46 protein-coding genes and 2 riboswitches (1 of these 48 running past the window's edge) are annotated in these 57671 nt (G+C 73.5%); of the genes, 32 read left to right on the top strand and 14 right to left on the bottom strand.

Annotation, left to right across the window (positions count from 1 at the left end; genetic code table 11):
- From ACFVHV_RS04720 to ACFVHV_RS04685, 8 genes are all read left to right on the top strand, one after another.
- Positions 1–174 carry the final stretch of an APC family permease gene (locus ACFVHV_RS04720; protein ID WP_359901628.1) on the top strand. It extends 1476 nt beyond the left edge of the window, so the window shows 174 of its 1650 coding nt (coding positions 1477–1650); its start codon lies off the left edge, out of view; its stop codon occupies positions 172–174.
- Between the two features lie 369 nt (positions 175–543).
- Positions 544–1008, top strand: coding sequence for a DUF6624 domain-containing protein (locus ACFVHV_RS04715; protein ID WP_359901753.1), 465 nt, complete (start codon positions 544–546; stop codon positions 1006–1008).
- A 115-nt stretch (positions 1009–1123) separates the two neighbouring features.
- Positions 1124–2560 (top strand): aldehyde dehydrogenase family protein, encoded by a 1437-nt coding sequence (locus tag ACFVHV_RS04710; RefSeq protein WP_380348792.1) that lies wholly within the window; start codon positions 1124–1126, stop codon positions 2558–2560.
- 272 nt (positions 2561–2832) lie between these two features.
- On the top strand, positions 2833–3270 hold the full coding sequence (locus ACFVHV_RS04705) for a Pycsar system effector family protein (RefSeq protein WP_380348790.1): 438 nt from the start codon (positions 2833–2835) through the stop codon (positions 3268–3270).
- Between the two features lie 68 nt (positions 3271–3338).
- Positions 3339–3992, top strand: coding sequence for a Crp/Fnr family transcriptional regulator (locus tag ACFVHV_RS04700; RefSeq protein WP_380348788.1), 654 nt, complete (start codon positions 3339–3341; stop codon positions 3990–3992).
- Positions 3993–4133: 141 nt separating this feature from the next.
- Positions 4134–4901: a hypothetical protein gene (locus ACFVHV_RS04695; protein WP_380348786.1), complete on the top strand. Its 768-nt coding sequence runs from the start codon at positions 4134–4136 to the stop codon at positions 4899–4901.
- On the top strand, positions 4898–6100 hold the full coding sequence (locus ACFVHV_RS04690) for a hypothetical protein (protein WP_380348784.1): 1203 nt from the start codon (positions 4898–4900) through the stop codon (positions 6098–6100). The genes ACFVHV_RS04695 and ACFVHV_RS04690 overlap by 4 nt, the downstream gene beginning before the upstream one ends.
- Before the next feature lie 72 nt (positions 6101–6172).
- Complete coding sequence (locus tag ACFVHV_RS04685; RefSeq protein ID WP_380348782.1) at positions 6173–7024, top strand: hypothetical protein; 852 nt, start codon at positions 6173–6175, stop codon at positions 7022–7024.
- Positions 7025–7145: 121 nt separating this feature from the next.
- Here ACFVHV_RS04685 and ACFVHV_RS04680 read toward each other — a convergent pair whose 3' ends face one another.
- Positions 7146–8603: a glycine hydroxymethyltransferase gene (locus tag ACFVHV_RS04680; protein ID WP_380348780.1), complete on the bottom strand. Its 1458-nt coding sequence runs from the start codon at positions 8601–8603 to the stop codon at positions 7146–7148.
- 19 nt (positions 8604–8622) lie between these two features.
- A riboswitch (ZMP/ZTP riboswitch) is annotated at positions 8623–8719 on the bottom strand.
- Positions 8720–9024: 305 nt separating this feature from the next.
- Between ACFVHV_RS04680 and ACFVHV_RS04675 the strand changes: the two genes are divergently transcribed.
- From ACFVHV_RS04675 to ACFVHV_RS04655, 5 genes are all read left to right on the top strand, one after another.
- Positions 9025–10005: an ABC transporter permease gene (locus tag ACFVHV_RS04675; RefSeq protein WP_359901637.1), complete on the top strand. Its 981-nt coding sequence runs from the start codon at positions 9025–9027 to the stop codon at positions 10003–10005.
- 73 nt (positions 10006–10078) lie between these two features.
- Entirely contained in the window at positions 10079–11830 is a 1752-nt protein-coding gene (locus ACFVHV_RS04670) for an ABC transporter substrate-binding protein (RefSeq protein WP_380348778.1), read from the top strand.
- Between the two features lie 158 nt (positions 11831–11988).
- Complete coding sequence (locus ACFVHV_RS04665; protein WP_359901642.1) at positions 11989–12981, top strand: ABC transporter permease; 993 nt, start codon at positions 11989–11991, stop codon at positions 12979–12981.
- A gap of 14 nt (positions 12982–12995) precedes the next feature.
- Positions 12996–14711, top strand: coding sequence for a dipeptide ABC transporter ATP-binding protein (locus ACFVHV_RS04660; RefSeq protein WP_380348776.1), 1716 nt, complete (start codon positions 12996–12998; stop codon positions 14709–14711).
- Between the two features lie 198 nt (positions 14712–14909).
- Positions 14910–15473, top strand: coding sequence for an EF-hand domain-containing protein (locus ACFVHV_RS04655; protein ID WP_359901645.1), 564 nt, complete (start codon positions 14910–14912; stop codon positions 15471–15473).
- Positions 15474–15653: 180 nt separating this feature from the next.
- Here ACFVHV_RS04655 and ACFVHV_RS04650 read toward each other — a convergent pair whose 3' ends face one another.
- A complete protein-coding gene (locus tag ACFVHV_RS04650) occupies positions 15654–16739 on the bottom strand; it encodes an EamA family transporter (RefSeq protein WP_380348774.1) in 1086 nt (361 codons plus the stop codon).
- Between the two features lie 189 nt (positions 16740–16928).
- Between ACFVHV_RS04650 and ACFVHV_RS04645 the strand changes: the two genes are divergently transcribed.
- The 6 genes from ACFVHV_RS04645 (at position 16929) to ACFVHV_RS04620 (ending at position 21456) form a co-directional block, all read left to right on the top strand.
- Positions 16929–17369: a gamma-glutamylcyclotransferase family protein gene (locus ACFVHV_RS04645; protein ID WP_359901651.1), complete on the top strand. Its 441-nt coding sequence runs from the start codon at positions 16929–16931 to the stop codon at positions 17367–17369.
- Between the two features lie 88 nt (positions 17370–17457).
- Complete coding sequence (cbiE, locus tag ACFVHV_RS04640) at positions 17458–18696, top strand: precorrin-6y C5,15-methyltransferase (decarboxylating) subunit CbiE (RefSeq protein ID WP_380348772.1); 1239 nt, start codon at positions 17458–17460, stop codon at positions 18694–18696.
- Positions 18693–19454 carry a precorrin-4 C(11)-methyltransferase gene (gene cobM / locus ACFVHV_RS04635; protein WP_359901657.1) on the top strand — a complete coding sequence of 254 codons (762 nt, stop codon included), beginning with the start codon at positions 18693–18695 and terminating at the stop codon, positions 19452–19454. The genes cbiE and cobM overlap by 4 nt, the downstream gene beginning before the upstream one ends.
- Positions 19454–20191, top strand: coding sequence for a cobalt-precorrin-6A reductase (locus tag ACFVHV_RS04630; protein WP_380348840.1), 738 nt, complete (start codon positions 19454–19456; stop codon positions 20189–20191). Before cobM ends, ACFVHV_RS04630 begins: the two co-directional genes overlap by 1 nt.
- Positions 20192–20395: 204 nt before the next feature.
- Positions 20396–20899 carry a DinB family protein gene (locus ACFVHV_RS04625; RefSeq protein WP_359901660.1) on the top strand — a complete coding sequence of 168 codons (504 nt, stop codon included), beginning with the start codon at positions 20396–20398 and terminating at the stop codon, positions 20897–20899.
- Between the two features lie 50 nt (positions 20900–20949).
- A complete protein-coding gene (locus ACFVHV_RS04620) occupies positions 20950–21456 on the top strand; it encodes a protein phosphatase (RefSeq protein WP_380348771.1) in 507 nt (168 codons plus the stop codon).
- Between the two features lie 34 nt (positions 21457–21490).
- Here the strand turns inward: ACFVHV_RS04620 and ACFVHV_RS04615 are convergent, their stop codons facing one another.
- Both ACFVHV_RS04615 and ACFVHV_RS04610 read right to left on the bottom strand, forming a co-directional pair.
- On the bottom strand, positions 21491–23020 hold the full coding sequence (locus ACFVHV_RS04615) for a UDP-N-acetylglucosamine 1-carboxyvinyltransferase (RefSeq protein ID WP_380348769.1): 1530 nt from the start codon (positions 23018–23020) through the stop codon (positions 21491–21493).
- Between the two features lie 226 nt (positions 23021–23246).
- Complete coding sequence (locus tag ACFVHV_RS04610) at positions 23247–24542, bottom strand: cobalt-precorrin-5B (C(1))-methyltransferase (RefSeq protein ID WP_359901669.1); 1296 nt, start codon at positions 24540–24542, stop codon at positions 23247–23249.
- A 331-nt stretch (positions 24543–24873) separates the two neighbouring features.
- On the opposite strand from ACFVHV_RS04610, the gene ACFVHV_RS04605 reads away from it, so the two are divergent.
- Positions 24874–26613: a TIGR03767 family metallophosphoesterase gene (locus tag ACFVHV_RS04605; RefSeq protein ID WP_380348767.1), complete on the top strand. Its 1740-nt coding sequence runs from the start codon at positions 24874–24876 to the stop codon at positions 26611–26613.
- 124 nt (positions 26614–26737) lie between these two features.
- On the opposite strand, the gene ACFVHV_RS04600 is transcribed toward ACFVHV_RS04605, so the two are convergent.
- From ACFVHV_RS04600 to ACFVHV_RS04590, 3 genes are read right to left on the bottom strand one after another with little or no spacing between them, the layout of a single operon-like run.
- Positions 26738–28255, bottom strand: a complete 1518-nt coding sequence (locus tag ACFVHV_RS04600) for a precorrin-2 C(20)-methyltransferase (RefSeq protein WP_380348766.1) — start codon at positions 28253–28255, stop codon at positions 26738–26740.
- Positions 28252–28878 carry a precorrin-8X methylmutase gene (locus tag ACFVHV_RS04595; RefSeq protein ID WP_380348765.1) on the bottom strand — a complete coding sequence of 209 codons (627 nt, stop codon included), beginning with the start codon at positions 28876–28878 and terminating at the stop codon, positions 28252–28254. The genes ACFVHV_RS04600 and ACFVHV_RS04595 overlap by 4 nt, the downstream gene beginning before the upstream one ends.
- Positions 28875–30242: a hypothetical protein gene (locus tag ACFVHV_RS04590; protein WP_380348763.1), complete on the bottom strand. Its 1368-nt coding sequence runs from the start codon at positions 30240–30242 to the stop codon at positions 28875–28877. Before ACFVHV_RS04590 ends, ACFVHV_RS04595 begins: the two co-directional genes overlap by 4 nt.
- 314 nt (positions 30243–30556) lie before the next feature.
- Positions 30557–30642: riboswitch (cobalamin riboswitch) on the top strand.
- A 47-nt stretch (positions 30643–30689) separates the two neighbouring features.
- Here ACFVHV_RS04590 and ACFVHV_RS04585 point away from each other — a divergent pair.
- Together ACFVHV_RS04585 and cobN are read left to right on the top strand one after the other, a co-directional pair.
- Complete coding sequence (locus ACFVHV_RS04585; RefSeq protein ID WP_359901684.1) at positions 30690–30866, top strand: hypothetical protein; 177 nt, start codon at positions 30690–30692, stop codon at positions 30864–30866.
- Entirely contained in the window at positions 30863–34486 is a 3624-nt protein-coding gene (cobN, locus tag ACFVHV_RS04580; RefSeq protein ID WP_380348761.1) for a cobaltochelatase subunit CobN, read from the top strand. The genes ACFVHV_RS04585 and cobN overlap by 4 nt, the downstream gene beginning before the upstream one ends.
- Before the next feature lie 27 nt (positions 34487–34513).
- On the opposite strand, the gene ACFVHV_RS04575 is transcribed toward cobN, so the two are convergent.
- Positions 34514–35659, bottom strand: a complete 1146-nt coding sequence (locus ACFVHV_RS04575) for a tetratricopeptide repeat protein (RefSeq protein WP_380348759.1) — start codon at positions 35657–35659, stop codon at positions 34514–34516.
- A 134-nt stretch (positions 35660–35793) separates the two neighbouring features.
- On the opposite strand from ACFVHV_RS04575, the gene ACFVHV_RS04570 reads away from it, so the two are divergent.
- Complete coding sequence (locus ACFVHV_RS04570) at positions 35794–35928, top strand: hypothetical protein (protein WP_380348757.1); 135 nt, start codon at positions 35794–35796, stop codon at positions 35926–35928.
- A gap of 79 nt (positions 35929–36007) precedes the next feature.
- On the top strand, positions 36008–37615 hold the full coding sequence (gene lnt / locus ACFVHV_RS04565) for an apolipoprotein N-acyltransferase (protein WP_380348755.1): 1608 nt from the start codon (positions 36008–36010) through the stop codon (positions 37613–37615).
- Here lnt and ACFVHV_RS04560 read toward each other — a convergent pair.
- From ACFVHV_RS04560 to gdhA, 3 genes are all read right to left on the bottom strand, one after another.
- The gene (locus tag ACFVHV_RS04560) at positions 37591–38355 is read right to left on the bottom strand and encodes a VOC family protein (RefSeq protein WP_359901697.1); all 765 of its coding nucleotides are present in this window, start codon (positions 38353–38355) and stop codon (positions 37591–37593) included. The genes lnt and ACFVHV_RS04560 overlap by 25 nt on opposite strands.
- Before the next feature lie 273 nt (positions 38356–38628).
- Complete coding sequence (locus ACFVHV_RS04555; protein WP_380348753.1) at positions 38629–39504, bottom strand: GyrI-like domain-containing protein; 876 nt, start codon at positions 39502–39504, stop codon at positions 38629–38631.
- 243 nt (positions 39505–39747) lie between these two features.
- Positions 39748–41142: an NADP-specific glutamate dehydrogenase gene (gdhA, locus tag ACFVHV_RS04550; RefSeq protein WP_380348751.1), complete on the bottom strand. Its 1395-nt coding sequence runs from the start codon at positions 41140–41142 to the stop codon at positions 39748–39750.
- 343 nt (positions 41143–41485) lie between these two features.
- Between gdhA and ribA the strand changes: the two genes are divergently transcribed.
- Positions 41486–42115 (top strand): GTP cyclohydrolase II, encoded by a 630-nt coding sequence (ribA, locus tag ACFVHV_RS04545; protein WP_359901706.1) that lies wholly within the window; start codon positions 41486–41488, stop codon positions 42113–42115.
- Positions 42116–42264: 149 nt separating this feature from the next.
- Here the strand turns inward: ribA and ACFVHV_RS04540 are convergent, their stop codons facing one another.
- The 3 genes from ACFVHV_RS04540 to ACFVHV_RS04530 form a co-directional block, all read right to left on the bottom strand.
- The gene (locus tag ACFVHV_RS04540) at positions 42265–45627 is read right to left on the bottom strand and encodes a hypothetical protein (RefSeq protein WP_380348749.1); all 3363 of its coding nucleotides are present in this window, start codon (positions 45625–45627) and stop codon (positions 42265–42267) included.
- A 443-nt stretch (positions 45628–46070) separates the two neighbouring features.
- A complete protein-coding gene (locus tag ACFVHV_RS04535) occupies positions 46071–48188 on the bottom strand; it encodes an EAL domain-containing protein (protein ID WP_359901712.1) in 2118 nt (705 codons plus the stop codon).
- Between the two features lie 169 nt (positions 48189–48357).
- Entirely contained in the window at positions 48358–49164 is an 807-nt protein-coding gene (locus tag ACFVHV_RS04530) for an SAM-dependent methyltransferase (protein ID WP_359901715.1), read from the bottom strand.
- Between the two features lie 248 nt (positions 49165–49412).
- Here ACFVHV_RS04530 and ACFVHV_RS04525 point away from each other — a divergent pair, with 248 nt between their 5' ends.
- The 7 genes from ACFVHV_RS04525 to ACFVHV_RS04495 all read left to right on the top strand — a co-directional run bounded on the left by ACFVHV_RS04525 (position 49413) and on the right by ACFVHV_RS04495 (position 57540).
- Complete coding sequence (locus ACFVHV_RS04525; RefSeq protein ID WP_380348746.1) at positions 49413–49937, top strand: SRPBCC family protein; 525 nt, start codon at positions 49413–49415, stop codon at positions 49935–49937.
- Positions 49938–49947: 10 nt separating this feature from the next.
- The gene (locus ACFVHV_RS04520) at positions 49948–51213 is read left to right on the top strand and encodes an aminotransferase class I/II-fold pyridoxal phosphate-dependent enzyme (protein ID WP_380348745.1); all 1266 of its coding nucleotides are present in this window, start codon (positions 49948–49950) and stop codon (positions 51211–51213) included.
- 189 nt (positions 51214–51402) lie between these two features.
- Entirely contained in the window at positions 51403–52785 is a 1383-nt protein-coding gene (gene egtA, locus ACFVHV_RS04515) for an ergothioneine biosynthesis glutamate--cysteine ligase EgtA (RefSeq protein ID WP_380348743.1), read from the top strand.
- Positions 52782–54206: an ergothioneine biosynthesis protein EgtB gene (egtB, locus tag ACFVHV_RS04510; RefSeq protein WP_380348741.1), complete on the top strand. Its 1425-nt coding sequence runs from the start codon at positions 52782–52784 to the stop codon at positions 54204–54206. Before egtA ends, egtB begins: the two co-directional genes overlap by 4 nt.
- Positions 54206–54955, top strand: a complete 750-nt coding sequence (egtC, locus tag ACFVHV_RS04505) for an ergothioneine biosynthesis protein EgtC (protein ID WP_359901730.1) — start codon at positions 54206–54208, stop codon at positions 54953–54955. The genes egtB and egtC overlap by 1 nt, the downstream gene beginning before the upstream one ends.
- Positions 54956–54999: 44 nt before the next feature.
- Complete coding sequence (gene egtD / locus ACFVHV_RS04500; protein WP_359901733.1) at positions 55000–55971, top strand: L-histidine N(alpha)-methyltransferase; 972 nt, start codon at positions 55000–55002, stop codon at positions 55969–55971.
- 144 nt (positions 55972–56115) lie between these two features.
- Complete coding sequence (locus tag ACFVHV_RS04495) at positions 56116–57540, top strand: sugar porter family MFS transporter (RefSeq protein WP_359901736.1); 1425 nt, start codon at positions 56116–56118, stop codon at positions 57538–57540.
- The last annotated feature ends 131 nt before the right edge of the window (positions 57541–57671 follow it).

Genomic DNA, 57671 nt, shown 5'->3' with positions numbered 1-57671 from the left:
TACCTGCCCGAGGGCTGGGACCTGCTGATCGTCGCCGCGATCGGGCTGGCGTTCTACCGCTGGGGCGTCGCCAGCGCCTGGGCCAACCCCTCGCTGGCCGCGGTCCGCCAGGAGATGGCCGAGGAGGCCCGGAGCTCCGCGCCGGACGACGCCGCGGAGCCCTCGCGGGTCTGAGGCGCCTGAGCGCGTGAACTCACGGTGAAGGGCCGGTCGGAATCCTCCGACCGGCCCTTCGGCGTTCGCGGGGACCGTGCACGGTGCGCTCCGTTCCCGGTGTGCTCCGTTCCCGGTGCGCTCCGTTCCCGGTGTGCTCCGTTCCCGGTGCGCTCCGTTCCCGATGCGCTCCGTTCCCGGTGTACGTCCATTCTGCCGTGGCGGGCACCCCCGGGTCACCGTCTTCGGGGATGATCTTCGTCGCGGTTTCCGCGCCTAGCGTGGTCGCGGGCGGCCCTCGACGGGAGGGCCCGGGCAGGGAGCGTCGTCGACGTGACGGAAGCACAGCAGTACGGTCAGGATCCGGCCCTCGCGCGGGAGCTGACCGGGATGATGGCCGAGGACGGCGCGGCCGCCCGCCTGGCGAACAGCCCCGACCTGGCCGAACAGGCGGCCTGGCGCCGGCTCACCGCCCGGCACGGGGACCGGCTCGCGGAGATCATGGCGGCGCACGGCTGGCCGACCGAGCGCACCGTCGGCCCCGAGGCCGCCCGGGCGGCCTGGCTGGTGGCGCAGCACGCGGACCGGCAGCTCGACGTCCAGCGGCAGGCCGCGGCGCTGATGGGCGGGGCCGTCGCCAGGGGCGAGGCGAGCGCCCGCGACCTGGCCTTCCTCCAGGACCGGCTGGCCGTCAACGAGGGCCGGGAGCAGCGCTACGGGACGCAGATCGGCGCGGTGACGGACGGCCGCCCGGTGCCGTGGCCGTGCGAGGAGCCCGAGCGGCTGGACGAGCGGCGCGCCGAGGCGGGCATCGAGCCGTTCGACGAGTACACCGCGCGGTTCGCCCCGAAGTAACCGTCACGTCCGCCGGTCGGGATTGACTCTTGCGCGCGGCCGTCCGCGCCGCATTGACTGACCTCCGACCAGCGCTGCTGGTCAAGGGTCGGCTGAGTGGACGAGAGGACGATCGGTGCGGCAGTACGCGCAGTACCCGGAGCACGGCGACCAGTACATCGACGGCGAGTGGCGGCCCTCCGGTGACACCGGGTCGATCACCGTGCTGAACCCGGCGACCGAGCAGGTACTGGCCACGGTGCCGGCCGGCGGTCCGGCCGACGTCGACGCGGCGGTGACGGCGGCCCGCCGGGCGGCCCGGAGCTGGGGCTCCACCACCCGCGAGGAGCGGCTGGCCCTGCTGACCCGGCTGCGGGACGGGATCGCCGCCGCGCAGAACGAGATCACCGAGACCGTCGTCGCCGAGCTGGGCTCGCCGGTCGGCTTCGCCGGGGCCGTGCACGCCGGGCTGCCGCTCGCCGTGGCGACCTCCTACCTGACCCTGCTCGCCGAGCACCCCTTCGAGGAGCGGATCGGCAACTCGGTGGTGCACGCCGAGCCGGCCGGGGTGGTCGCGGCGATCACGCCCTGGAACTACCCGCTGCACCAGATCGTGGCCAAGGCCGTCCCGGCGCTGGCGGCCGGCTGCCCGGTGGTCCTCAAGCCGGCCGAGGACACCCCGCTGGTGGCCCGGCTGTTCGCCCGGCTGGTGCACGAGGCCGGCTTCCCGGCCGGCACCTTCCACCTGGTGACCGGCACCGGCGCGGTGGCGGGCGCGGCGCTCGTCGGGCACCGGGAAGTGGACCTGGTCTCCTTCACCGGCTCCACCGCCGTCGGCCGGCAGATCGCCGAGACGGCCGGCCGGGGGCTGAAGCCGGTCTCCCTGGAACTGGGCGGAAAGTCCGCCAACGTGGTGCTGCCGGGCGCCGACCTGGCCCGCGCGGTCAAGGCCAACGTCGCCAACGTCTTCGCCAACTCGGGCCAGACCTGCAGCGCGCTGACCCGGCTGCTGGTGCACGAGGACCAGTACGACGAGGCGGTCGCCCGGGCCGAGGAGCTCGCCGCCCAGTACCGGCCGGGCGACCCGACCGACCCGCGGACCCGGATCGGCCCGCTGGTCAACGCCAAGCAGCTGGACCGGGTGCGCGGCTACATCGACGGCGCGCTGGCCGAGGGCGCCCGGCTCGTCGTCGGCGGCTCGGATCCCGTCGCCGAACTGCCCACCGGCTACTACGTCCGCCCGACCGTGCTCGCCGACGTGACCCCGGAGATGACGGTGGCCCAGGAGGAGGTCTTCGGCCCGGTCCTGGCGATCCTCCGCTACCGCGACGAGGACCACGCCGCCGAACTCGCCAACGGCACCCCGTACGGCCTGAGCGGCGGCGTCTGGGCCCGCGACACCGACACCGCCGCCGCCTTCGCCCGCCGCCTCGACACCGGCCAGGTGGACCTCAACGGCGGCCGCTTCAACCCGCTCGCGCCCTTCGGCGGCTACAAGAACTCGGGCCTCGGCCGGGAGCTGGGCCGCCACGGGCTGGAGGAGTTCCTCCAGTACAAGTCCCTGCAGTACTGACGGCATCCCTGGCCAGGGCGGTGCGCGGGCCGTTCGGTCCGCCACCTCCCGGCCGGCTCGCACCGACCGGCCCATCCGGGCCGGCAAGTGACGCACGTCTCGGCGGATCGGCAATCCACTGGGCAGTACGGAACCAAGATCGCGCGGAAACTGGGGCCACAGAGACCCGTACACCGACGGAAGGCCCCGTCATGCGAGCGATCCGCCCCCTTGTCACCGGTCCGGCCGGCCCTCAGACTCCGCGCCGGATGGAGTCGTCCACCCAGGAGGTCATGGCAGAGCTGCAACGGAGCGACGCCAAGGCCACCGGCATTGGAGCCGCGGCCGTCGGCGGCATCACCATGGCAACCGCGCTGAGCAGCGCGCTGCCGCCGTTCTCCCCGCTGGCCAAGGCTACGCTCCTGGGCGTCCTCACCCTCCTGATCGGCTCGCTCGCCCTGTCGTTGGCAGCCGCCAGGCCCCAGCTCCGCCACGACGGCCATCGCGCTCTCTCCTACTTGGAATTCGCCGGTTTGACGCCGGAACAGTTGGTCGAATCGTTCTCGGAGCGGAATTCCGGTGATCTCGCAACGGCGCACGCACAACGCCTGGTGGAGCTTTCCCGGCTCGTCCTGCGGAAGTACCGCCTTCTCCGGCGTGCGGTCGATCTGCTGTCCTGTGGGCTGGTGTTGGGCACGCTGGCCGCCGTTCTGATGCTTGCGGCACACTGATCGGATCATGGTGTCGGCCGGCAACTCGGTGATCCGCCGACCGTGAACCCGGCCACCGGAGGCGCCACATGCAGGAGTCACACCGAGAGTTCCTGAGTGACGAGAAGTGGACCCTCCTCCAGCGGCTGGCGCCGGTGCGCTATCGCGCGTCCCGCGCCACCCTGCTGCGGCAGGACGAACCCGCCAGCTGTGTCGTGCTCCTGGAGACCGGCAGCGTGATGGTGACCGCCGACGGCCCTCGTGGCAGCGAGCAGTTGCTCGCGGTCCGCGGCAACGGCGAACTCCTCGGTGAGATGTCGGTGTTGGCGGAGGGAGTGCGCAGTGCGACCGTACGGACCCTTGAGCCCTGCCAGGTCCGCGTGGTCCCCGCTGTGGACTTCACGGACTTCATCGAATCGCACGGCCTGTTGCGACCGTTGCTCCGGCATTCCTACAGTCGGCTCCGCGAAGCCGACCGAACCAAGCTGGAACTCGCGACCGGATCCGTCGCGCTCCGGCTGTCCGGTCTTCTCATGCGGCTCTCCGGCCCGGCAACGCCCAACGGCCCGTCCCGGATCCGGCTGCCGCAGGAGGACCTCGCCAGGCTCATCGGTGCCTCACGCAACGCCGTCGGCAAGGTCCTGAAGGAGTGGAGCCGACACGGCTGGCTGACCACGGCTCCGGGCGGTGGCGTGACGGTGACCGACGTACGGGCGCTGCGTGCGCACGCCGCCGAGCAGTAGTACGCAGACGTCTCCATGAAGTGGCGCAGGTCACTTCCGCGCTGCCCTCCGTTGGGCAGCACCGACCGCCCGATCGGAGGCATGATCGCTGCCTGGCACACGGACCTCGGATTCGCCACCGCACCAGGAGGACAAACAGGCATGCTCCCCGCCCCCGTTGACGTGGACGACCTCCCGCCCGACCTCGCCATCCTCGTGGTCGACATCGTCGGCTACAGCAAGGTGCCGGAGACCGCAATGCCCGGTATGCGGGCTGCACTGGACAACGCCGTCGCCGAGACCTTCACCCACATCGGCCTGGCCGCGCTCTGGGCCGACGAACGCCGGGGCAGCGACACGGGTGACGGCTGGATCAGGATCGTGCCCGCTGCGAAGGTCGTACGGCTGGTCGACCCGGGCATCGCGCTCCTGGAGGACGCGCTGCGCCGCCATGACCGGGCGCGACGCGCCCACGATCCGGTCCTGCGGACCCGGCTGAGCGTCCACCTCGGCCCGCTCTCCCCCGGTCACCGGGGCGACGCCATCAATGACGCCTGCCGCCTGGTGGACAGCGAGGAGGTCCGCGTCGCGGCCGGCGTGGCCGCGGAACACGAATCGTTCGTCGCGGCGATCCTCTCGGACGAGGTCTACCGACGAGCCGTCGCGGCCGCTCGCACGTACACGCTGGCCGAGCGGGACTTTCTGGAGGTCTCGGCAGTCGTGCCGAAGAAGCAGTTCCGCCGCACCTCCTGGGTCCACGTGCCGCGGCTCGCGCCCGTGACGGTCAAGGCGTCCCTCGGCCGGGGGGAACCGCCCGTGGAGCCCGCACCGAGCCCCGCGCCCGGTCCACAGCTCACCTTCAACGGCAGCGTCGGCACGGCCGTCGGAACAGTCGCGACGCTGAACATGGGGGGCGTCAACCTCGCATGACCAGGGACGACTTGGAGCGGATCCAGGCCTTCCTGCCCGCGCCGGTCCGCACTGCTCCGGCCGGTGCCACCAGGAAGCCCGTCACGCCGGAGCACAATGCGCCCTCGCTGACCTTCATGGCGGACGTCGGGGTCGCCATCGGCCAGGTCGACAGGATGTACCAGGAGATCCGACAGGACTTCCTGGAGGCCCGGGGGCTGGACCGCACCAAGCTGCTCGAGTCCCGGACGTTCGCTCTTCCCTCCGCTTGGAAAGCCGTCCGGGCCCAGCTGGCCGACGCCTTGGCGGACCCCGAGGTCCGGGTGATCATCATGGTGGCGCCGCGCGGCTACGGCTCGACCACCTTCGTCCACCATGTCCTGGCGCACCACACACCGTTCGAGACGAAGCTCGTCGAACTCGAACCGGACGGGCCGCGCCCGAAGGTGTCGAGGATCCGCCGGGAGCGCGGGCGCGCCTACCAGTTGGACCTCAAGGACCCGCACACCGACCACCCGTCGACGACGTTCCTCGACGACCTCGCTGCGAGCGTCCCGGTGCTGAAGCAGGTCAGCTCGACCTGGGTCCTCAACATCGCCGCGGATCTCTGGACCGAACAGCGGACCTGGCCCGTCGCCCCCGGGGTCCGGGTGGTCGAACTCCGTTCCCCGCCGGAGCCGTTCGCCGTCGCGGAACGCCATCTGACCGCAGCCGGCATGCCCTGGCTCGTGCCGTACCTCCGGTCGGACACCGCCCGGGTCCATCTGTCGTCCCTGCGCAACGCGGTGGAGGCCGTACGCGCCGCCGGCGCCGTGGCCGAACAGTGGCTGGAGTTCAAGCGCGACCACTCGGAGGAGGCCAGCTGGATCGAGGAAGGAAAGCTCGGCCGGCCCGATGAAGCGGGCGACAACGCGTGCCATCCCGAACTCCGCACGAGCGTCGAGAACGCCCTCGGTGACTGGCGCACCGAGTTGGACGGCGTCTTCGCACACGGCGGCGACACCGGCGGTGCGCTGTCCCTGCCCGACCGGTGCCTGCTGCTCTCCCTCGCCCTCCACCGGGTCGCGCCGGCCGCCAAGATCTCACGGGATGCCCGTGCCCTGGAGGACCTGATCGCCAAGAAGGACCGGACGCACGCTCCGACGAACCTCGGCCAGGTCTTCGCCGGGCGCGGACTTCGGCAGAGGCTCACCGCCCTCCATGCGACGGTGAGTTCCTAGGACATCGCCGCGCTCAGTCGCCCGGGCTACGCCCAGGCCGTCCTCACGTACGTCTGGGACAACTACGAGGACATGCGATCCGTCCTGTTGGAGTGGCTGATCTCGACCGCCCCGGCCGAGCGGGCCGAGGCGGACAAGAGCATCTCCGCCTTGACCACACTGGCTGCCCGGCACCAGGCGCCGACGGTTCTGACCGAGATCCGCGACACCGCCCACGAGTCCGGACGATCGGACATGTGCGCGGCCGTCATGACACGCGTGCTCAAGGACGTGGGGATGGAGCGGGCCGCGTGGGCCCGGCTCTACGACTGGGCCGACGACCGCCGCCTTGCGACGCAGTCCGTGGTTGTCGACGTAGCCGAGCACGTCCTGACCGCCGAAGACCCCGGGGGCAGGGACCACCGAAAGGCGATGACGCGGCTGCGCCGGGTTGCCTCGACTTCGAAGGACCAGTCCCTCCTCGCCGGTGTCCTGGCCGTCTTCCACCGCCTCGGCCACCGGGAGGAGGGACGGAACCTGCTGCTCTCCGAGGTGCTGCGCTGGCGCGAGAAGAAGGCCCGCCGATCCGGGAAGATCGCCTTGCTGGGGCTGATGGCGCAGTTCGACGGCCCTCGGCCCTGGCTGCTCGGCACGGCCAATGAGAAGGCCCGTACCGAGATCGACGAAGGTCTGCGGGACCTCCTGGCGGACCCGCAGTTCGAGCCACAGGCGGTCCCCGCCATCTGCGCGTGGTTCAAGACCGCGGCAACCGACACCGCGGCGTACGCCGCCGTCCGGAACTGCGTCGTGCCCGCGCTGGGCGGACAGTCGTCACGGGACGCCGGCATCGACCTGTTCCACCAGGTCGGCCGACTGCTCCTGCCCGATGGCACCCAGGTCGGCGACGACCTCTGGGCCTCGCTCGTCCGGCTACGGCGCTCCTGAGGCCCGCGTCCCCGGCAGGGGAGGTTCGCGGAGGACCGCCAGCGGCTGACAGCTTTCAGCGAACAGATGACAGATGACAGATTTCGAAATCTGTCATCTGTTCGCCGTCTGCCGTCCGCCGTCAGACCAGGTCGACGCCCGGGTAGAGCGGGTACGGGGCGAGCAGGTCGGCGGCGCGCTTGGCGGTGGCGTCGCGGAGGGCGGCGTCCAGGCTGTAGGCGGCCTTGGACGGGGAGCCCTTGGCGGTGGTGGTGGGGGTGGTGGCGCTCAGGACGGTGTGGATCAGGTCGGCGATCTCGTCCATCTCCGCGGTGCCGAGGCCGCGGGTGGTGAGGGCAGGGGTGCCGAGGCGGACGCCCGAGGTGTACCAGGCGCCGTTCGGGTCCAGCGGGACGGAGTTGCGGTTGGTGACGATGCCCGAGTCGAGCAGGGCCGCCTCGGCCTGGCGGCCGGTCAGGCCGTAGCCGGAGACGTCGGCGAGGACCAGGTGGTTGTCGGTACCGCCGGTGACCAGCTTGCCGCCGCGGCGCAGCAGGCCCTCGGCGAGCGCCTGGGCGTTGGCGACGACGGCACGGGCGTAGGCCTGGAACTCGGGGCGGCGGGCCTCGGCGAGGGCGACCGCCTTGGCGGCCATGACGTGCGAGAGCGGGCCGCCGAGCACCAGCGGGCAGCCGCGGTCGACGTGCTCGGCCAGTTCGGACTGGCACAGCACCATGCCGCCGCGCGGGCCGCGCAGGGACTTGTGGGTGGTGGTGGTGACGATGTGGGCGTGCGGGACCGGGTCGTGGTCGCCGGTCAGCACCTTGCCCGCGACCAGGCCGGCGAAGTGCGCCATGTCGACCATGAGGGTCGCGCCGACCTCGTCCGCGATCTCGCGCATCCTGCGGAAGTCCACCAGGCGCGGGTAGGCGGAGTAGCCGGCGACGATGATCAGCGGGCGGAACTCGCGGGCGGTCTCGCGCAGCGCGTCGTAGTCGATCAGGCCGGTGGCCGGGTCGGTGCCGTAGCTGCGCTGCTCGAACATCTTGCCCGAGATGTTGGGCCGGAAGCCGTGGGTGAGGTGGCCGCCGGTGTCCAGGGACATGCCGAGCATCCGCTGGTTGCCGAGCTCCTGGCGCAGCCGCGCCCAGTCCTCCTCGGTGAGGTCGTTGACGTTGCGCACCGCGGCGCGCTCCAGGGCCGGGCTCTCGACCCGCTGGGAGAGGACGGCCCAGAAGGCGGTGAGGTTGGCGTCGATGCCGGAGTGCGGCTGGACGTAGGCGTGGTCGGCGCCGAACAGTTCGCGGGCGTGCTCGGCGGCGATGCTCTCGACGGTGTCGACGTTGCGGCAGCCCGCGTAGAAGCGGCGGCCGACGGTGCCCTCGGCGTACTTGTCGCTGAGCCAGTTGCCCATGGTGAGCAGGACCGCCGGGGAGGCGTAGTTCTCGCTGGCGATCAGCTTGAGCGAGGCGCGCTGGTCCGCCAGTTCCTGGCCGATGGCGGCGGCGATCCGGGGTTCGACGCCGGCGACCACGTCGAGGGCGCTGCGGAAGGCGGTGTCGGCCGCGGCGGAGGCGGCGGTGTGGGGCTGCTGGGCCATGGCGGTCTCCTGGTGGGGATGCGGGGGCCCAGGCGCTCGGCAAGTTCACGTGAGGATTCACGGGGCCGCTTCCCGATGGTTGATTCCATCCCTACGCGCCAGTTGCGGCCCACCGGGATCGTACCAACACCGGAGGGACTGTGGCGGAGGTCTCAGAATGCGGAACGGGCAGTCCGCTATGTGCCGCTATGTCCGTTCTTTTGCAACGCCGGTGTTTCGGCGAAATGAAGCCGCCACATATCCCGAAACAGTTCCGCAGGAATGAGCCGAACGACCGTCGAAGGTGATTTGCGGAACCTCGGACGCATCCGATCCAATGGCGCTCGAACGGCCGCCGGGAAAACCCCGCGACGCCGTACCGGAAATGCACACCAGCGCACCCTCACCCATGGGGCGGCGGAGAATTCGGGGGTTACGCCTCATGGCAGCGGTCGACACCGTCCCAGGCACCACGGCCGGGCCCGCGCCCGCCGCCGACCCCGGCCTGCTCCGCCGGATCCTGCGGGACCGGGTCGGCGGCGCCGCCCTGGCGGTGGTGGTGCTGTTCCTGCTGCTCGCCCTCGGCGCCCCGCTGGTCGCCGCGCTGTACGGGAAGAACCCGGTCGACCACTACGGCCAGAACGTCCCGGGCCTGCTCAGCGACAGCGGACTGCCGATGCTGCCGAACGGCGGGATCTCCGGCGACTTCTGGTTCGGCCTGGAGCCCGGCCTCGGCCGGGACGTCTTCACCCAGCTGCTGTACGGCATCCGCACCTCGCTGCTGATCGCCTTCGCGGCCGCCGCGGTGACCACCACCCTGGGCGTGCTGGCCGGCGTCGCGGTCGGCTACCTGGGCGGGATCACGGACCGGCTGTTCGGATTCCTCGCGAATGTGCTGCTGGCCTTTCCCACGCTGCTCCTGCTGCTCGCGCTCAGCCCGGTGATCCAGTCCCGTTTGGTCGACCCGGGCACCGCGGAACCGGAGTGGATGCAGTTCCTGGTGCTGATCCTGGTTTTCTCGGCGTTCGGCTGGATTCCGCTCGCGCTTTCCCTGCGGGCCACCGTCCGCTCACTCCGGGAAAGGGATTTCGTGCAGTCCGCACGGGCCCAGGGCGCCGGCCGGTTCCATGTCGTCGTCCACGAACTTCTTCCGAATGTGCGCTCGCAGCTGCTGGTGCACGCCACCATGGCGGTGCCGACCTTCGTGGCCTCCGAGGCCGCGCTGTCCTTCCTCGGCGTCGGCATCACCGAGCCGGTCCCGGACTGGGGACGGATGATCGCGCGCGGCTCCGAGGTCTTCCAGGCCGACCCCACCTACATGGTGTTCCCCGGCGTGGCGCTGCTGCTGTTCGTCATCGCCTTCAACCTGCTCGGCGACGCCGTCCGGGACGCGCTGGACCCGCGCGCCCGCACTGCCCGCTGACCCCCTCGCCTCCTCCCATCCATCAACCCGAGCCCGCCCCGGCACGATCCGCCGGGGCAAGGAGAGATTCGCCATGCGCTGGACCAGACCGTCCCTCGCCGTCATCGCCACCGCCCTGCTGGCGACCTCCTGCTCGGCCGGCGCGGGCAGCACCACCGGCTCCGGCGGCGGCGCCGCCAAGGAGACCTCCCCGCTGACCGCCGTGCTCGGCAGCGAGCAGGAGAGCGCCGGCCCGGCCCCGGCCGTCCCGGGCGCCCGCGCGGGCGGCACGGTGAACGTGTACAACAGCGTGGAGTTCCGCCACCTCGACCCGCAGAAGGTCTACGCGGGCGCCGCCTACAACGCCTCGCTGCTCTGGGGCCGCCAGCTGACCCAGTACCAGGTCGTGGACGGCAAGGCCAAGCTGGTCGGCGACCTGGCCACCGACACCGGCACCCCGGCCGACGGCGGCCGCACCTGGACGTACCGCCTCAAGCCGGGCGTCGCCTGGGAGGACGGGCAGCCGATCACCGCCCAGGACGTCAAGTACGGCATCGAGCGCACCTTCGGCAAGGGCTACGAGGTCGGCCCGCCGTACTGGCCGCAGTGGCTCACCGGCGAGGCCGGCTACGAGGCGGCGCGCACCAAGTACGCGGGCCCGCAGGCCGGCGACCTGGACGCGATCGAGACGCCGGACGAGCGCACGATCGTCTTCCACTTCCCGCAGCCGCAGGCCGACGTCCCGTACATGGCCGCGCAGTCCTCCTCCTCCCCGGTGCGCCGGGACAAGGACACCGGGACGGACTACGACCGACTGCCGTTCGCTACCGGGCCGTACCGGATCGTCGAGCACGTCCAGAACACCCGCATGGTGCTGGAGCGCAACCCGGCCTGGAAGCCCGAGACGGACCCGATCCGCAGCCAGTACCCGGAGAAGTTCGTCTTCACGTACGGCAAGGAGGCGCTCAACCTCAACCAGGAGATCCTTTCCGGACGGGACGGCGGCGCCAACGCCACCACCGCCTCCGACACCCTCTCCGCCGAGCTGTACCAGACCACCGACACCGACCCGAAGGCCAAGGAACTGGTGGTCTCCGGACGGCAGGGCGCCTTCGTCACCCAGCTGATGATCAACAACGAGCGGGTGCCCGACGTCGAGGTCCGCAAGGCGCTGCACCTGGCCTACCCGCGCCAGCAGGCCCGCCAGGTCCAGGGCGGCGCCCGGACCGGCGAGCTGGCCACCACGCTGAGCTCCCCCGCGCTGATCGACTACCAGAAGTACGACCTCTACCCGGCCAGGCCCGAGGGCGACCCGGAGGCTGCCAGGGCCGCACTCGCCAAGGCCAAGCAGGCGCCCGGGAGCCTGACCTACGCGTACCGGAACACCCCGACCGGGCAGCGCGTCGCGCAGGTGCTGGTCGATGGCTTCGGCAAGGCCGGGATCACCGTCGTGCCCAAGCCGGTCGACCCCAAGGCCTTCCTGGACGAGGTGCACCGCACCGACTCCCCGTACGACCTGTTCGAGGAGACCAGCTCGGTCGACTGGCCGACCCCGTCCACCCTCGTCCCGTTCTCCTTCGACGGCCGGGCCGGCAGCGACATCAACTCCGCGCGCTACCGCAACCCGGAGGTCGACAAGGAGATCGACCGGATCAACCAGATCGGCGAACCCCGCGCCAAGGCCAAGGAGCTGTACGCGCTGGAGCAGACCGTGATGAAGGACCTGCCGGTGCTGCCGTTCGCCTACCCGACGGTCAACCAGCTGCGCGGCAGCAACGTCGGCGGGGCGTTCGTCCACCCGATCTACGGGACCGTCTCGCTGGCCTGGCTGTACCTGAAGTCCTGAGTGCCGGGGCCCGCTCCCGTTCCCCGGGTTCCCCGGTTCCACGGCGGAACGGGGGCGGGCCCCTTCCCCCTCCCTCTCACCCGCTCCCTCTCGCCCGCTTCCCGCTCAGCTGCTCGCCCTTCGCGCGCCTCCCCCGTCACGTCGACCCCGGATCGGCCATGCTCTCCTTCGTCCTGCGGCGGACCGCCCAGGCCCTCGCGGTCCTGGTCGCGGTCTCCGCCGCCGCCTTCGCCCTCTTCTACGCCGCGCCCGCCGACCCGGCCCGCGCCGCCTGCGGCCCGCGCTGCGACAGCGGGCAGGTCGCGGCGGTGCGCCAGAGCATGGGCCTGGACCAGCCGCTGCTCACCCAGTACACCGACTACCTGGTCGGAGTGGTCGCCGGGCGGGACATCGGCGACGTGGACGGCTCGACCATCCACTGCGACGCCCCCTGCCTCGGCTACTCCTACCGGCTGCACCAGCCCGTCACCGAGGCACTGGCCGACCACCTGCCCGTCACCCTCTCGCTGACCGCCGGGGCGCTCGCCGTCCTGCTGGTGTTCGGCCTCGGCACCGGGTTCGTCTCCGCGCTGCGGCACGGGCGGCGGACCGACCGGCTGCTCTCCGGCTTCACCCTGGTCGGCGCGAGCGTGCAGATCTACTTCCTCGGGTACGTCGCGCAGTGGCTGCTGGTGTACTCCACCGGGCTGCTGCCGCTGCCCTCCTACACCCCGCCGGCCGAGGACCCGGCCGCCTGGGCGGGCGGGATGCTGCTCCCCTGGTTCGTCCTCGGCTTCGTCAACTCGGCCGTGTTCGCCCGGCTTTCGCGCTCGCAGCTGCTGGAGACGATGAACGAGGAGTACGTCCGCACGGCCCGCGGCAAGGGTCTGGGACGGCTGCGCGCCCACCTGAAGTACACCTCTCGCGGCGCCGCCGGCCCGCTGGTGCAGCTGATCGGGCTGGAGGCCGGGGTGCTGCTCGGCGGAGCCGTGATCACCGAGACGGTGTTCGGGCTGAACGGGGTCGGACGGTTCGCCGCGGAGGCCGTCGCCGGGCAGGACCTGCCCGCCGTGGTCGGCGCGGTGCTGCTGGCCGCCTGCTTCATGGTGCTGTTCGTCGCGCTGGCCGACCTCGCGGTCGCCTGGCTCGATCCGCGTGTGCGGCTGAGCTGATGAGGAGTCCTTCGATGAAATCCACTGTTCCCGGGGACGGCGTGCGGCGCGAAGGGGCGAAGGGCACCGCGGCGGGGAGCGACGAGCCGGTGCTGAGCGTCCGCGACCTGACCGTCGCCTTCGCCGACCCGCGCGGCGGCGCACCCGTGACCGCCGTCCGGAACCTCTCCTTCGACCTCGCGCCGGGTGAAGTCCTGGGCCTGGTCGGCGAGTCGGGCTCCGGCAAGTCGACCGTCGGGCTCGCCGTCCTCGGTCTGCACGACCCTCGCACCACCACCGTCACCGGCTCGATCCGGCTGGACGGACAGGAGGTCGTCGGTGCCGAGGAGTCCGCGCTGCGCCGGGTGCGGGGCGGACGGGCCGCGCTGGTCTTCCAGGACGCGCTCACCTCGCTCAGCCCCTTCCACGGCGTGGGCGCCCAGCTCGCCGAGATGTACCGGCTGCACCACCCGGGCACGGGCCGCGCCGAGGCGGGCCGGCGGGCCGCCGAGATGCTCGACCGGGTCGGCATCCCGGCGGCCCGGAGCCGCGACTACCCGCACCAGTTCTCCGGCGGCATGCGCCAGCGGGTGATGATCGCGATGGCGCTGATGAACGACCCCCGGCTGATCATCGCGGACGAGCCGACCACCGCCCTGGACGCCCGCGTGCAGCGGCAGGTCCTCGACCTGCTCGGCGAGTTGCAGCGCGAGCACGGGACGGCGGTGCTGCTGGTCAGCCACGACCTGGGCGTGGTCGCCGGGACCACGGACCGCACGCTGGTCATGCGCGGCGGGGCCGGGATCGAGTCCGCGCCGACCGCCGAACTGCTGGCCGCGCCGCGCGAGCCGTACACCCGGGCCCTGGTGGGCGCGGCGCTCCGGCTGGACTCGGTGCCGGGCACCGCCCTTCCGACGGTCGACGAGCCGACACCCTCGCGGACGTTCCGGCCGCGGACCGTCGGGCGTCCCGAGCGCTGGCTGGTCGAGGTGGACGACCTGTCCGTGCACTTCCCGGGGCGCCGGCGCTTCCCCCGCCTGCGGGCCGAACCGGTCCGGGCGGTCGAGGGCGTCGGCCTGCGGATCGCCCCCGGCGAGACACTCGGGCTGGTCGGCGAGTCCGGCTCCGGGAAGTCCACCACCTCGCGGGTCCTGGCCGGGCTGCAACGACCCACCGGCGGAAGGGTGCTGTACGACGGCCAGGACGTCACCCGGCCCGACCGGGAGCTCCGGAAGCGGCTCAGCCGCGAGATCCAGCTGGTCTTCCAGGACCCGTACGCCTCGCTCAACCCGCGCCGGACGATCGGCCGGACCCTGGACACCCCGCTGCGCCTGCACACCTCGCTGGGCCCGGCCGAACGTCGGGAGCGCTCCGTCGAACTGCTGGAGCAGGTCGGGCTGGAGGCCGGGCACCTGGACCGCTACCCGCACGAGTTCTCCGGCGGGCAGCGCCAGCGGATCGGCATCGCCCGGGCGCTGGCCCCGCAGCCGCGGCTGATCATCGCCGACGAGCCGGTCTCCGCGCTCGACGTGTCGGTGCAGGCCCAGGTGCTCAACCTGCTGATGGAGCTGCGCGAACGGCTCGGCGTGGCGTTCCTGTTCGTCTCCCACGACCTCGCGGTGGTGCGGCACTTCTGCGACCGGGTGGCGGTGATGCACGGGGGCCGGCTGGTCGAGTCCACCGACCGGGACCAGCTCTTCGAGGCGCCGCACACCGCGTACACGAGGGAGTTGCTGGCGGCGGTGCACTGAGACGCTCCGGGCCGTCCGGCGAGTGGCCCGGCGGACGGCCCGGCCAGCGGCCCGGCGGACGGCTCGGCGAGTGGTGTGGGAGTGAACGGGCAGGTCGTTCGCCGTTCGTTCGGCTGCGCCGGTCCGGCTCAAGACGCTAGCGTGCAGGCGATGTGACGTAGGAGACCGAGCAAGGAATCACCAACCGAGGAGGCACATTTGTCGGACGACCTGCTCATCGCAAAGATCAACCACGGCTTCGATCACCTCGACGCCGACGGCGACGGCCTGCTCACCGAGCGGGACCACGTCCTGATGGGCCTCTCGGTGGCCCGCTCGCTCGGCCATCAGGAGGGTTCCGAGGCCGAGGCCGTGATAGTCCGCGCCTACCTGACGACCTGGCACGACCTGCACCTCGCCCGGCTGCCCGCCGGCACCGAGGCGATCACCCGTCAGCAGTTCGTCACCTCGACCGGCTCGCTCGCCGACGACCCCGAGGCCGCGCGCGAGATCCTCGGCGCGCTCGCCGAGGCCTTCCTCGCCGTCGCCGACGCCGACCGCAGCGGGACGGTGGACGCCGGTGAGTTCTTCGTCTTCCAGCGCGGCCACTTCGCCGGCCTCTCCCGCGACGACGCCGACGAGGCCTTCCGCCACCTCGACACCGACGGCGACGGCGTGCTCTCCGCCGCCGAGTTCACCACCGCGATCATCGAGTTCTGGACCAGCCGCGACCCGGACGCGCCCGGCAACTGGTGGACGGGCAAGCCGCCGTACGCCTTCTGAGCCGTACGGCGGACGGCCCTCCCCCGTGAGCCGGAAGCGCGGGGGCGGGCCGCCGTTGACGTCGTGGCCGCCGTGGCCGTCCTGACTGCTGTGGATGCCGTGGACGCCGTGGCCGTCCTGACTGCTGTGGATGCCGTGACCGCCGTGGCCGTCGTCCGGGGCGGTGGTGGCGGGCCGGGCTCACCTCCGAGCGGACGGCTCCTTCGCCGGACGGGCCGGCCTCCCGGCGCGCGACGAGCCGCCCGAACGCCGGCTGACGCTCACCACCAGGCAGACGCCCGCCACCACGATCGCGCCGCCCGCGAGGGTCGGGCCGGTCAGCGGTTCGGCGAGGATCAGCCAGCCCAGCAGCACCGCGACCACCGGGTTCACGTAGGCGTAGGTGGCGACCAGGGTCAGCGGGGCCGACCGCAGCAGCCAGGCGTACGCGGTGAAGGCGAGCAGCGAGCCGAACATCACCAGGTAGGCGAGGGCCAGCCAGGACCGCCCGGAGATCGTTGCGAGGTCCAGCCCGTGCTGCTCTCCCCGGCCCAGTCCGATCACCAGGTCGCCGACTCCGCCGACCAGCATCTGGTAGGCACTCGCGGCCAGCACGTTGTCGGGCATCGGGATCTTCTTGGTCGCGAAGGAGCCGGTCGCCCAGAGCAGGGTGGCAGCGATGATCATGATCACGCCGGTCGGCTCGATCGACCCGCCGATCGCGGGCGCCGACAGGACGCCGAGGCCGACCAGTCCGAGCAGCACCCCGGCCAGCTCGGCGGGCCTCGGGCGCTCGCCGCCGACCGCCGTGAGCACCACCATCCACAGCGGGACCGCGGCCACCAGCAGGGCGGCCAGCCCGGAGGGGACGGAGGTCTCGCCCAGGACCACCAGTCCGTTGCCGCCGGTCAGCAGCAACAGGCCGACCAGGGCGGAGGAGGCCAGCTGCCGCTTGGTCACCTTCAGACCGGCCGGGCCCTGGCGCACCAAGAGGTAGCCGGTCAGCAGCAGGCCGGCGACGAGGAAGCGGGCGGCGGCGGAGAGGAAGGAGGGCATCGTCTCCACGGCGACCCGGATCGCGAGGTACGTCGACCCCCAGACGATGTAGACCACGAGGAGGGCCAGCCAGACCGCGCCGCCGAGGCGGGGGCCGCGGGCGGGGGCCGCCTCGGCCCTGACGGCGGCGTCGGCGGGGACGGGGCTGTCGGCGCGGACGGGGCTGTCGGCGCGGGCGGGGGCGTCGGGGCGGACGGGGGCGTCGGCGGGCGCGGGAACGTCGGGAGCCACGCCGGGGGTCGGGCCGGGATCCGCGGCCGGTTGGGAGGGTGAAGCGGGCGATGTCATGGGTGTCCCCCTTGGACGGTGCTGGCCGAACATCCGACATGACAGCGCATGGACGGCCCGGTGCGCCAGTCCGTATCGGAACCCGGACCGCGGGACGTACGGTGGGCGCTCCCCGACGAGGAGGTCGAACCCGTGCCCGCACCCGAGGAGGCCCTGCCGTTCTTCGTGTACGGCACCCTGCGCAGCGGCGGCCGCAATCACGCCGCCCACCTGGCCGGACGCTGCGCCGAGATCCGGCCGGCGGTCCTGGAGGGCGCCGCGCTGCACGAGGGCCCCGGCTTCCCGTACGCGGTGCCGGATCCGGCGCCCGGGCGCCGGATCCTGGGTGAGCTCGTCACCGTACGCCCGGGCGCGTACGCCGGAGCCCTGGACGCCCTGGACCGGCTGGAGGACTGCCGGGCGGACGGGACCGGGCTGTACGTGCGGCGGCGGATGGCGGTGCGGACGGCGGCGGGCGAGCTGCGGGAGGCCTGGGTCTACCTCGCCGGGCCGAGGGCCGAGGCACGGCTGCGGGAGCGGCCGGCGCTGATCGAATCGGGGGACTGGGGAGCGGCCGGGGGAGGAGTGGGATGACGGGTGGCGGATGACAACCGCCAGGTAGGCTGCCCCGGCCAATGAGATTTCCCGCTCATCGGCCCATCGAACGACGAGGAGCCACCCGGTGCCCGAGCTGCCACCCCCGATCACCGTCGTCGGGATCGGGGCCGACGGCTGGCCCGGCCTCGCCGCCGGCTCCCGGGCCGCGCTGCGGGAGGCCGAGACCGTCGTCGGCGGCCCCCGCCAGCTGGATCTGCTCCCCCACGACGAGGTCACCGCCGAGCGCGTCCCCTGGCCGTCCCCGCTGCGCCCCGCCGTCCCCGGACTGCTCGCCGCCCACGCCGGCCGCCGCATCGCCGTCCTGGCCAGCGGCGATCCGATGTTCTACGGCATCGGCCGCACCCTCGCCGAGACCGTCGGCGCCGAGCGCCTGCGCGTCCTGCCGCACCCCTCCTCCGTCTCCTACGCCTGCGCCCGGCTCGGCTGGCCGCTGGAGGCCACCGAGGTGGTCAGCCTGGTCGGCCGGCCGCTGGACGCCCTCTCCCTCGCCCTCCACCCCGGCCGCCGCCTGCTGGTGCTCAGCGCCGACGCCGCCACCCCGGCCGCCGTGGCCGAGCTGCTCACCGCCCGCGGCTTCGGCGGCGCCCGCCTGCGGGTGCTCGAACAGCTCGGCGCCCCCGCCGAACGCCACCTCGACGGCCCCGCCGACGGCTGGCCGCACCCGCCCGGCGACCCGCTGAACGTCATCGCCGTCGACCTCGGCGACGGCCCCCGCGCCTCCCTCGTCCCCGGCCTGCCCGACGCCGCGTACGAGAGCGACGGCCAGCTCACCAAGCGCCACGTCCGCGCCGCAACCCTCGCCACGCTGGCCCCCTCCCCCGGCGAGCTGCTCTGGGACGTCGGCGGCGGCTCCGGCTCGATCGCCGTCGAGTGGCTGCGCGCCCACCGCGACTGCCGGGCCGTCAGCATCGAGCGCGACCCGGCGCGGGCCGAGCGGATCGTCCGCAACGCCGCCGCACTCGGGGTGCCCCGGCTCCGCGTGGTGACCGGCCCCGCCCCCGCCGCTCTCGCCGAACTCCCCACCCCCGACGCCGTGTTCATCGGCGGCGGCCTCACCGCGCCCGGCCTGCTGGACGCCTGCTGGGCCGCGCTGCGCCCGGGCGGCCGGATCGTCGCCAACACCGTGACGCTGGAGTCCGAGGCGCTGCTCACCGAGTGGTACCGGCGCCACGGCGGGGAGCTCGTCAAACTCGCCGTCGCCCACGCCGTCCCGGTGGGCGGCTTCACCGGGTGGCGCCAGGCCATGCCGGTCACCCAGTGGTCCGCAGTCAAGCCCGAAACCCCTCAGGAGAACGCCTCGTGACCGTCCACTTCATCGGAGCCGGCCCGGGCGCCGCCGATCTGATCACCCTGCGCGGCCAGCGCATCCTGGCCCGCGCCGAGGTCTGCCTGTACGCGGGCAGCCTCGTCCCGCGCGAGCTGCTGGACGAGTGCCCGCCCGGCGCCCGCCTGATCGACACCGCCCAGCTCAACCTGGACCAGATCACCGCCGAGCTGGTCGCCGCCCACCGGGCCGGCCAGGACGTGGCCCGGCTGCACTCCGGCGACCCGTCCGTCTTCTCCGCCGTCGCCGAGCAGATGCGCCGCCTGGACGCGGCCGGCGTGCCGTACGAGGTGGTCCCCGGTGTGCCCGCCTTCGCCGCCGCCGCGGCCGCGCTGAAGCGGGAGCTGACCGTCCCGACCGTCGGCCAGACCGTCATCCTCACCCGGATCGCCAAGCGCGCCACCCCGATGCCCGAGGGCGAGGACCTCGCCACCCTCGGCCGCAGCGGCGCCCTGCTGGTGCTGCACCTGGCCGCCGGCTACGTGGACGACGTGGTCGAGCAGCTGCTCCCCCACTACGGCGCGGACTGCCCGGCCGCCGTGGTCGCGATGGCCAGCCGCCCCGACGAGCTGGTGCTGCGCGGCACCGTCGGCGACATCGCCGAGCAGGTCAAGGCGGCGGGCGTGGTCCGCACCGCCGTCATCCTCGTCGGCCGCACGCTGGCCGCCGAGCAGTTCCGCGACAGCCACCTCTACTCGGCGGACCGCGAGCGCCCGCACGAGCCCTGCGGGGCGTGATGCGGCACGTCCTGATCCTCGGCGGCACCACCGAAGGGCGGGCGCTGGCCGCCGAGCTCGCCCCGACCGCGCACCGGGTCACCAGCTCGCTGGCCGGCCGGGTCGCCCAGCCGCGGCTGCCCGCCGGGGAGGTGCGGATCGGCGGCTTCGGCGGACCGGAGGGTCTGGCCGACTGGCTGCGCACCGAGCAGGTGGACGCGGTGGTGGACGCCACCCACCCGTTCGCCGCCGGCATCTCCCGGAACGCCGCCCTCGCGGCCGCCGCCACCGCGGTCCCGCTGCTGGTGCTGCGCCGCCCCGGCTTCACCCGCGTCGACGGCGACCGCTGGCTCCCCGTCCCCTCCCTCGCCGCGGCGGCCGACCTGCTGCCCCGGCGCGGGGAACGGGTCTTCCTCACCGTCGGACGACAGGGCGTCGGCGCCTTCGCCCACCTGGACGGGGTCCACTTCCTCGCCCGCTCGGTGGACCCGCCCGAGCCCCCGGTACCGCCCTCGTTCGAAGTCCTGCTGGACCGGGGGCCGTTCACGATCCACGGCGAAGAGGCACTGCTGCGCGAACACGACATCGACGTCCTGGTCACCAAGGACAGCGGCGGCGCCGCGACCGCCCCCAAGCTGGCCGCCGCGCGCGGACTCGGCCTGCCCGTCATCATCGTGGAACGCCCGCCGGTCACGGAAGGCGTCCCGGTCGCACCGGACGTCCCCGGCGCACTGCGCTGGCTGGAGCACCTGGGCTAGCCGGCCCGGGCGCTGGACGGCCCGGGCACCAGCCGGCCCGGGCGCTGCGGCTGCTCACCGTCGCGCTGGTACCCGCTCGCCGTCGTGCTGGTGCCCGTTCGCCGTCGCGCTGGTACCCGCTCGCCGTCGTGCTGGTGCCCGCTCGCCCGGTCGTCCCGCGGAAATTGCGGGGCGGCCCCGGCGGACGTCGGGAAGGATGGCCCGATGACCGATGATCAGCGCACGCAGACTCCCCGCACCGCCGACGAACGCGCCACTCTGGCGGGCTTCCTGGACTACCAGCGCGACACCCTCGCGATGAAGTGCGCGGGCCTCACCGCGGAGCAGCTCCGCGCCCGGGTGCTGGAACCGTCCGGGCTCTCCCTGCTCGGGCTGGTCCGCCACCTCGCCGAGGTGGAGCGCGGCTGGTTCCGCAACGTCCTCAACGACGAGGGCCTGCCGGGATTCTGGAAGCACCCGGACGGGTCCTTCGCCGAGTTCGACGCCGACACCGCCGACCCCGACGAGGCCTTCGCGATCTGGCGCCGGGAGTGCGACCGCGCCCGGGAACTCGTTTCCGCCGCCGAGTCGTTGGACGTCCTGGGCCACTACGGCGACGAGGTCTTCTCGCTCCGCTGGATCCTCACCCACATGATCGAGGAGTACGCCCGCCACAACGGCCACGCCGATCTGCTCCGCGAGCACCTCGACGGCACCACCGGCGAGTAGCACCGGACGCGGCGCCGGACGCGGCCGGACGACGAGGGAGCGAGCAGAGCGTGCGGACCCGTCAGAAGGAACGCGACACCCCCGGGCCGTCCGAGCCCTGGAACGAGATCGTCCCCGGGCTCTGGATGGGCGGGCACTACTTCACCCGGCCCGGCAGCGAGCTGGAACTCGCGATCGTACGGGCCGAGTTCGACCTGGTGGTCAGCCTGTTCACCCGTTCCGGGCACGGTCCGGCACCGGGAGTGGAGCACGTCGTCCGGGAGGTGCCCGACGCCCCGCTCTCCCCCGGTCAGCTGCTCGCCGTCCAGGAGGCGGCCGGGCTCACCGAGTCGGCCGTCCGCCGGGGCCGGCGGACGCTGGTGCGCTGCCACTCGGGGTACAACCGCTCGGGCCTGGTGGTGGCGCAGGCGCTCATCGGCCTCGGCCACGAGAGCGGCGAGGCGGTCCGGCTGGTCCGGGAACGGCGCTCGCCCTGGGCCCTGAACAACCCGGTGTTCGTGGACTACCTGGACACCGGACTGGAGGTCGCCGTGCTGCTGACCGGCCTCAACGGGTGAGGCCGGTCAGCGGCATGACGTTCCGTCAGAATTCTCAGATGTCGCGGAAGGTCTCGATCTGGGCGCCGATGGAGTTGAGGCGCTCGGCGAGGTCCTCGTAGCCGCGGTTGATGACGTAGACGTTGCGCAGCACCGAGGTGCCCTTGGCGGCGAGCATGGCGAGCAGGATGACCACGGCGGGGCGCAGGGCCGGCGGGCACATCATCTCGGCGGCGCGCCACCGGGTCGGCCCCTGGACCAGCACCCGGTGCGGGTCGAGGAGCTTGACGTCGGCGCCGAGGCGGGTCAGCTCGGTCAGGTAGATCGCGCGGTTGTCGTACACCCAGTCGTGGATCATCGTGGTGCCGTGCGCGGCCGCGGCGATGGCGGCGAAGAACGGCACGTTGTCGATGTTGATGCCGGGGAACGGCATCGGGTGGATGGTGTCGATCGGCGCGGTCAGCTTGGACGGGCGCACGGTGAGGTCGACCAGCCGGGTGTGACCGTTGTGGGCCCGGTACTCGGGGGTGCGGTCGTAGTCGAGACCCATGCCCTCCAGCACGGCGAGCTCGATCTCCAGGAACTCGATCGGCACCCGGCGGACGGTCAGCTCGGAGGAGGTGACGACGGCGGCGGCCAGCAGGCTCATCGCCTCCACCGGGTCCTCGGCCGGGGTGTAGTCGACGTCGCAGGTGATCTGCGGGACGCCGTGCACGGTGAGGGTGGTGGTGCCGATGCCCTCGATCCTCACGCCCAGCTTCTCCAGGAAGAAGCAGAGGTCCTGGACCATGTAGTTGGGCGAGGCGTTGCGGATGACGCTGACGCCGTCGTGCCGGGCGGCGGCCAGCAGGGCGTTCTCGGTGACCGTGTCCCCGCGCTCGGTCAGCACGATCGGGCGGTCCATCGGGGCACCCGGCTCGACCGAGGCGTGGTAGGCGCCGCCGGTGGTGGCGACCTCCAGGCCGAAGCGGCGCAGCGCGGTCAGGTGCGGCTGCACGGTGCGGGTGCCGAGGTCGCAGCCACCCGCGTACGGGATGGCGAAGTGCTGGGCGCGGTGCATCAGCGGGCCGAGGAACATCAGCACGCTGCGGGTGCGGCGGGCCGCCTCGACGTCCATCGCCGCGAGGTCCAGCTCGGCGGGCGGGGTGAGTTCGAGGTCGCGGCCCTCGTTGATCCAGCGGCTCTTGACGCCGATGCTGGTGAGCACCTCGAGGATGCGGTAGACCTCCTCGATCCGCGCGACGCTGCGGATCGTGGTGCGGCCGGTGGTCAGCAGCGAGGCGCAGAGGATCGCCACGCAGGCGTTCTTGCTGCTGCGGACGTCGATCGCACCGGAGAGCCGGGTGCCGCCGGCGACGCGCAGGTGCATCGGGCCGGAGTAGCCGAGGGAGACGATCTCGCTGTCGAGGGCTTCGCCGATGCGGGCGATCATCTCAAGGCTGACGTTCTGCTTGCCCTGTTCGATGCGGTTGACCGCGCTCTGGCTGGTTCCGAGGGCCTCTCCGAGCTGCGCCTGGGACCAGCCGCGGTGCTGGCGCGCGGTACGGATGAGGGTGCCGATACGGGTGAGGTAGTCGCCTGTCACTCGCCAGACGATATCTCATGGTTGAGATGGCGACAGAACTGGGGCCCGGCGTGGTACTCCATTTGTCCGTTTCTCGCCCCGTATGGACGTCAGTTCTTCACATCACCAGGTGAGGTTGTCACGCCGTCGTGACACTCGTGACAGTGTCACGGCCCGACGAGGCCACGGCCCCACGAGGCCACGCCCCGACGACCTCACGGGCAGGCCGCGCGACGGGCGGGCAGGGTCACGGCCCGAGCGGCTCCGCCCGGCCGACGACGGTGCCCGCGCGGTCGATGCAGATGACGTCCACCGCGACCGGCGAGCCCAGCAGCACGCCGAGCGCCGTCGCCCGGGCCGCCTCGGCGACCAGATCCCCGAGCGGCACCCCGGCCGCCCGGCACAACTGCACCGCTTCCAGTGCGGTGTTGGCGCCCGCGACCGCCCCGGCCAGCACCTCGTCGGCCCCGCCCCGACGGGCCAGTTCGGCCAAGTACCCCTTGTCCACCTGGGAGCGCGCCGAGTGGAGGTCGAGGTGGCCGGCCGCGAGCTTGGACAGCTTGGCGAAGCCGCCCGCGATGGTCAGCCGGGGCACCGGGTGGCGCTTGAGGTACTTGAGCACGGCGCCGGCGAAATCGCCCATGTCCAGCAGTGCGTCCTCCGGCAGCCCGTGCTCCGCCACCGCGACCTTCTCCGAGGTCGACCCGGTGCAGCCGGCCACGTGGGTGCGCCCCGCCGCCCGGGCCACGTCCACCCCGCGGCGGATCGAGTCGATCCAGGCCGAACACGAGTAGGGGACGACCACCCCGGTCGTGCCGAGGATGGACAGACCGCCGAGGATGCCGAGCCGGGGGTTCCAGGTGGAACGGGCGATCTCCTCGCCGTGGTCGACCGAGATCTCCACCACCACGTCCCCGCTGCCCCCGCGGGCGGCGGCCACCTCGGCTACCGCGTCCCGGATCATCTGCCGGGGCACCGGGTTGATGGCGGGCTCGCCGACCGGCAGCGGCAGGCCGGCCTTGGTGACCGTCCCCACCCCGGGACCGGCCCGGAACACCACCCCGGTGCCGGGCGCGCCGGGCCGTACGGTCGAGCGGATCAGTGCGCCATGGGTGACGTCGGGGTCGTCGCCCGCGTCCTTGACCACCCCGGCCATGGCGGCGATGCGCCGGTCGGGGCCGGGCGCACCGGGCCTGTCGGGCTTGTCGGGCGCACCGGCCGGCTCTCCGGCGACGGGGTTCGCGGCGGCAGCCGACTCCTCGGCCGTGGCCGGCTCTCCGGCGGCGGCCGACTCCTCGGCGACGGTCAGTTCCTCGGCAGCGGTCAGTTCCTCGGCGGCGAGGGCGAAGGCGGGCTGCTGACCCTTGGGCAGGGTGATGACCACCGGGTCCGGGAACTCGCCGGTGAGCAGCGCGGTGTACGCCGCCTTGGTGGCCGCGGTGGCGCAGGCCCCCGTCGTCCAGCCGGGCCGCAGGCCGCTGCTCTTCAGCTGGCCGGCCCGGCCTCCTGCTCCGGCTCCCGCCTCGGCTCCCGCTGCGGCCACCTGCGCCCCGTTTCCGACGGCGCCCGCGCCGTCCTGCTCCGCTCCGGCGGCCACACCGGCCGCCGCCGCCGATTTTCCCCCACCGGGCCGGGTGGGACCCGACCGGGGTGGCGGCACCCGCGTCCCGCGCGGTGCGGAGGAATCCCGAGCACGAGCCGCACGGGGCCGCTGCCCCGCGTTCCCGAAGAGTTCTCCGCACGGGCCTCGCCCACCGTGCCTACCAGTGAGTAATCTGGCGGTCCGCCAGAAGCGGGTTCATGACAGACGTGGGCCCGGCCGGGGTCGAAGCGCCCCGCCGGGCCATCAGCATGTGGGGGTTTTTGTGGCAGGGATGAGTCGGCGTACGTTCCTCACCGGTACGTCGGTGGCCGCTGCCTGGTCGGCCTTGTCGCTGGGCGGCGCGCAGTTCGCCTCGGCCGCGGCGCGCGACCGGGCGCTGGCGACGACGGCCGAGCGGGCGATCAGGATCACCGGGACCACGCTGGAGCAGGTGGCCACCCCGGTCGGCACCGGTGGCTACAAGCGGCTGACGGCCGGACCCGGCTGGCCGCTGATGGTGCGCGGCGACCTGGCGTCGGCGACCACCGGGCGGGACGACCGCCGGACCGGCCTCGCCAGCTTCGTCCAGTTCAGCGACCTGCACCTGGTGGACACCGAGTCCCCGGTGCGCTTCGAGTACCTGGCCAAGCTCAACGGCAGCGCCTACCGGCCGCAGGAGGCCCTGAACGCCCGCGGTGTCTCGGCCCTCGTCGAGCGGGTCAACTCGCTCGCCGGCGGCCCCTACACCGGGATGCCGTTCAGCATGGTGATGGCCACCGGCGACAACACCGACAACCACGAGCTCGCCGAACTCGACTGGTACCTCAAGGTCATGGGCGGCGGCCGGCTGGCCCAGAACACCGGTGACCCGAACCGCTACGAAGGAGTGCAGAACTCCGGCAACGCCGCCTACTGGAACCCCGAACTCTCCTACAGCGACGGCTACAAGGCGAAGGGCTTCCCGCAGATACCCGGCTTCCTGTCCGCCGCCGGCCGCCCCTTCGACGCGCCCGGCCTGCGCACGCCCTGGTACACCACGGTCGGCAACCACGACGACAGCATCGAGGGCTCGCTGCCGGACCTCGGGCTGCTGAACGACCTGTACGCCGGCCAGTACAAGCTGGAGGGCTGCGACGACGCCACGGCCGCCCAGCTGATGGACTCGCTGCGCCGCGACCCGGCGGGCGCCGTGCTGCTGCTCGCGAAGCTGATCGCCAGCGGTGACCTGGTGCGCAGGATCACCCCGGACGATCGCCGCCGGCCGTTCACGCTCAAGGAGTTCGCCAAGGCCCACCTGAACCCGGCGGTCACCGGCGCGGGCCCGTACGGGCACGGCTTCACCTCGGACATGGCCAACAGCGGCAAGCTCTACTACACCTTCCGCATCTCGGAGAAGGTGGTCGGCATCAGCCTGGACACCACCAACCAGGCCGGGTTCGCCGACGGTTCGCTGGGCACCGCGCAACTGCGCTGGCTGGAGCAGCAGTTGAAGGCGCACAGCGGACACTGGTACGACGCCGACGGGCGCAAGGTGACCGGTGGGAGCACGGACGAGCTGATCCTCGTCTTCAGCCACCACACCAGCGGCACGATGGGCAACCTGCTGCCGGACCCGCGCAACATCTTCGAGGGGCGGCACGACGGCAACGAGCTGGTGGCGCTGCTCCAGCGCTACCCGAACGTGGTCGCGTGGGTGAACGGGCACACCCACATGAACAAGATCACGCCGCACGGCCACGCGGTGCCGGAGCGGGCGTTCTGGGAGATCAACACCGCCTCGCACATCGACTACCCGCAGCACGGGCGGATCATCGAGATCGCGGACAACGGGGACGGCACGCTCTCGCTGTTCACCACGCTGATCGAGTCCTCCGCACCGTACGGGACGGACTTCGGCAGCACCTCGGACGCCAACCTCGCGGCGCTCTACCGCGAGCTGTCGTACAACGACCCGAACGGCCGGCCGACGGCACTGCTGGGCACGGACGGGGACCACAACACGGAGCTGCTGCTCACCAAGCCGACCCGGTAGCAGCGGCCGGGGTCCGGCGAACGGCCGCCAACGGGTGACGGCCGACAGTCGACGGATGGCGGATGACAGCTGACGGATGACAGCGAACAGATGATGAAATCTGTTCGCTGTCATCCGTCGCCCGTCACTCCTCCGGGTACCGCCGCGGCGTCCAGACGACCTCCACGCCGCCGCCCCGCTCGACCGCCCGGGTCTGCGAGGAGCCGATCAGCAGGACGGTCCGCATGTCGACCAGCGCCGGGTCCAGCTCGCCCAGCCGGACGATCCGCACCCGCTCGGTCGGGCCGCCGACGTCGCGGGCCATCACCACCGGGGTCTCCGGCGCCCGGTACTCCAGCAGCAGGTCCCGGGCGAGACCGACCTGGGTGGTCCGGGACTTCGAGCCCGGGTTGTACAGCGCGAGCACCAGGTCCGCCCCGGCGGCGGCGCGCAGCCGCTTCGCCACCACGTCCCAGGGCTTGAGCCGGTCCGAGAGCGAGATCGTCGCGTAGTCGTGCCCGAGCGGGGCGCCGACCCGGGAGGCGGCCGCATGGGCGGCGGTCATCCCCGGGAGCACCCGCACCGGGACGTCCCGGTACGCCTCCTCGCAGGCGACCTCCAGCACCGCGGTGGCCATCGCGAACACCCCCGGGTCGCCCGAGGAGACCACCGCGACGCGGTGGCCGCGCCGGGCGAGGTCCAGGGCGTACTCGGCGCGCTCCGACTCCACCTTGTTGTCCGAGCCGTGCCGCCGCTGCCCCGGCCGTTCCGGCACCCGGTCCAGGTAGGTGGTGTAGCCGACCAGGTCGGTGGCCTCGGACAGCGCGCCGCGCGCCTCGGCGGTCAGCCAGAGCGGTCCGGCCGGCCCGGTGCCGACCACGGTCACACTGCCGACGCCGTCCGACAGCCGGATCTCCGGCTCCAGCGGAGCGACCTTGCTCGGCAGCACCGCGACCGAGAAGTACGGCACCGTCCCGTCCTCGACCTCGGCGAGCGGCGCGACCCGCTCCCCCGCCATGAAGGCCCGCTCCACGTACTGCGCGTCCGCCAGCCGCCCGGCCCGCTCCAGGGCCCGGCGGACGGTCGGGAAGGTGCGCCCCAGCTTCATGATCACGGCAGAGTCGGCGGCCGCGATCCGCGCCGTCAGCTCCTCCTCGGGCAGCGTGCCGGGGATGACGGTGAGCGTCTCCTCGGCCTCGGTCAGCGGCTGTCCGAGCCGGGCGGCGGCCGCGCTGAGCGACGTCACGCCCGGCACCACCTCGGTCGGGTAGCGGTGCGCGAGCCGCTTGTGCATGTGCTGGTAGGAGCCGTAGAAGAGCGGGTCGCCCTCGGCGAGGACCACCACGTCGCGCCCGGCGTCCAGGTGGGCGGCCAGCCGGGCGGCGGCCTCCTCGTAGAAGTCGTCCAGCGCGCCGCGGTAGCCGCCCGGGTGGTCGGTGGTCTCGACGGTGAGCGGGTAGACCAGCTTCTCCTCGATCTGACCGCCCGCCAGATACCGCTCGGCGATCGAGCGCGCGATGGACCGCCCGTGCCGGGCGCTGTGGTAGGCCACCACGTCGGCCTTGCCGATGAGCTCGGCGGCCCGGACGGTCACCAGCGACGGGTCGCCCGGGCCGAGCCCGACGCCGTACAGCCGGCCCGTGGGGTTCTGATGCTCCGTCACTCTTCTTCGCTCGCAATCGCGTTGACGGCGGCGGCGGCCATCGCGCTGCCGCCGCGCCGGCCGCGCACCACCAGGTGCTCCAGGCCGGACGGGTGCTCGGCCAGGGCCTGCTTGGACTCGGCGGCGCCGATGAAGCCGACCGGAACGCCGATCACCGCGGCCGGTCGCGGTGCGCCCGCCTCGATCATCTCCAGCAGCCGGAACAGCGAGGTCGGCGCGTTGCCGACGGCGACCACCGCGCCCTTCAGCCGGGGCAGCCACAGCTCCATGGCCGCGGCGCTGCGGGTGTTGCCCATCTTCCGGGCGAGTTCGGGCACCGACGGGTCGGTGAGGGTGCAGATCACCTCGTTGTCGGCGGGCAGCCGCTTGCGGGTGACGCCGCTCGCGACCATGTTGACGTCGCAGAGGATGGGCGCACCGGCGTGCAGCGCGGCGCGCGCGGAGGCGACCACACCGGGCGAGTACACCAGGTCCTCGACCAGGTCGACCATCCCGCAGGCGTGGATCATCCGCACCGCGACCTGGGAGACGTCCGCCGGAAGGGCGGCCAGATCGGCCTCCGCGCGGATGGTGGCAAAGGACTGGCGGTAGATGGACGCGCCGTCCTTCTCGTACTCGATCACTTCGTGGTCCTCCTGGCCTCGGCGACCGCCTCGGCCATCTCCTCGTTCGTCACGTCGACGCCCGTCGCGTCCTTGACGTCCACCGCATCGGCAGCCGTCGCACCGGCTCCCGCGGCGTTCACCGTCACCCGGTAGCCGCGCCCTGTGGCGAGCACGTCCACCCAGCGCCCGGCCGGGTGGCCGCAGCGCCGTTCACAGCCCGACCAGTGGACGGGCAGCACACCTGCGGGCCCGGCACCGGCCCCCACCGCGAGACCCGTTCCCGCAGCGGCACCGGCGTCCAACGCGGCACCGCCTGCCGCAGCGGCGCCGGAGTCCAATGCCCGGGCCGCGTCCGAGCGGACGTCGGCCAGCGACTTGGCGCAGCCCGGCAGCCCGGTGCAGGCGGTGGCCCGCTCCCAGGCCGAGCCGGGCTCGGTGCGGAAGCCGGCCGCGGCGAGCGCCGGCAGCCGGTCGGCCGGAGCCCCGGGCAGCACCGCTCCGCGCCAGGGGGTCAGTCGCAGTTCGCCGGCCGAGGCGGCGACCAGCGCCCGCCACTGTCCGGCGCCCGCCCGGCCGAAGCGCAGTCCCACCGAGAGCCCGCCGGGCAGCGCGCCGACGGCGGGCGCGGCACCGGCGAAGGCGGGCAGCGGCACCGGGCCGGCCGGCAGCAGGTCGGGGACCTCGCGCAGGTGCCAGGCCTTGCGCCCGTTGGTCCGCAGCACCGCCAGGAAGGAGCGGGCCGCTTCCAGCACGGCCGTCACCTCCTGCCCGGCCTCGACCGGGTGTCCGCGGTCGGCGCGCCCGAGGCGCAGCAGCCGGGTGCCGTCCGGGCCTGCGATCAATGTCACATCGGCGTCGAGCGCGGCGACGTCGCCCCGCCCGTCGTCCAGCGCGAACAGGAACTTGCCGGAGAGCCCGGCCGCCCAGTCGCTCGCGCACAGTCGTGCGTCCAACTCCCGCACCCAGGCCTGTACATCGGCTCTGCCGGGGCCGCCCGCGGCGTCCAGTCCGGCCGCCGGCGAGGCGACGATGTTGCGGACCCGCTCGTGGGTGTCCGAGGGCAGCAGTCCGACGGCGCGCAGGCGGTCGGCGAGCTCGGCCGCGCAGTGCGGGGCCAGGCCGCGCAGCTGGACGTTGCCGCGCGAGGTGGTCTCCAGCTCACCGTCGCCGAGGGCCTCGGCCGCCTCGGCCAGCGCGAGGGCCTGACGGTCCGTCAGCAGCCCGCCGGGCAGGCGGATCCGGGCGAGGGCGCCGTCGTCGGCCGTATGCAGACGAAGCGCTCCGGGGCAGGCGTCCGCACGCCCCCGGTCGGGCACCTCCCGGTCGGGTCCTGCGGCGCCCGGCGCGGTGGCGTCGGGTGTCGGTGGCATGGCGGCGAGCATACAGATGATCCGATCGCTTGCCTCCGTCCGCTGCATCACACCCGGGCCGCACCTCGGTCGCACGCCGACCACCTCATCGGCTTCACCACCGGCCTCGCCTCCCGCTTCGGCCCCGCTACGCCCCCCGCCTCGGCCCCGCCTCGTCGCGCTTCGGCCCCGCTTCGGCCCCGCTTCGGCCCCGCTTCACCCCCGCCTCGTCGTCGCCTCGCATGCCCGAACGTCCGAAAGCTCACTCTCCCCCAGGTCAGCCGTACCCCGTACGATGCTGACGGGCGGTCCCAGCGGGCCGCCCACACGCCAGCGACGGCGCAGGGGAGGAAACCGGTGCGAACCCGGTGCGGTCCCGCCACTGTGACCGCGGTTCACCGGTAGACCGGTCGGCCGCGGGAGCCAGGAACTCCTGCCGTCCTCCACCGGCCCGGGGCGCGGACCCCGAGGAAGGCAGACATGTTCCAGCGCTGTCGCATGCCCGCGCCCGCGTCCCCGGCCGCCATCACGGCCGTTCCGGCCGCCGCCACGACCACCCCGGTCGACCGCGCGGCCGCTCCGGCCACCGCTGCGGCCGACCCGGCCCAGATCCCGGCCGCCCTGGCCACCGACGAGGCCGGGAGGGCCTTCATATGATCCTGCTGCTGTCGACGTCCGACACCGACCTGCTCAGCGCCCGCGCTTCCGAGGGCCCGGTGCGCTACCGGCTCGGCAACCCGGCCCGACTCACCCCCGAGGACCTGCCCGCGCTGCTGGAGGGCACCGAGCTCGTCGTGGTCCGCCTGCTCGGCGGGCGCCGCGCCTGGCAGGAGGGCCTGGACACGCTGCTGGCCGGCCCCCGCCCGGTCATCGTCCTGACGGGTGAGCAGGCCCCCGACGCCCAGCTGATGGAGCTGTCCACCGTCCCGGCCGGCATCGCCGCCGAGGCGCACGCCTACCTGGCCCACGGCGGCGCGGCCAACCTCGCCGAGCTGGGCGCCTTCCTCTCCGACACCGTGCTGCTGACCGGCCACGGCTTCGCCCCGCCCGCCTCCGCCCCGGCCTGGGGCCCGCTGGAGCGCGAAGCCCGTACGACCGAGGGCCCGACCGTCGCGGTGCTCTACTACCGCGCCCACCACATGAGCGGCAACACCGCCTTCGTGGAGACGCTCTGCCGGGCCGTCGAGGACCAGGGAGCCCGGGCCAAGGCCTACTACTGCGCCTCGCTGCGCGGCGCCGAGCCGGAGCTGCTGGCCGCGCTCGGCGAGGCCGACGCGATCGTCACCACCGTGCTCGCCGCCGGCGGCACCCGCCCGGCCGACGCCCAGGCCGGCGGGGACGAGGAGGCCTGGGACGCGGGCGCGCTGGCCGCCCTCGACCGCCCGATCCTCCAGGCGCTCTGCCTCACCTGGTCGCGCGCCCAGTGGGAGGCCAGCGACGACGGCCTGTCCCCGCTGGACACCGCCACCCAGATCGCCGTGCCGGAGTTCGACGGCCGCCTGATCAGCGTCCCGTTCTCCTTCAAGGAGCTGGACGAGGACGGCCTCACCGTCTACGCCGCCGACCCGGAGCGCGCCGCCCGGGTCGCCGGCACCGCCGTCAAGCACGCCCGGCTTCGGCACGTTCCGGCCGCCGAGCGCCGCCTCGCCCTGGTGCTGTCCGCGTACCCGACCAAGCACGCCCGGGTCGGCAACGCCGTCGGCCTGGACACCCCGGCCAGTGCGGTGCGGCTGCTGGAGCGGCTGCGCGCGGAGGGCATGGACCTCGGGAACGACCTCCCCTCGTTCGACGACGGCGAGGGCGGCCACGAGGGCGACGCGCTGATCCACGCCCTGATCGCGGCCGGCGGCTACGACCAGGACTGGCTCACCGAGGACCAGCTGGCCCGCAACCCGGTGCGCATCCCCGCGGCCGACTACCGCCGCTGGTACGCCACCCTCCCGCAGGGCCTGCGCGAGCAGGTCGAGGAGCACTGGGGCCCGGCCCCCGGCGAGCTGTACGTCGACCGCTCGCAGAACCCGGACGGCGACATCGTGCTGGCCGCGATCCGCTCCGGGAACCTGCTCGTGCTGATCCAGCCGCCGCGCGGCTTCGGCGAGAACCCGGTCGCCATCTACCACGACCCCGACCTGCCGCCGAGCCACCACTACCTGGCCGCCTACCGCTGGATCGAGGCCGCCCAGGAGGACGGCGGCTTCGGCGCCCACGCGGTGATCCACCTCGGCAAGCACGGCAACCTGGAGTGGCTGCCCGGCAAGACCGCCGCGCTGTCCGCCGAGTGCGGCCCGGACGCCGTCCTCGGCGACCTGCCGCTGGTCTACCCCTTCCTGGTCAACGACCCGGGCGAGGGCACCCAGGCCAAGCGCCGCGCCCACGCCACGCTCGTCGACCACCTCGTCCCGCCGATGGCCCGCGCCGACTCCTACGGCGACATCGCGCGCCTGGAGCAGCTGCTGGACGAGCACTCCAACATCGCCGCGATGGACCCGGCCAAGCTGCCGGCGATCCGAGCCCAGATCTGGACCCTGATCCAGGCCGCCAAGCTCGACCACGACCTCGGCCTGGACGAGCGCCCCGAGGACGACGGCTTCGACGACTTCCTGCTGCACGTCGACGGCTGGCTCTGCGAGGTCAAGGACGCCCAGATCCGCGACGGTCTGCACGTCCTCGGCCAGGCTCCGGCCGGCACCGACCGGGTCAACATCGTGCTCGCCATCCTGCGCGCCCGGCAGATCTGGGGCGGCGTCAGCGCCCTGCCCGGTCTGCGCGAGGCGCTCGGCCTGGACGAGGCGGCGCTCACCCTCGGTGCCACCGACGCGGCCGAGGCCAAGGCGCGCGCCCTGGTCGAGGCCATGGAGGCGGAGGACTGGGCGCCCGAGGCGGTCGAGAAGGTCACCGCCGAGCTGCCGGAGACCGTCCAGGAGGCCGTCCGCCAGGTGCTGGACTTCGCCGCCACCCAGGTGGTGCCGCGGCTGTCCGCCACCACCGACGAGCTGGACGCCGTGCTGCACGCGCTCCAGGGCGGCTTCGTCCCGGCCGGCCCGTCCGGCTCGCCGCTGCGCGGCCTGGTCAACGTGCTGCCGACCGGCCGCAACTTCTACTCCGTCGACCCGAAGGCCGTCCCCAGCAAGCTCGCCTGGGAGACCGGCCAGGCCCTCGCCACCTCGCTGGTCGAGCGGTACACCGCCGACAACGACGGCGCCTACCCGCCCTCGGTCGGGCTCTCGCTCTGGGGCACCAGCGCGATGCGCACGGCCGGCGACGACATCGCCGAGGCCTTCGCCCTGCTCGGCGTGCGCCCGGTCTGGGACGACGCCTCGCGCCGGGTCACCGGCCTGGAGCCGATCCCGCTGGAGGAGCTGGGCCGTCCGCGCATCGACGTCACGCTGCGCATCTCCGGCTTCTTCCGGGACGCCTTCCCGCACGTCGTCGCCCTGCTGGACGACGCGGTGCGCCTGGCCGCCGCCCAGGAGGAGTCCCCCGAGTCGAACTACGTGCGCGCCCACGTCCAGGCCGACCTCGCCGTCCACGGCGACGAGCGCAAGGCCACCGTCCGGGTCTTCGGCTCCCGCCCGGGCACGTACGGGGCGGGCCTGCTGCAGCTGATCGACAGCCGGGACTGGCGCACCGACGCCGACCTGGCCGAGGTGTACACGGTCTGGGGCGGCTACGCGTACGGCCGCGGGCTGGACGGGCGCCCGGCGCGCGAGGAGATGGAGACCGCGTACAAGCGGATCACCGTCGCCGCGAAGAACACCGACACCCGCGAGCACGACATCGCCGACTCGGACGACTACTTCCAGTACCACGGCGGCATGGTGGCCACCGTGCGCGCCCTCACCGGCAAGGCGCCGACCGCCTACATCGGCGACTCGACCCGCCCGGAGACGGTCCGCACCCGCACCCTGACCGAGGAGGCCGCCCGCGTCTTCCGCGCCCGGGTGGTCAACCCGCGCTGGATCGAGGCGATGCGCCGCCACGGCTACAAGGGCGCCTTCGAGATGGCCGCGACGGTGGACTACCTGTTCGGCTACGACGCCACCACGGGCGTGGTCGCGGACTGGATGTACGAGAAGCTGACCCAGGAGTACGTCCTCGACCCGGTCAACCGGGAGTTCCTCGCGGGCGCCAACCCGTGGGCGCTGCACGGGATCAGCGAGCGGCTGCTGGAGGCGGCGAGCCGCGGGCTGTGGGAGCAGCCGGACCCGCAGCTGATCGAGCAGCTGCAGGCCGCGTTCCTGGAGACCGAGGGTGACCTGGAGGGCGGCGAGGACTGACGCCCCGCTGGGCGGAGGCCGCCGGTGTCAGGACCGGCGGCCTTCGCGTTCCCACCACTGCGCTTCGAGGCGGGCCCGCCAGCGGTCGGCCTCCTCGGCCCGGCCGGCGGCGATCAGGACGTCCAGGTAGGTGGCCTGGAAGGCGAGACCGACGTGGTCGTCGTCGACGCGTCGTTCCACCAGCTTCAGCGCGTCGTCGTACCTCTCGGCGGTCAGCAGAATCCGGACCAGGATCTGCGCGATGTACGCCCGGTCCGTCAACGGGCGCAGCTCCTGCTCCGCCTCGTCGAACTTCCCTTGGAGTGCCAGGGCCTGGGCAAGCCACTCCTTGACCTCGATGTCGTCGCTGCCCGACGACCGGGCGACCCGCTCGGCCTCGGCGAACCGGCCGGCCTTGACCAACGCCCTGGCACAGCCGGCCACGCAGAGGTTGTCGGTCGGGAATAGCTCGGCGCCCCGCCGGTAGTACGGCAGAGCCTCCTCGGGACGGTTCAGGTAGTCGAGATAGCCCGCCACGGACCAGGCGTACAGCCCGTTGCCGGGGTCGAGCCGAAGGGCGTTCAGCATGTGTCCGAGCGACGCCTCGACGTCCCCGAGGTGGTCCTCCAGGTAATCGGCGACCGCTTCGGCCGCGTCCGCCGACTCCATGTCCACGCCCCGGAGCACCTTCAGAACAGCTGTGATCCCGCTGTCATTCGACTTGGCCAGAGCGCGCAGGTACAACACCGTCAACGGGCTCCGAGGGTTTCCTTCGAATTCCTTCTTCAGGAATTTCGCAGCTTCTTGAGGATTTTCGGAGTCGAGCATCCTCTCGGCGATGCGGTACGCAATGCGCTGCCTCCCCAGACCCGTTTCCGTCCCTTCCGACAGCCGATAGCGGCGACTGTCCGCGGGCATCGCCCGGTCGGCGGGTTCCTCCGGGCTGTCCTCCTGGAGCCGAGCGGACTTCCAGGCGGCGCGGAACTCCTCCGGATCTCCCCCGAGCGCCTCCACGATCAGCTCCAGCGCGCCCCACCTGGGCAGGCGCTTGCCGGTCAGCGCCTGGTGGACGGTGCTGTGGCTCACCGCGCCGGCGGTCCCGGCGGCGATCCGCCGGGTGCTGGGCTCGCCGGCGTTGAGGTGCAGCTCGCGAAGCCGCATGGTCAGGTCGGCGAGCGCTCCACCATTTTGCACGTATTGCCCCCTTTTTCCGTAATCCCTCGTAAAACGTTACACCACTCCCGTCCCGCCGGGTCCCGCCACGTATCACTCGGTAACGCTTTGCCCGGCCCCGTATTCGACACGTCCCGGTACACCAGATTTGAAGCATGACGACGAACACCGAAACCAGCACGGCCGGGAACGGGAAACTCCACGAGCGCATCAAAGTCGCGGTCAACCTCCTTTCCGCGGCCAATCTCCTCACCCAGGTGATTTCGGGGGTGATCCAGTTGTTCCGATGATTCGCCGACCCGCCGGTCCGCGTCGGCCTCGCGTGCGGCCATCTGGCACCGAGGGCGGTCCGAGCGGACAATACGGGGCATGTCGCGCCGCACCGCTCCCACCGGCCCTGCTCCGACCACGACGACCACGACCCCCACCGAGGGGCGGGAGCCGCACGCGCCGCACCGGTACCGGGGGCGGGTCGGTGCGCTGGCGGCCGGAGCGGTTCCGGTGCTCGCCCTCCCCGAACCCGGGCAGGCGTGGCTGGCGTGGATCGCGCTGGTGCCCGGGCTGCTGCTGATGCAGCGGGCGCCGTCGGGCCGGGAGGCGGCGGTGCGCGGCTGGTGGTTCGGCGCGGGGTTCATCCTGACCGCGATGTCCTGGCTGGTCCCGTCCATCGGGCCGGGGCTGCCGGTGCTCGCGGTGCTGCTCGGGGCGCTCCAGAGTGGCGTCGGGTACACCGTGCACCGGCTGCTGCACCCCCGGCTCTCCGCCCGGCGGGCGCTCCTGGCGCTCCTGGTCGTCCCGGCGGTCTGGGTGACCGCCGAGTACGCGCGGTCCTGGCCCGCGCTCGGCGGCCCGTGGGCGCTGCTCGGCGCCACCCAGTGGCGGCACCCGGCGATCCTCGCCCTGGCCTCGGCCGGCGGGATCTGGCTGGTCAGTGCGGCGGTGGCGGCGGTGAACACCGGGGTGCTGATCGCGCTGACCGCGGTGCACCGGCGACCGCGGGCCGTCGCCGCCGGCTCCGTCGTGCTGGTGCTGGCCTCCGGCCCGCTGCTGTTCGCCCTGCGCGAGGCGCCCGCCAGGGACGGGGCCGCGACCGTGGCACTGGTCCAGCCCGGCATCGTGGAGGACCCCAGGGCCCGGTTCGAGGCGAGCGCGCGGATCACGGCCGGACTCGTCGGACAGCCGGTGGACCTGGTCGTGTGGGGCGAGAGCAGCACCACCGCCGACCTGGACCGCGACCCGGCCGCACTGGACACGCTGCGCGGGCTCGCCGCGACCACCGGCGCCGAGGTCGTGGCCGGGGAGGACGCGCGCAAGGCGGACGGGCGGATCTCCAAGGACGCTGTACTGGTCTCCCCCGCCGGCGTGGTGGACCGCTACCGCAAGATCCGGCTGGTGCCGTTCGGCGAGTACATCCCGCTGCGGCCGGCGCTCGGCTGGATCGCCGGGGTCAGCCGGGCGGCGGGCGAGAACCGGGCGCCCGGCACGTCCTTCCACCTCCTGCCCGCCACCGACCGGGCCGGCGCGCCGCTGCCCGTCGGGGCACTGATCTGCTTCGAGTCGGCCTTCCCCGACATGGCCCGCACCGCCGCCCGGGACGGCGCCCGGGTGCTGGTCTACCAGTCCTCGACCTCGACCTTCCAGCGCACCTGGGCGCCCGAGCAGCACGTCTCACTGGCGGCGATCCGGGCCGCCGAGACCGGGCGGCCGGCCGTGCAGGGTTCGCTGACCGGGGTCTCGGCCGCCTTCGACGCCCAGGGCCGGGAGCTCGCCCGGCTCGGTACCGGCGGCACCGGCGCGCTGACCGTCCGACTGCCGCTCACCGCGCCCGGGACGCTGACCTGGTACGACCGGATCGGCGACGTGGTGCCGCTCGGGGCGCTGCTGGTCACGGCGGGGGCGGCGCTGGTGGCCGTGGCCGGGTGGCGGCGCTCGCGCGTCGCCCGGCGGGCCGGTCAGCCCTCGGCGCCGGCGGTGTAGACCCCGAACGCGGCGCCCTGGGGGTCGCGGAGCACGGCGATCCGTCGTCCCCCCGGCAGTCCGGTGGCGGGCATCAGGACGTCCCCGCCGAGCGCCGTCGCCCGACCGACGGTGTTGTCGACGTCGGCGACCGCGAAGTACGGCAGCCAGTGCGGCGGCACCTGGGGCGGGAAGCGGTCGTCCATCGTCAGCATGCCGCCGAAGTCCCGTCCGTCCAGGCCCCATTGGGGGTAGTGCTCGGACGGGGCGACGGACCAGCCGAAGACCTCCGGGTAGAAGGCGAGCGCGCCGGCCGGGTCACGGGTGAGCAGTTCCACCCAGCCGAGCGAGCCGGGCTCGTTGAACACCCCGGCGCCCCGGAAGGCGCGGGCCTGCCAGACGATGAGCACCGCGCCGGAGGGGTCGGCGGCCACCGAGAAGCGGCCGAAGTCGGAGACGTCGGTGGGGTCCTTCAGGACCCGGCCGCCGGACTCCTTGACCCTCGCGGCGGTGGCGTCGGCATCGGCGACCGCGATGCAGACCGTCCAGGCGATCGGCTGCTGCGGGGCGTAGCGCGGGGTGATGGCGGCGGCCGGGGCTCCCCCGACCAGCATCTGGGCGTAGTCGCCGTGCCCGGGGCGGGCCGTGTCGTCCACCTGCCAGCCGAAGAGCTCGGTGTAGAAGGCCAGGGCGGCGGGCGGGTCGGAGGTGCCCAGCTCCGTCCAGCAGGGGGCGTTGGTGGTCACGGAGGTCTGCTTCATGGCGTCTGTCCTCGCAGCTTGCTCGGGAACTCCCGGGTTTTTCGGCGCCTCGGCCCCCGCACCTCCCGCCCCAGCATGCGGGGCGGGGGCGGAGCTTGGCGGGCGATGGTGGGCCGAACGGGGTGGACGAACAGATGACAGCTGACAGATTTCGAAATCTGTCAGCTGTCATCTGTTATTCGTCATCGGTTATCTGTCGGCTGTTGTCCGGCGGCGGGCGTCCGGCGACAGGCGCCTGACGGCTGGTGCCCGCCGGCTGCCGCCCGCCATCCGTCAGCTGCGCACGGCCCGTGCCACCGGGATCCACAGCTCCGCCTCGGCGTCGCCCGTCCCCGGCACGGGGCGGACCCGGAGGATCTCCGGACCCGGCCGGGCCTCGTACGGGTTGGACGGGAACCACTGGCTCGCCACGTCCCCCCACATCTCCTGCAGGGCCTGCGGGAACGGCCCGGTGTTGGTGAACACCGCCCAGGTGCCGGCCGGGACGTCGAGCACGTCCAGATCCGCCGGGACGGCGACACCCTCGCGCGCCACCACCGCGTGCCAGTAGTCGAGTTCGGACCCCTCCTCGCGGTTCGGCGCGAAGTCGTCGCTCACCGAAAGGATCCCGGCCGGGTCGTCCCCGGACAGGGCCGCGATCCGAGCGACCGTGTCCTTGTCGAGCCCCTTGATGAACTCGGCGATCCCCGGGTTGATCCCCACGTAGATCAGGGTGACCCGGGCCTTCTTGCCGACGATCCGGAAGTCCGGCTTCTCCACGATCCGGTATTCCATGCTGCTGCTCCCCTCCACGACGAGTCGGAAGGACATCCGGGGCTGGGAGACGAGCACCGCACCGTCGCGCCGGACCTCGCCCGGCCCGACTCCGTGCATGGCCCGGAACGCCCGGGCGAACGCCTCCCCCGAGGAGTACCCGTACCGGACCGCGATGTCGAGCAACGTCCGCTCGCCGTCGAGGACTTCGGCCCCGGCGACGGTGAGCCGCCGACGCCGGACGTACTCCGACAGCGGCATCCCGGCGAGCATCGAGAACAGCCGCCGGAAGTGGTACTCCGACGTCATCGCGATCCGCGCCAGCTCGGCCACGTCGACCTCGCGGTCCAGGTCTCGTTCGATCCGGTCCATCGCCCGGTTCAGGTGCTCCAGCACGCCAACCCCGTCCTTCCCTTGTGACACTCACCGTAGGAAGGACACACCCTGCCGCACCCGACAATCGGTGCCCGCTCCGGTCGGGTACCGATCACCGGGTACCGATCACCGGGTACCGATCACCGGGTACCGATCACCGGGCGACGGCCGTCGGGTGACGGCCGTCGGCGGCTCGGACTCGGCGGTGCTGCCTCGGCGGCGCCGAGGCAGCTGCCTTGCGCCAGCGGGCCTCGCGTCAGCGGCTCAGATCAGGCCCTGGGCCAGCATCGCGTCGGCGACCAGCTCGAAGCCGGCGATGTTCGCACCGACCACGTAGTTGCCCGGGTGGCCGTAGCGCTCGGCGGTGGTGAAGCAGGAGTCGTGGACGTGCTTCATGATCCCGGCCAGCCGCTCCTCGGTGTGCTCGAAGGTCCAGGAGTCGCGCGAGGCGTTCTGCTGCATCTCCAGGGCGCTGGTCGCGACGCCGCCGGCGTTCGCCGCCTTGCCCGGACCGAAGGCCACCCCGGCTTCCTGGAACACCCGCACCGCCTCCGGGGTGGTGGGCATGTTGGCGCCCTCGGCGACGGCCAGCACCCCGTTGCGCACCAGGGCCAGCGCGTCGGCCTCCGCCAGCTCGTTCTGGGTGGCGCAGGGCAGCGCGACGTCACAGGGAACGCTCCACACGCCCGGGCCCTCGACGAACCGGACGTGGCCACCGCGCAGTCGGGCGTAGTCGGAGACCCGGCCGCGCCGGACCTCCTTGACCTCCTTGAGCAGGTCGAGGTCGATGCCCTTCTCGTCCACCACGTAACCGGAGGAGTCGGAGCAGGTGAGCACGGTCGCGCCGAGCTGCTGGGCCTTCTCGATCGCGTAGACCGCGACGTTGCCGGCCCCGGAGACGACCACCCGGCGCCCGTCCAGGCTCTCGCCGCGGCTGTGCAGCATCTCGGAGGTGAACATGACGCAGCCGTAGCCGGTGGCTTCGGTACGGACCTGCGCGCCGCCCCAGCCCAGGCCCTTTCCGGTGAGCACGCCGCTCTCGTACCGGTTGGTGATCCGCTTGTACTGGCCGAAGAGGTAGCCGATCTCCCGGCCGCCGACGCCGATGTCCCCGGCCGGCACGTCGGTGTACTCGCCGAGGTGGCGGTAGAGCTCGGTCATGAAGGACTGGCAGAACCGCATGATCTCGGCATCCGACCGGCCCTTGGGGTCGAAGTCGGAGCCGCCCTTGCCCCCGCCGATGGGCAGACCGGTGAGCGCGTTCTTGAAGATCTGCTCGAAGCCCAGGAACTTGACGATCCCGAGGTTCACCGAGGGGTGGAAGCGCAGCCCGCCCTTGTACGGCCCGAGGGCGCTGCTGAACTCCACCCGGAAGCCGCGGTTGACGTGGATGTCACCGGAGTCGTCCGTCCACGGCACCCGGAACATCAGCTGCCGCTCGGGCTCGCAGATCCGCTCGATGATCCGGGCGTCGAGGAGCTCGGGGCGGTGGGCGAGCACCGGCGCGAGGGTCTCCAGCACCTCGTGGACGGCCTGGTGGAACTCGTCCTCGCCCTGGTTGCGGCGGACCACGTCCGCGTAGAGCGCCTCTATCGCGCGCCGCTCGGCGTCGAGGGAGGAGTCGAGGGAGGAGTGGGGGGTGGCGGGGGTCAGCGGCATCTGGTCAGGACCCTTCCGTGGTCGTCGATGGGCGTGCGCGGTGTCCCGGCGGGCCTGAGGGACGTGCCCAGGAAACGCGGCAAGTCTCGCAGTGTCCACACCGCGGGTCCCGCACCATCCACATGCTGGAAGGCCTGGTGGGAACAGTCGGGACCGGTGGGGTGGTGTGCGCCTCCGCGGTCGAGCCCCGTCCCATCGGCCCGCTAGTTGTTCAAATTGGAACTACCTAGTACGGTCGACCTCCGATCCACCGCGATCCGTCCGGACCGGTCGAACCCACCCGGTTCGTCCCGGTCCACCCCTGATTCGTCCCGGCCCATCCCCGATCCACGGAGGCCCACCCATGCCGCAGCCCGGCTCCGCCACGGTGCGCTCGCGTGTGCGCATCCCGCTGACCTTCCCCGACGGCTACCGCGCCGAGGCGGAGACCTTCACCTTCCACGGCCTCGCCGACGGCGCCGAGCACCTGGCGCTCGCGCTCGGCACGGTCCCCGAGGGCGGGACGCCGCTCGTGCGGCTGCACTCCGAGTGCCTGACCGGCGACGTCTTCGGCTCCGACCGCTGCGACTGCGGGCCGCAGCTGCGCGAGTCGGTGGAGCGGATCAGCGAGGCCGGCGGATACCTGCTCTACCTGCGGCAGGAGGGCCGCGGCATCGGGCTCTACAACAAGCTGGACGCGTACGCCCTCCAGGACTCCGGCCTGGACACGTACGACGCCAACACCGCCCTCGGCCTGCCCGAGGACGGCCGGGACTACACCGCGGCCGCCCAGATGCTCGCCGCGCTCGGCGCCACGGACATCGACCTGCTGAGCAACAACCCGGACAAGGCGGCGCAGCTGGCCGAGCTGGGGATCGTCGTGCGGCACCGGGTGCCGACGGGCGTGCACCTGTCGGCGAGCAACGTCCGCTACCTGCGGGCGAAGGTGGAGCGGACGGGACACTCGATCGAGCTCTCCCGACTGGTCGGCTGAGCGCCGGCAGAGAACGGGCCGCAGCGAACAGAGAACAGATGACGGATGACAGCTGACAGATTTCGAAATCTGTCAGCTGTCATCCGTCAGTCGTCATCCGTCCGCTGCCAGGTGACAGCTGCCAAGTGCCAGCTGGCACTCGTCGCCCCTCAGCCGCGCCCCGCCCGTCCCCGGACCGTCCGCAGCCCCCCGTACGCCGCCAGTGGCAGCATCACCAGCAGGGCGGCCCAGAAGGCCCCGTGCCCCCACAGCCCGGCGATCGACCTGAACGGCCCCTCGAACACCGGTATCCGCAGTGCCTCGACCGGTCCCAGCGGCCCGGGCCAGGCCCCCAGGAACAGGGTGGCCGGGACCCAGAGCGCGAACAGCCCCCGGGCGGTGGCCGGAGTCCCGAGGGCGCTCACCAGCGACACCACCGCCAGCAGCAGGACGAACCCGGCCTGGTAGGCCGCGCCGCTCTGTCCCGTCCCCCAGGAGCCGGGCGTCCGGTGCACCCCGGTGGCCGCGAGCCTGACCTCGACCGCCGCCCACAGCAGCAGCACCAGCACCGCCGTCGTCCCGAGCGCGAACCGCACCCGGTCGCGGGTCCCCGCGCCGCCCGTCCGCCACCGCCCGGACGGCGCGCTCCACACCCGTTCGCCGCCGGCGGCCCCGGGCGATTGCTCAGCGCTCCGCTCGTCCAGCCGCCGCCAGGCCGCCCGGACCTGGGTGCGCGCCTCCTGGGCGGGCTTCAGCAGCCGGTTGGAGGCCCGTTCCACCAGGACGAGCGAGACCACGATCGCCACCACCGCCGCGATGCCGGCCCAGCTCCCCATCCCGCCCTCGAACACGACCACCCGGTCGGCCACCGACTGCGGCGTGGCCGGCGCGGTCATCGGCGGCCCGAGCCGCAGGTAGCCGATGGCGAGGGCCCCGGCCCCGGTCAGCAGTGCCGTGCCGATGCCCACCCGGGCGGGGAAGAAGGCGATCACGGCGGCCGCCACGAGCCCCGCACCGAGTTGTCCGACCACTTGCCGGGCCGCGTGGTCGCCGGCGTTGCGCAGGTGTCCGCCGAAGGCGCCGGCGGGCGAGAGGTCGAGCTTGTCGCCCGCCTCGACCGGGTAGCGGAGCACCGCTCCCGCCCACAGCAGCAGTCCGAAGGCGAGGAGCAGCAGCAGGACCGCCCCGGCCCGGCGCGGCAGTGCGGTGCGGGCGTAGGGCCACCAGGCCGCCAGTCGGGCCCGCCGGTCCACCGGGGGCCGCCGGCGCCGGTTGTGCCACAGCCGGGCCACCCGCCCTTCCTGTCGTACCCCCGCCTCCGGCTCGGGCCGCTCGGGCTGCTCGGACCGTCCCCGGCCGCGCCGCCGCAGTGCCTCCGCCGCGATCAGGGCCGCCCGCCCGCCCTGCTGAGCCGGGTCGGCGCCCACCGCCCGGCGCCGCAGCGCGGACCAGCGGCGCCGCACCACGTCCCGGGCGGTGGCCGCCGCCGGGTCCGGCGCCGGCCTGCGGGCCGCCGCCCGTACGACGGTGCGGGCGCCCGCGTCCACCGCCAGCGCGCCGTCCACCACCGTGGCGGCCACCACGGCCGCGAGCTCGGACACCCGCTCGGGCAGCGGCAGCCGGTGCAGGGCGGCGGGCAGCGGCGAGAGCCGGCCGAGCAGCCGTGCGCGCTCCTCGGGCCGGATGCTCAGCCAGACCGCCTGCCGGTGCGCCTCCTCGCGTTCCTCGGGGCTGAGCCCGTCGCCGCCGCGCCGGCCGCCGCCGACGGTGCGTGCCAGCCGGTCCACCTCGGCCAGCACCTCCGGCAGTCCGGCCAGCGCGAGCAGCCGCGAGCAGTGCTCGCCCGCGCACTCGGGGTGGAAGCAGTCGTAGCGGGCGACCACGGTCGGCGCCCCGCCCCGGACCAGTTCGTCGATGAACTCGGCGCCGTCCGGTTCGGTGACGACGCGTTCCAGGCCGGTGGTGTCGATCCGGCGGTCGCGGTAGTGCGGGACGGCGCCCGGGGCGAAGGCGGCGCCCAGGGCGAGCACCGCGACCGCCGCCACGGACTCGCGCCGGGAGCCGGGCGCCCGGGCCACGTCGGAGAGGTGGTGCAGGTCGAAGACGGTGTCCTCGACCTCGTCCCGCAGCCAGTCGCGCACCCGTTCCGCTCCCCCCGTGGAGAGCCAGCGGGCCGCCGCGCCGGAGTTCTTGAGCAGCGCCTCGGTGAGCCGGACCGGGTCGGTGAACGGGTTGCCGAGGAAGGTGACCGGCCGGTGCGCCCGGGCCTGCGCCTGCGGCCGGCGGCGGATCACCTCGGGGGTGCCGCCGGCCAGCCAGCCGCGGACCTGCGGCGCGGTCCAGCGGTCCTCCGGCTTCTTGGTGAACAGCCCTTGGAGGAGCAGCAGTTGGCGCGGGTCACGGACGGCTGCGAGGTCCACCTCCTCGCCCATGACCAGTTCCAGTTCCAGCTCCTGGTCGGCCGGGCGCTCGCCGTCCGCGCCGATGAAGCGCGGGCGGCCGACGAACAGCTCGTACAGCACGTTGCCGAGACCCCACCAGGGCCCGGCCTGGTGGTTCTTGCCGGCCAGTTGCTCGGGGGCCATGTAGGCGACGGTGACCATCATCGCGGAGGTGAACCGGCGGCTGTCGGTGAGCCGGTCGACGCCACCGAAGTCGGCGATCACGAACTCCCCGGACCCGCTGCCGGGGCGCACCAGGATGTTGGCGGGCTTGAAGTCCAGCGGGTTGCGCTTGATCCGCTGCTGCCAGAAGTCGAGCAGGGCGACGAGCTCGTGGACGATCTGCTCGGTGGTCCGCCGGTCGCCGTGGCCGCCCTCCCGCCACAGTCCGGCGACGTGCGCGGCGAGGGTGACCGGCAGGTACTCCATGGCCACCCAGTCCACCTGGGCGCCGTGGTGGCCGACCCGGCCGAAGTCGATCAGGTGCGGGACGTGCCGGCGGAAGCCGTCGTTGCGCAGGTGGGCGAGCAGGTCGTGGTCCATCGGGTGCCCGGCGACGGCCACCTTGACGGCCGCGTCACCGCCTCCGTCGGTGCGCCGGACGTACCAGACGGTGCCCTCGGAACCGGCCCCGGCCCGGCCCAGCGGGATGAAGCGGCCGCGCAGGGCGTCCGGGAAGGCGCCCTCGAACGGGCCGTCGGAGCCCGGGCGTCCGCCGGGGCCTCCGGCCGGAGCGGGACCGCCGGGCCCGATGCCGTCCTGCCAGGAGGGCGAGCCGCCTCCGCCTCCCGCCCCGGACCTGGGCCGGACGACCTCGGTGACCGCCTCCGGGTCGGCGCCGCCCGAACGTCCCGGGTGCGTCGGACGCCCCGGCCGGCCCGGACTCCCCGGCCTCCCCGGCCGGACCTCCGTCAGCGCGTCCTGGTCGGACCCCCGCCCGGCATCCGGCCTGCGGCGGGTGGCCGCCTCCGGGTCGAACCGCGGCTCGGCGCGGGACGTCCGACGCGTCGCCGCCTCCGGGTCGAAGCGCGGCGGGACGGCGGGCGCCCGACGGGTCGCGGCGCGCGGGTCCACCCGGGTCGGCGGATCCACCCCGGGCGGCACCGACCCTGAAGACACCGACCCTGAAGGCACCGACCCGGGCTGGACCGATCCGGGCGGGACCGACCCGAGCCGGGAGGGCCGGTCGGAGGCGGCTTCGGAGCCGCGCCAACGCCCCCGCGACCACCGCTCCACCCTGCTCCCCGGCGGATTCCCCGGCTCGGCTCCGGCGGCCGACCGGGGCCTCGGCCCGCGCCGTTCGCCCTCGGCCGGATCCGCGTCCTCCGTCGTGCCCATGCGACGTTTCCCTCCCCCGCAGCCCGGACCGGCGCGGGGTCGTGACCGCGGGCGCACCGGTGCCGGGGTGGATTGTGACGCGTCATCATCCCGCACGGCGGGCGCGGGTGTCGGGCGCTTTTCCGGATCAGGACCGACCCGTCGCAGGACCGGTACGCAAGCGCCTCCCGCGACGCGGAACCGGGCGCCGTCGGCCCTCAGTGCTCCCCGACCGGGCGCCCCGCCGGCTCCTCCACGATCCGCCGGGCGATCTCGTCGGGCCGCACCGGGCGCCCGAAGTGCCAGCCCTGCGCCCAGTCGCAGCCCATGGTCCGCAGCCGCTCCGCGTCCCGGTGGGTCTCCACGCCCTCGGCGGTGACGTTCAGCCCGAGCGCGTGCGCCATCGACACCAGTCCGCTGACGATCCGCCACCCGGTGGACTCGTCCTTCCCCGGTTCGTGCAGGTCGCCGACGAAGGAACCGGCGATCTTCAGCCCGGAGACCGGCAGGTCGCGCAGGTAGGCGAGGTTGGACCAGCCGGTGCCGAAGTCGTCCACGGCCAGCGACACCCCGAGGTCGACCAGCCCGTGCAGGGTGCGCAGCGCCTCGTCCTCGGGCCCGACCACGGTCGACTCGGTGATCTCCAGCTGCAGCCGGGCCGGGTCCAGTCCGGTGCCGTCGAGGATCCGGCCGAGGTCGGTGACCAGGGCGGCGCTGCGGGCCTGCCGGACCGCCAGGTTGACGTTCAGCTGCGGGGCGGCGTCGCCGTACCGCTTGATCCAGTCCGCGGCCTGGCCGCAGGCCTGCTCCAGCACCCAGCGGCCGAGCGGCATGATCAGCCCGGTCTCCTCGGCGGTGGTGACGAACTCGTCCGGGCCGAGCACGCCGAGCTGCGGGTGGCGCCAGCGCACCAGCGCCTCCACGGCGGCCAGCCGGCCGTCCGCGAGGCGGTAGAGCGGCTGGTAGTCGATGAAGAACTCGCCGCGGTCGAGGGCCGCCGGCATCCGCACCGACACCGCGTAGCGGCTGACCGCGCGGGCGTTCTCCTTGGGGTCGAACAGCGTCCAGCGACCGCGGCCGGCCTCCTTGGCGCGGTACAGCGTGAGGTCGGCGGCGCGGACGGCCGCGCCCGGGGTGGTGGTGGACACCCGCCGCTCCAGCACGCCGACGCTGGCACCGACGGCGAGCTTGTGGTCGCCGATCAGCACCGGCCCGGCGAGCGCCTTGAGCACGGTCTTCGCGGCGGCCACCGCCTCCTGCTCGCCGCGGCAGCGCTCCAGCAGGACGACGAACTCGTCGCCGCCGAGCCGGGCGACCAGGTGGCCCAGCGGGCTGAGGGCGGCCTTCAGCCGGGCGCCGACGGCGGCCAGCAGCTGGTCGCCCATGTCGTGGCCGAGGCTGTCGTTGACCACCTTGAAGCCGTCGAGGTCGACGTAGCAGAGGCCGAAGCGGGCACCCGGCTCGGGCTCCTCGAACAGCTTCTCCAGCCGCTCGAAGAAGGCCGCGCGGTTGGGCAGCCCGGTCAGCGGGTCGTGGGTGGCCTGGTGGCGCAGCCGCTCCTGGAGCCGGTAGCGGTCGGTGACGTCCTCCAGCATCGCGACCTGGTACTGCGGGATGCCGTCGTCGTCGCGGATCAGCGAGACGGTCAGGTGGGTCCAGATCACCTCGCCGTCCTGGCGGTAGTACGGCTTGTCGAACTGGAAGTAGTCCCGCTTGCCGCTGATCAGCTCCTCGTACGCCTCCCACACGCCCGGAGTGTCCTCGGGGTGCACGAGGTCGCCGACCCGGCGCCCGATCATGTCCTCCGGGCCCGCGCCGAACAGCTCCTGGAGGGCCTTGTTGACCGCCATGATGTTGCCGTCGGTGTCGCCGATGCCGATGCCGATCGCGGCGCTCTCGAACAGCGCCCGGAACCGGGCCTCGGACGCGCGCAGCGCCCGCTCGGCCTCCTTGCGGGCGGCGTCGGCGGCGGTGCGGATCGCCTCCTGCTCGATCAGCGTGCGCTCGCGCAGGGCGCCCGCCCAGCCGGCCGCGAAGGCGCCGGTCAGGGCCGGGCCGCGGTCGTCGTGGACGGGCTGCGCCTGGAGCAGCTCGACCGCCCGGGCCAGCAGCACCGGGTCGGTGAAGTGCGCGTCGACCAGTTCGGCGCCGGCCTGCGCGGCCAGCCGCGGCTCGAACGGGTCGTCCTCCTGGGCGCGGTGCAGCAGCGCGGCGGTGCGCGCGACCAGCCGGCCGAGCAGGCCGGGGTGGACGGCGATGCCGTGGTCGGCGGAGAGCAGTCGGGCCCAGTCCTCGTGGAACCGCTCCGCGTTGCCGCGCACCGGGGTGGTACTCATCTGCTGAACCTGGTTCCTCTGCTGTGCGCGCCGGTTGCGGCGGGCCCGGCGACGGCCGCTCGGCCGCTCCGGTTGCCCCGGGTCGTGCTGCCGCCCGGGCCCGGCACCGCGCTTCCGGCGGCCGCCGCGCGGGGCGCACGGCCGTCGGTGCCTCGTCCGTCGCGTCCGATCAAGGGCGGAACCCCACGCCCGCCACCCCGGTCATCCGCTCGGGGTGCTCACCGACCGTACCGGGCTGGTCCGGGCGCCACTGCGGCAGGTAGACCACGCCCGGCTCGACCAGCTCGAAACCGGAGAACATCGCGGTGATCTGCTCGTGGGTGCGCATGGTCAGCGGGGTCGGCGTCATCCGGTACAGCTTCTGGTGGTCCTCCGCCTGGTCCGGGCGGCCCTCCAGGGAGGCGTGCGAGAGCACCAGCGCGCTGCCGGGCGGGAGGGCGTCGCGGATCACGCCGATCAGCTTCCACGGGTCCTCCTCGTCGCTGACGAAGTGGGCGACGGCGACCAGCAGCACGGCCACCGGCTCGCCGGCCGCCAGCAGCTCGGCGACCTCGGGGCGGGCCAGCAGGTCGGCCACGTCGCGCAGGTCGGCCTGGACGACGGCGCTGTCCCGGTCGTCCTCCAGCAGCAGACGGCTGTGCGCGACGGCGACCGGGTCGCGGTCCACGTAGACGACCTTCGCCCCGGGGCGGATCTCGCGGGCGATCTCGTGCACCGCGCTGAAGGTCGGGATGCCGGAGCCGATGTCCAGGAAGCGGCTGACGCCCTGCTCGGCGAGGAAGGTCACGGCGCGGCGCAGGAAGGCGCGGTTGGAGCGCATGATCTGCGGCAGCTCCGGCCACAGGGCCATCGCCTTGCGGGCCATCTCCCGGTCGACCTCGAAGTTGTGGGAGCCCCCCAGGTAGTAGTCGTAGACCCGCGCGGCGTTCGGTTTGTCCAGGTCCGTACCCTCCGGTACCCAGCTCGGTCGCCGCATGCCTGTGACTCCTTCACTCCGGTTCTGGGGTGGCAGCACCCTGGGGATGCCGCTGTGACTGTTGAGACTACAAGCACACAAGATCCTCCCCCGCACCCCGAACGGGTGCAAGCGGAATGCGCCCTTCCCGAAGCGCGGACGCCTCCGGAGCGCCCGTCCTCCGGCGCGGGTCCGCACCGGGGACCAACTCGACAACGGTCCACCGTCGTTCGCCCCTCGGGCCGGCCTGGCCGCACTAGGGTGGGGCGGTGGACCCCAACCACTACCGATTCCGGGGCGTCTGGCGGCTCGCGGCTCCGGCGCCCGCCGTGTACGCGGCTCTGGAGGACGTACGGAGCTACCCGCTGTGGTGGCCGGAGATCCGCGAGGTCCGGCCGACCGGCGAGGACCGCGGGGACGTGGTGGTGCGCGCGCTGCTGCCGTACCGGCTGGTGATCGGCCTGGTGGCGAGTCGGCGCGACCCGGACGCCGGGGTACTGGAGGTGACCATGCGGGGCGACCTGACCGGGTGGACGCGGTTCACGGTGACGCCGGACGCCACCGGCGGCTCGGTCGGCGCGGGCAGCGCGGGCGGCGCGGGCGGCGCGGGCGGCGCGGGCAGCCGGGTGCTGTTCGAGGAGGACACCCGGCCCGGCAAGCCCTTGCTGCGCCGGCTCGCCCTGCCGCTGCACCCGCTGTTCCGGGCCAACCACGCGGTGATGATGCGCCGGGGGCGGCGGGGGCTCGCCGCCCACCTGGCGGGCGGCGGACGACGGACGACGAGCGGCGGGTGACGGCGAACAGATGACGGACGACAGCTTTCAGCGAACAGATGACAGATTTCGAAATCTGTCATCTGTTCGCGGCGCCCCCGCCTCCGGCCCCGATACCGACTCCGGCCCCGGCCCCGACCCCGGCCTCGCACCCCACCCCGTCCCCGCCCCCGACTTCGGGTTCGACGCCCCCTTCGACCGGACCGGCACCGGCAGCAGCAAGTGGGCCCGCGCGGACGCCCCCGGGGTGATCCCGATGAGCCTCGCCGACATGGACCTGCCCGGCCCGCCCGCCGTCGCCGAGGCACTGGAGCGGCGCGCCCGTCACCGCGCGTACGGCTACACGGTGTGCGACCCGGCCGGCCGCACCCTGGTGGCCGACTGGTACCGCGCCCGGCACGGCGCCGCGGTGGACCCGGACTGGGTCCTGCTGCTGCCCTGCGGCCCGCGCACCGCGCTGCGCATCCTGCTGGAGACCGTACGGCCGCAGGCCCCCGTCCTCTTCCCCACCCCCGAGTGGGGCGGTTTCGCCCAGCTCTGCCGCGCGGCCGGCCTCCCCCACCACGCGCTGCCGCTGCACCTGGGCCCGGACGGCTACCGGCTCCCGCACGGCCCGCTCCCCCGCCCCGCCGGCGCCGTGCTGCTGAGCAACCCGCACAACCCCTCCGGCACCGTGTGGCCCCTCGACGCTGTGCGCGGTCTCGCCGCGCGGGCGGCCGAGAGCGGCGCGCTGCTGGTCTCGGACGAGGTGCACGGCGACCTCACCCACCCCGGCCGCGCCCACCCCGTCGCCGTCGCCACCGCGGACCCGGCGCACCTGCCCCACGTCGTCACCCTCAACTCCGTCGGCAAGACCTTCAACTGCTCCGGCATCCCCAGCGGTTTCGCCCTCGTCCCCGATGCCGGGCTGCGCGCCCGGTTCGCCGAGGCGCTGGCCGGCTACGGCCTCTGGGAGGGCGGCCTGCTGGAGCAGACCGTGCAGCAGGCGGCACTGCGCGAGGGCGGCCCCTGGCTGGACGCGCTGCTCGCCCACCTGGCCGCCGCCCGCACCCGGCTGACCGAGCGGCTCGGACCGGCCGTCCGCTCCGCCCCGCACGCCTCCTACCTGCTCTGGCTGGACGCCGCCGCGCTCGGCCTGCCGCCCGCCGACGCCCGCCGGGCCCTGCTGGAGCGCTGCGGCCTGGAGGCCTCCGACGGAGCCGAGTTCGGCTCCGGCGGCCGGGGTTCGCTGCGCCTGAACTACGCCCTGCCGGGGCCGGTCCTGATGACCGTCCTGGAGCGGCTGGAGCGCCTGTGACCCCGGCACATGCCCCGGCCGGATCGGGCCCGGGCCGCGCCCGCCGGTCGGCCGGAAAATCCCGCCCTCACCCGTTCGCCACGCCCCTGACCTGCGAAAACGAACGTTCACGCGAATTTTGCAGGGCGCCCCCGCATGCTCCGTAGCAGACTGGGCAGGGTAGACCGGGCCGCAATCGTGATCCCGAGGATGGTGAGTCCGGTGATACCGGTATCCCGCACCACTCCGCCCGAACGGCAGAGCACGCCACTACCCCCGTCGGGGGTGACCCCGTTGACCGAATCGGGGGCGCGCAGCCACGTGTCGGGCGTCTGCTTCAAGATCGGACCGCCCCGCCTGGTGGGGGTGGAGGTCGAGTGGTTCGTCCATGACGATCAATGTCCCACCCGGCCCGTACGGCCGGAACTGCTCCACGCCGCACTGGATTCGCTGCCACTCGGCGGCCCGGACGGCGACTCCCTCCCCTCCGGTTCGCGCCTCACGCTCGAACCCGGCGGACAGGTCGAGCTCAGCTCCCCGCCCGCCACCGGCCTCCTGGCCTGCGTCGAGGACACCCGACGTGATCTGACCGCCCTGCGGGCCGCCTTCGCGGCGCAGGGCCTTCGACTCACCGGCACCGGAACGGACCCGCTGGCCCGTCCCCGACCGATGGTGCTGGACCACCCCCGCTACCTCGCGATGGAGCGCTTCTTCGACTCCGCGGGGCCCTGGGGCCGGATCATGATGACCGGTACCGCGTCGGTGCAGGTGTGCCTGGACGCCGGCGACACGGACGGTCCGCACGCGGTGGAGCGCCGCTGGCGACTGGCCCATCTGCTGGGCCCGGTGCTGGTCGCCGCCTTCGCCAACTCGCCTATCCTGGACGGCAGTCCAACCGGTCACCGGTCCACCCGGCAGACCGTCTGGTCCCGGATGGACCCGACCCGCACGCTGGCCCCCGAGCCGGACCACGGCGATCCGCGCGAGGCGTGGGCGCAGTACGTGCTGGACGCCCGGGTGCTGTGCGTGCGACGGCCCGAGGGCCTGCCCTGGACGGCCCCGGCCGGTCTGACGTTCCGCGACTGGATCCGCGGCGCGGGCGAACGCCCGCCCACCCTCGACGACTTGGACTACCACCGCACCACCCTCTTCCCGCCGGTGCGCCCGCGCGGCCACCTGGAGCTGCGGATGATCGACGCCCAGCCCGGGGACGGCTGGGTGGTGGTCACCGCGCTGGTCACCGCACTGCTGGAGGACGCGCTGGCCGCCGACGCCGCACTGGCCGCGCTGGAGCCGCTGGACGCCATCGACCGGCGGGAGGGGGCGGACGGTCCGCGACCGCCGCGCAGCGGGGTCTGGCGCCGCGCCGCCACCCTGGCGACGGCCGACCCCGAGCTGCGCCGCGCCGCCCTCGCCTGCTTCGCCGCCGCCGACGCCGCACTGGGCCGCCTGCCCGGTGCCGGGCGGCTGCGCACCACCGTCGCCGAGTTCGCCGAGCGCTACCCCGCGCGCGGCCGCTGCCCGGCCGACGACCAGCTGGACGCCCTGCGCTCCGGCACCCGACGCACTCCCCCGGAGGAGGCCGCATCATGACCGACGTCCGACCCCACGGGGATGCCGGGGCAGGCAGCACGGACCGCACCGACGCCACGGGTGGAACCGGCCCCACCGGCAGCACCGGCGGTCTCGACGGCCTCGGCACCGCCGGCACCGAGGCACTGCGCGAGAGCATCGCCACCGAGCTGCTGGCCGCCCGCGCCCGCACCGCCGCCCTGACCGACTGCGTCGAGGACGGCGATCTCACCGCCCAGCACTCCCCGCTGATGTCCCCGCTGGTCTGGGACCTCGCGCACATCGGCAACCAGGAGGAGCTCTGGCTGCTGCGCAACGTCGGCGGCCGCGACCCGATGCACCCGGAGATCGATCCGCTCTACGACGCCTTCCAGCACCCCCGCGCCGAGCGCCCCGCCCTGCCGTTGCTGCCGCCGGCCGAGGCCCGCGCCTACGCCCACGAGGTGCGCGGCCGGGTGCTGGACCTGCTGGCCGCCAGCCCGCTGGAGGGCGCGCCGCTGCTGGAGGCCGGGTTCGCGTTCGGGATGATCGCCCAGCACGAGCAGCAGCACGACGAGACCATGCTGATCACCCACCAGCTGCGCACCGGCGAGCCGGCCCTGGCCGCTCCCCCACCGCCGCCCGCGCCCGCCGACGCGGCCACCCTTCCCGCCGAAGTCCTCATCCCCGCAGGGCCGTTCACCATGGGAACGGACACCGAGCCGTGGGCGCTGGACAACGAGCGCCCGGCGCACACCGTCGACCTGCCGGCCTTCCTGCTGGACACCGCCCCGGTCACCAACGCGGCCTACCAGCGGTTCATCGCGGACGGCGGCTACGACGACCCGCGCTGGTGGACGCCGGAGGGCTGGGAGCACCGCCGGCGCGCCGACCTGACCGCCCCGCTCTTCTGGCGTCACCTGGACGGCCAGTGGCTGCGCCGGCGCTTCGGCACGGTCGCGCCGGTCGAGCCGGACGAGCCGGTCCTGCACGTCAGTTGGTACGAGGCGGACGCGTACGCCCGGTGGGCCGGACGACGGCTGCCGACCGAGGCCGAGTGGGAGAAGGCGGCCCGGCACGATCCGGCGACCGGCCGCTCCCGCCGCTACCCCTGGGGCGACGGGCCGCCCGGCCCCGAGCACGCCAACCTCGGCCAGCGCCATCTGCGCCCGGCCGGTGCGGGCAGCTACCCGAAGGGGCAGTCCCCGTACGGGGTACGCCAGTTGATCGGCGACGTGTGGGAGTGGACGGCCAGCGACTTCCGCTCCTACCCGGGGTTCCGGGCCTGGCCGTACCAGGAGTACTCGGAGGTGTTCTTCGGCCCCGAGTACAAGGTGCTGCGCGGCGGCTGCTTCGCGGTGGCGCCGGTGGCCTGCCGGGGCACCTTCCGCAACTGGGACTACCCGATCCGGCGGCAGATCTTCGCCGGATTCCGCACCGCGCGCGACCTGGAGTCGGCCTGATGTGCCGTCACATCGCCTATCTGGGAGAGCCGTTGACCCCCAGGGAACTTCTGGTGCACCCGCCGTACGGCCTGTACCGGCAGTCCTGGGCCCCCCGGGTCCAGCAGTACGGCACGGTCAACGCGGACGGCTTCGGCCTCGGCTGGTACGCGGACGGCGACGAAGTACCCGCCCGCTACCGCCGGACCGGTCCGATCTGGGCGGACGAGACCTTCGCCGACCTCGCCCGGGTGGTCCGCACCCGGGCGCTGCTGGCCGCCGTCCGCTCCGCCACCGAGGGCTGCGCGCCGGGCGAGGGCGCGGCCGCGCCGTTCGCCGCCGAGCGCTGGCTGTTCAGCCACAACGGCGCGGTGGCCGGCTGGCCCGGCAAGCTGGACGCCCTGGCCGCCCTGCTGCCCCCGGCCGAGCTGCTGGACCTGCAGGCGCGCACCGACTCGGCACTGTTGTGGGCACTCGCCCTGCACCGGCTGCGGGCCGGCGCGGGGCTCGGCGAGGCGCTGGCGGGCACCGTGGCGGACGTCGCCGCGCACACCACCGGCCGGCTCAACCTGCTGCTCACCGACGGCACCGCGATCGCCGCGACCACCTGGGGCGACACCCTGTACCACCGCACGCTGCCGGGCCTCGGCACGGTGGTGGCCTCCGAGCCGTACGACGACGCGCCCGGCTGGACGCCCGTCCCGGACGGTTCGCTGCTGCTGGTGGACGCGCGCGGCATCGCCGTGAACCGCCTCCCCGGCCGCGACTGATCCCCACTCTCCCTTCATCTTCTGAACAGAGGAACCACCCTGTCATGGACACCTTCGATCTCGTCCGACTGCTGCCCTCCGACCACTTCAGCACCGCGCTGCGCCATGACGTGCGGCACGGGCTGACCTCGCAGCCCAAGTGGCTGCCGCCGAAGTGGTTCTACGACGCGCGGGGCAGCGAGCTGTTCGAGGAGATCACCCGACTGCCCGAGTACTACCCGACCCGCGCGGAGCGGGCCATCCTGACCGCCCGGGCCGGCGAGATCGCGACCGCCACCGGGGCCCGCACCCTGGTCGAACTGGGCTCCGGCTCCTCCGAGAAGACCCGGCTGCTGCTGGACGCCCTGCGCGCGCTCGGCACGCTGGAGACGTACGTCCCGGTGGACGTCAGCGAGAGCGCCCTGACCGCGGCCGGCGCCGCGCTCGCCGCCGAGTACCCCGGACTCGCGGTGCACGGCGTGCTCGCCGACTTCACCACCCGGCTCGGGCTGCCGCCGGAGGGCGGCCCGCGCCTGGTCGCCTTCCTCGGCGGCACCCTCGGCAACCTGCTGCCCCAGGAGCGCGCCGCCTTCCTGCGCGGCCTGCGCGCCGCCCTCGACCCGGGCGACTTCCTGCTGCTCGGCACCGACCTGGTCAAGGACCCGGCGGTGCTGGTCGCCGCCTACGACGACGCCGCCGGGGTGACGGCCGAGTTCAACCGGAACGTGCTGAACGTGCTCAACCGCGAGCTGGGCGCCGACTTCGACCCGGAGGCCTTCGAGCACGTCGCGCTCTGGGACGCCGAGCAGGAGTGGATCGAGATGCGGCTGCGCTCGCTGCGCTCGCAGACCGTGAAGATCCCGACCCTGGACCTGCCGGTGCACTTCGCCCGGGGCGAGGAGCTGCGCACCGAGGTCTCGGCCAAGTTCCGCCGGGAACGGGTGGCCCGGGAGCTGTCGGCGGCCGGGCTGCGACTGAGCCACTGGTGGACCGACCCCCGGGGCCGGTTCGGGCTCTCCCTCGCGTCGCCGGTCTGACCGGCGCACCCGGGCGGCCCAATTTGCTTGTTCACCTTACGAATTCTCAGAGCGAAACTTGAGGGTCCAGGTGTACAAGACTTAAACGAATAGGGGTTACGATCTCGGCTACCGAGCTCAGCGTTGAGTACCAGGAGTCAGATCGTGAGCGTCACCCAGAAGCCCTCCGGGGCGGTCGAGGCCCCCGCGCCCGGCCGCCTCGGCTTCGTCGTCTTCATCACCGCGGCAGCGGCCCTCGGCGGCTTCCTCTTCGGCTACGACAGCTCCGTGATCAACGGCGCCGTCTCCGGGATCCAGGAGAAGTTCGGCGTCGGCAGCGGCGTGACCGGCCTGATCGTCTCCTCCGCGCTGCTGGGCTCGGCGGTCGGCGCCGCGTTCGCCGGACGGTTCGCCGACCGGTACGGCCGCATCAAGGTCATGAAGGCGGGCGCGCTGCTCTTCGCGATCAGCGCGGTCGGCTCGATGCTGCCGTTCTCCGCCTGGGACCTCGCCCTCTGGCGCGTCCTCGGCGGCGCGGCCATCGGCATCGCCTCGGTGATCGCCCCGACCTACATCGCCGAGGTCGCGCCGACCAAGTACCGGGGCCGGCTGGCCTCCTTCCAGCAGGCCGCCATCGTGCTCGGCATCGCGATATCCCAGCTGGTCAACTGGGTGCTGGCGCAGGCGGCCGGCGGCGACACCCGCGGCCAGCTGCTCGGGCTGGAGGCCTGGCAGTGGATGCTCGGCATCTGCGTCGTCCCGGCCGCGGTCTACTTCGTGCTCTCCTCGGTCATCCCCGAGTCCCCGCGCTACCTGATCCAGGCCGAGCGCCTGGACGACGCCCGCAAGGTGCTCGCCGAGGTCGAGGGCGAGGGAACGGACACCGACGCCCGGATCGCCGAGATCCAGTCGCTGATCGCCTCCGACCACCGCCCGCGCTTCCGCGACCTGCTCGGCGGCCGGTTCGGCCTGCTCCCCGTCGTCTGGGTCGGCATCGGCCTGTCGGTCTTCCAGCAGCTGGTCGGCATCAACGTGATCTTCTACTACTCGTCGATCCTGTGGCAGTCGGTCGGCATCGACCAGAGCAACTCGCTGCTGATCAGCTTCGTCGGCTCGGTGATCAACATCCTCGGCACCGTGATCGCGATCGTGCTGGTCGACCGGATCGGCCGCAAGCCGCTCGCCCTGATCGGCTCGGTCGGCATGGCGGTCGCGCTCGGCACCGCCGGCTGGGCCTTCTCCTCGGCCACCGGCAGCGGGGACAACCTCACCCTGCCCGACCTCCAGGGCACCGTCGCGCTGGTCGCCGCCAACGCCTTCGTGCTGTTCTTCGCGATGTCCTGGGGCGTGGTCGTCTGGGTGATGCTCGGCGAGATGTTCCCGAACCGGATCCGCGCCGCCGCCCTCTCCGTCGCCGCCTCCGCGCAGTGGATCGCGAACTGGGTGATCACCGTCTCGTTCCCGTCCATGTCGCGCTGGAACCTGTCGGCGACCTACCTGGTCTACGCCGCCTTCGCGGCGCTGTCCGTCCTCTTCGTGGCGAAGTTCATGAAGGAGACCAAGGGTGTCCGGCTGGAGGACATGGGCTGATCCGCCGCCCCTCGGCCTCCCGGCCCCCGCACCCCCCGCCAACCGCCCGGGGGGGGGGGGGGCCCGGGCGTTACGCCGGGCCCCGCCCCCCCCGCCCCCCGGGGCCGCCCGGCGCACGGGGTACTGCGGCA

It is taken from the genome of Kitasatospora sp. NPDC127116 (assembly GCF_042677365.1).
Lineage (GTDB): Bacteria > Actinomycetota > Actinomycetes > Streptomycetales > Streptomycetaceae > Kitasatospora > Kitasatospora lactacystinica.
The sequence above is the reverse complement of the archived record's forward strand: the minus strand, read 5'-3'. Positions and strand labels throughout refer to the sequence as shown.

Coding starts and splice junctions, on each gene's coding strand:
- ACFVHV_RS04715 (WP_359901753.1), top strand. CDS start 544: ATGATGGCCGAGGACGGCGCGGCCGCCCGCCTGGCGAACAGCCCCGAC.
- ACFVHV_RS04705 (WP_380348790.1), top strand. CDS start 2,833: ATGGCAGAGCTGCAACGGAGCGACGCCAAGGCCACCGGCATTGGAGCC.
- ACFVHV_RS04700 (WP_380348788.1), top strand. CDS start 3,339: ATGCAGGAGTCACACCGAGAGTTCCTGAGTGACGAGAAGTGGACCCTC.
- ACFVHV_RS04695 (WP_380348786.1), top strand. CDS start 4,134: ATGCTCCCCGCCCCCGTTGACGTGGACGACCTCCCGCCCGACCTCGCC.
- ACFVHV_RS04690 (WP_380348784.1), top strand. CDS start 4,898: ATGACCAGGGACGACTTGGAGCGGATCCAGGCCTTCCTGCCCGCGCCG.
- ACFVHV_RS04685 (WP_380348782.1), top strand. CDS start 6,173: ATGCGATCCGTCCTGTTGGAGTGGCTGATCTCGACCGCCCCGGCCGAG.
- ACFVHV_RS04680 (WP_380348780.1), bottom strand. CDS start 8,603: ATGGCCCAGCAGCCCCACACCGCCGCCTCCGCCGCGGCCGACACCGCC.
- ACFVHV_RS04675 (WP_359901637.1), top strand. CDS start 9,025: ATGGCAGCGGTCGACACCGTCCCAGGCACCACGGCCGGGCCCGCGCCC.
- ACFVHV_RS04670 (WP_380348778.1), top strand. CDS start 10,079: ATGCGCTGGACCAGACCGTCCCTCGCCGTCATCGCCACCGCCCTGCTG.
- ACFVHV_RS04665 (WP_359901642.1), top strand. CDS start 11,989: ATGCTCTCCTTCGTCCTGCGGCGGACCGCCCAGGCCCTCGCGGTCCTG.
- ACFVHV_RS04660 (WP_380348776.1), top strand. CDS start 12,996: ATGAAATCCACTGTTCCCGGGGACGGCGTGCGGCGCGAAGGGGCGAAG.
- ACFVHV_RS04630 (WP_380348840.1), top strand. CDS start 19,454: ATGCGGCACGTCCTGATCCTCGGCGGCACCACCGAAGGGCGGGCGCTG.
- ACFVHV_RS04625 (WP_359901660.1), top strand. CDS start 20,396: ATGACCGATGATCAGCGCACGCAGACTCCCCGCACCGCCGACGAACGC.
- ACFVHV_RS04605 (WP_380348767.1), top strand. CDS start 24,874: ATGAGTCGGCGTACGTTCCTCACCGGTACGTCGGTGGCCGCTGCCTGG.
- ACFVHV_RS04590 (WP_380348763.1), bottom strand. CDS start 30,242: ATGCTCGCCGCCATGCCACCGACACCCGACGCCACCGCGCCGGGCGCC.
- ACFVHV_RS04585 (WP_359901684.1), top strand. CDS start 30,690: ATGTTCCAGCGCTGTCGCATGCCCGCGCCCGCGTCCCCGGCCGCCATC.
- cobN (WP_380348761.1), top strand. CDS start 30,863: ATGATCCTGCTGCTGTCGACGTCCGACACCGACCTGCTCAGCGCCCGC.
- ACFVHV_RS04570 (WP_380348757.1), top strand. CDS start 35,794: ATGACGACGAACACCGAAACCAGCACGGCCGGGAACGGGAAACTCCAC.
- lnt (WP_380348755.1), top strand. CDS start 36,008: ATGTCGCGCCGCACCGCTCCCACCGGCCCTGCTCCGACCACGACGACC.
- ACFVHV_RS04560 (WP_359901697.1), bottom strand. CDS start 38,355: ATGAAGCAGACCTCCGTGACCACCAACGCCCCCTGCTGGACGGAGCTG.
- gdhA (WP_380348751.1), bottom strand. CDS start 41,142: ATGCCGCTGACCCCCGCCACCCCCCACTCCTCCCTCGACTCCTCCCTC.
- ribA (WP_359901706.1), top strand. CDS start 41,486: ATGCCGCAGCCCGGCTCCGCCACGGTGCGCTCGCGTGTGCGCATCCCG.
- ACFVHV_RS04535 (WP_359901712.1), bottom strand. CDS start 48,188: ATGAGTACCACCCCGGTGCGCGGCAACGCGGAGCGGTTCCACGAGGAC.
- ACFVHV_RS04530 (WP_359901715.1), bottom strand. CDS start 49,164: ATGCGGCGACCGAGCTGGGTACCGGAGGGTACGGACCTGGACAAACCG.
- ACFVHV_RS04520 (WP_380348745.1), top strand. CDS start 49,948: ATGACGGACGACAGCTTTCAGCGAACAGATGACAGATTTCGAAATCTG.
- egtA (WP_380348743.1), top strand. CDS start 51,403: ATGGTGAGTCCGGTGATACCGGTATCCCGCACCACTCCGCCCGAACGG.
- egtB (WP_380348741.1), top strand. CDS start 52,782: ATGACCGACGTCCGACCCCACGGGGATGCCGGGGCAGGCAGCACGGAC.
- egtC (WP_359901730.1), top strand. CDS start 54,206: ATGTGCCGTCACATCGCCTATCTGGGAGAGCCGTTGACCCCCAGGGAA.
- egtD (WP_359901733.1), top strand. CDS start 55,000: ATGGACACCTTCGATCTCGTCCGACTGCTGCCCTCCGACCACTTCAGC.